This window comes from Citrobacter sp. wls757 (assembly GCF_005280935.1).
In the GTDB taxonomy this organism is placed as follows: domain Bacteria; phylum Pseudomonadota; class Gammaproteobacteria; order Enterobacterales; family Enterobacteriaceae; genus Citrobacter; species Citrobacter portucalensis.
On sequence record NZ_SZWU01000015.1, the window covers coordinates 189,784 to 232,000 of the forward strand.

At 53.0% G+C, this 42,217-nt stretch carries 39 protein-coding genes, 1 pseudogene and 1 other annotated feature; of the genes and pseudogenes, 18 read left to right on the plus strand and 22 right to left on the minus strand.

Annotated elements, in window-relative coordinates; genetic code table 11:
• Together FDW94_RS23785 and FDW94_RS02745 are read left to right on the plus strand one after the other, a co-directional pair.
• Positions 1 to 94, plus strand: a pseudogene (locus FDW94_RS23785) (hypothetical protein); the annotation flags it as partial.
• Positions 91 to 309, plus strand: a complete 219-nt coding sequence (locus FDW94_RS02745; protein WP_008783956.1) for a hypothetical protein — start codon at positions 91 to 93, stop codon at positions 307 to 309. The pseudogene FDW94_RS23785 and the gene FDW94_RS02745, both read left to right, overlap by 4 nt.
• A gap of 59 nt (positions 310 to 368) precedes the next feature.
• On the opposite strand, the gene FDW94_RS02750 is transcribed toward FDW94_RS02745, so the two are convergent.
• Positions 369 to 1,796 (minus strand): PLP-dependent aminotransferase family protein, encoded by a 1,428-nt coding sequence (locus FDW94_RS02750; protein WP_137377095.1) that lies wholly within the window; start codon positions 1,794 to 1,796, stop codon positions 369 to 371.
• An 87-nt stretch (positions 1,797 to 1,883) separates the two neighbouring features.
• Here FDW94_RS02750 and FDW94_RS02755 point away from each other — a divergent pair, with 87 nt between their 5' ends.
• Complete coding sequence (locus tag FDW94_RS02755) at positions 1,884 to 2,513, plus strand: membrane protein (protein ID WP_032942547.1); 630 nt, start codon at positions 1,884 to 1,886, stop codon at positions 2,511 to 2,513.
• 64 nt (positions 2,514 to 2,577) lie between these two features.
• Positions 2,578 to 2,931, plus strand: coding sequence for a DUF1428 family protein (locus FDW94_RS02760; RefSeq protein ID WP_008783959.1), 354 nt, complete (start codon positions 2,578 to 2,580; stop codon positions 2,929 to 2,931).
• A 51-nt stretch (positions 2,932 to 2,982) separates the two neighbouring features.
• On the opposite strand, the gene FDW94_RS02765 is transcribed toward FDW94_RS02760, so the two are convergent.
• Complete coding sequence (locus FDW94_RS02765; protein WP_103284816.1) at positions 2,983 to 4,536, minus strand: EAL domain-containing protein; 1,554 nt, start codon at positions 4,534 to 4,536, stop codon at positions 2,983 to 2,985.
• Between the two features lie 188 nt (positions 4,537 to 4,724).
• Between FDW94_RS02765 and FDW94_RS02770 the strand changes: the two genes are divergently transcribed.
• Together FDW94_RS02770 and ykgO are read left to right on the plus strand one after the other, a co-directional pair.
• Positions 4,725 to 4,985, plus strand: coding sequence for a type B 50S ribosomal protein L31 (locus FDW94_RS02770; protein WP_008783961.1), 261 nt, complete (start codon positions 4,725 to 4,727; stop codon positions 4,983 to 4,985).
• Position 4,986: 1 nt separating this feature from the next.
• Entirely contained in the window at positions 4,987 to 5,127 is a 141-nt protein-coding gene (gene ykgO / locus FDW94_RS02775) for a type B 50S ribosomal protein L36 (protein WP_005125190.1), read from the plus strand.
• Between the two features lie 77 nt (positions 5,128 to 5,204).
• Here ykgO and FDW94_RS02780 read toward each other — a convergent pair whose 3' ends face one another.
• The 6 genes from FDW94_RS02780 to acrA form a co-directional block, all read right to left on the minus strand.
• Positions 5,205 to 5,675: a YlaC family protein gene (locus tag FDW94_RS02780; protein WP_020996574.1), complete on the minus strand. Its 471-nt coding sequence runs from the start codon at positions 5,673 to 5,675 to the stop codon at positions 5,205 to 5,207.
• A 116-nt stretch (positions 5,676 to 5,791) separates the two neighbouring features.
• On the minus strand, positions 5,792 to 6,343 hold the full coding sequence (gene maa, locus FDW94_RS02785) for a maltose O-acetyltransferase (protein ID WP_008783963.1): 552 nt from the start codon (positions 6,341 to 6,343) through the stop codon (positions 5,792 to 5,794).
• A 181-nt stretch (positions 6,344 to 6,524) separates the two neighbouring features.
• A complete protein-coding gene (locus tag FDW94_RS02790) occupies positions 6,525 to 6,743 on the minus strand; it encodes an HHA domain-containing protein (RefSeq protein ID WP_002892050.1) in 219 nt (72 codons plus the stop codon).
• 27 nt (positions 6,744 to 6,770) lie between these two features.
• A complete protein-coding gene (tomB, locus tag FDW94_RS02795; RefSeq protein WP_003021733.1) occupies positions 6,771 to 7,145 on the minus strand; it encodes an Hha toxicity modulator TomB in 375 nt (124 codons plus the stop codon).
• A gap of 488 nt (positions 7,146 to 7,633) precedes the next feature.
• A complete protein-coding gene (gene acrB / locus FDW94_RS02800; RefSeq protein WP_008783964.1) occupies positions 7,634 to 10,783 on the minus strand; it encodes an efflux RND transporter permease AcrB in 3,150 nt (1,049 codons plus the stop codon).
• Between the two features lie 22 nt (positions 10,784 to 10,805).
• Entirely contained in the window at positions 10,806 to 11,999 is a 1,194-nt protein-coding gene (gene acrA, locus FDW94_RS02805) for a multidrug efflux RND transporter periplasmic adaptor subunit AcrA (RefSeq protein WP_003835922.1), read from the minus strand.
• A gap of 141 nt (positions 12,000 to 12,140) precedes the next feature.
• Between acrA and acrR the strand changes: the two genes are divergently transcribed.
• Together acrR and mscK are read left to right on the plus strand one after the other, a co-directional pair.
• Positions 12,141 to 12,791, plus strand: coding sequence for a multidrug efflux transporter transcriptional repressor AcrR (acrR, locus tag FDW94_RS02810; RefSeq protein WP_003831045.1), 651 nt, complete (start codon positions 12,141 to 12,143; stop codon positions 12,789 to 12,791).
• Between the two features lie 128 nt (positions 12,792 to 12,919).
• On the plus strand, positions 12,920 to 16,285 hold the full coding sequence (gene mscK / locus FDW94_RS02815; protein WP_048235963.1) for a mechanosensitive channel MscK: 3,366 nt from the start codon (positions 12,920 to 12,922) through the stop codon (positions 16,283 to 16,285).
• Positions 16,286 to 16,360: 75 nt separating this feature from the next.
• On the opposite strand, the gene rsmS is transcribed toward mscK, so the two are convergent.
• Both rsmS and priC read right to left on the minus strand, forming a co-directional pair.
• On the minus strand, positions 16,361 to 16,522 hold the full coding sequence (rsmS, locus tag FDW94_RS02820; RefSeq protein WP_008783967.1) for a pleiotropic regulatory protein RsmS: 162 nt from the start codon (positions 16,520 to 16,522) through the stop codon (positions 16,361 to 16,363).
• Between the two features lie 14 nt (positions 16,523 to 16,536).
• Positions 16,537 to 17,064 carry a primosomal replication protein N'' gene (gene priC, locus FDW94_RS02825; RefSeq protein ID WP_008783968.1) on the minus strand — a complete coding sequence of 176 codons (528 nt, stop codon included), beginning with the start codon at positions 17,062 to 17,064 and terminating at the stop codon, positions 16,537 to 16,539.
• A gap of 69 nt (positions 17,065 to 17,133) precedes the next feature.
• Between priC and FDW94_RS02830 the strand changes: the two genes are divergently transcribed.
• From FDW94_RS02830 to hemH, 8 genes are all read left to right on the plus strand, one after another.
• Positions 17,134 to 17,511, plus strand: coding sequence for a DUF454 family protein (locus FDW94_RS02830; protein WP_008783969.1), 378 nt, complete (start codon positions 17,134 to 17,136; stop codon positions 17,509 to 17,511).
• Positions 17,512 to 17,704: 193 nt separating this feature from the next.
• Positions 17,705 to 18,256, plus strand: coding sequence for an adenine phosphoribosyltransferase (gene apt, locus FDW94_RS02835; protein ID WP_003021759.1), 552 nt, complete (start codon positions 17,705 to 17,707; stop codon positions 18,254 to 18,256).
• 210 nt (positions 18,257 to 18,466) lie between these two features.
• Positions 18,467 to 20,395, plus strand: coding sequence for a DNA polymerase III subunit gamma/tau (gene dnaX / locus FDW94_RS02840; protein WP_032942552.1), 1,929 nt, complete (start codon positions 18,467 to 18,469; stop codon positions 20,393 to 20,395).
• Positions 19,728 to 19,792 (plus strand) — a sequence feature (DnaX frameshifting element). It overlaps the preceding gene by 65 nt.
• 57 nt (positions 20,396 to 20,452) lie before the next feature.
• Positions 20,453 to 20,782, plus strand: a complete 330-nt coding sequence (locus FDW94_RS02845) for a YbaB/EbfC family nucleoid-associated protein (protein ID WP_003021764.1) — start codon at positions 20,453 to 20,455, stop codon at positions 20,780 to 20,782.
• Entirely contained in the window at positions 20,782 to 21,387 is a 606-nt protein-coding gene (gene recR / locus FDW94_RS02850) for a recombination mediator RecR (RefSeq protein ID WP_003831050.1), read from the plus strand. Before FDW94_RS02845 ends, recR begins: the two co-directional genes overlap by 1 nt.
• A gap of 110 nt (positions 21,388 to 21,497) precedes the next feature.
• Entirely contained in the window at positions 21,498 to 23,372 is a 1,875-nt protein-coding gene (gene htpG, locus FDW94_RS02855; RefSeq protein ID WP_032942554.1) for a molecular chaperone HtpG, read from the plus strand.
• A gap of 231 nt (positions 23,373 to 23,603) precedes the next feature.
• On the plus strand, positions 23,604 to 24,248 hold the full coding sequence (gene adk, locus FDW94_RS02860; protein WP_003021773.1) for an adenylate kinase: 645 nt from the start codon (positions 23,604 to 23,606) through the stop codon (positions 24,246 to 24,248).
• Positions 24,249 to 24,411: 163 nt separating this feature from the next.
• Positions 24,412 to 25,374, plus strand: a complete 963-nt coding sequence (hemH, locus tag FDW94_RS02865; protein ID WP_137377096.1) for a ferrochelatase — start codon at positions 24,412 to 24,414, stop codon at positions 25,372 to 25,374.
• On the opposite strand, the gene aes is transcribed toward hemH, so the two are convergent.
• Complete coding sequence (gene aes, locus FDW94_RS02870; RefSeq protein ID WP_003831053.1) at positions 25,371 to 26,330, minus strand: acetyl esterase; 960 nt, start codon at positions 26,328 to 26,330, stop codon at positions 25,371 to 25,373. The genes hemH and aes overlap by 4 nt on opposite strands.
• Positions 26,331 to 26,482: 152 nt before the next feature.
• Here aes and gsk point away from each other — a divergent pair, with 152 nt between their 5' ends.
• Positions 26,483 to 27,787: an inosine/guanosine kinase gene (gsk, locus tag FDW94_RS02875; protein ID WP_003021781.1), complete on the plus strand. Its 1,305-nt coding sequence runs from the start codon at positions 26,483 to 26,485 to the stop codon at positions 27,785 to 27,787.
• A gap of 45 nt (positions 27,788 to 27,832) precedes the next feature.
• Here the strand turns inward: gsk and ybaL are convergent, their stop codons facing one another.
• Both ybaL and fsr read right to left on the minus strand, forming a co-directional pair.
• A complete protein-coding gene (gene ybaL, locus FDW94_RS02880) occupies positions 27,833 to 29,512 on the minus strand; it encodes a YbaL family putative K(+) efflux transporter (protein ID WP_003021783.1) in 1,680 nt (559 codons plus the stop codon).
• Positions 29,513 to 29,737: 225 nt separating this feature from the next.
• The gene (fsr, locus tag FDW94_RS02885; RefSeq protein WP_003021788.1) at positions 29,738 to 30,958 is read right to left on the minus strand and encodes a fosmidomycin MFS transporter; all 1,221 of its coding nucleotides are present in this window, start codon (positions 30,956 to 30,958) and stop codon (positions 29,738 to 29,740) included.
• A gap of 174 nt (positions 30,959 to 31,132) precedes the next feature.
• Here fsr and ushA point away from each other — a divergent pair, with 174 nt between their 5' ends.
• Positions 31,133 to 32,785, plus strand: a complete 1,653-nt coding sequence (gene ushA / locus FDW94_RS02890) for a bifunctional UDP-sugar hydrolase/5'-nucleotidase UshA (protein WP_103284819.1) — start codon at positions 31,133 to 31,135, stop codon at positions 32,783 to 32,785.
• A gap of 107 nt (positions 32,786 to 32,892) precedes the next feature.
• Here the strand turns inward: ushA and ybaK are convergent, their stop codons facing one another.
• The 9 genes from ybaK to FDW94_RS02935 form a co-directional block, all read right to left on the minus strand.
• Complete coding sequence (gene ybaK / locus FDW94_RS02895) at positions 32,893 to 33,372, minus strand: Cys-tRNA(Pro)/Cys-tRNA(Cys) deacylase YbaK (protein WP_003831056.1); 480 nt, start codon at positions 33,370 to 33,372, stop codon at positions 32,893 to 32,895.
• Positions 33,373 to 33,573: 201 nt separating this feature from the next.
• Positions 33,574 to 34,368, minus strand: coding sequence for a TraB/GumN family protein (locus FDW94_RS02900; RefSeq protein WP_137377097.1), 795 nt, complete (start codon positions 34,366 to 34,368; stop codon positions 33,574 to 33,576).
• A 153-nt stretch (positions 34,369 to 34,521) separates the two neighbouring features.
• On the minus strand, positions 34,522 to 37,023 hold the full coding sequence (copA, locus tag FDW94_RS02905; protein WP_137377098.1) for a copper-exporting P-type ATPase CopA: 2,502 nt from the start codon (positions 37,021 to 37,023) through the stop codon (positions 34,522 to 34,524).
• A gap of 147 nt (positions 37,024 to 37,170) precedes the next feature.
• Positions 37,171 to 37,941, minus strand: a complete 771-nt coding sequence (locus FDW94_RS02910) for a heme ABC transporter ATP-binding protein (RefSeq protein ID WP_048235959.1) — start codon at positions 37,939 to 37,941, stop codon at positions 37,171 to 37,173.
• Entirely contained in the window at positions 37,938 to 38,930 is a 993-nt protein-coding gene (locus FDW94_RS02915; protein WP_048235958.1) for an iron ABC transporter permease, read from the minus strand. The genes FDW94_RS02910 and FDW94_RS02915 overlap by 4 nt, the downstream gene beginning before the upstream one ends.
• A 51-nt stretch (positions 38,931 to 38,981) precedes the next feature.
• The gene (gene chuY / locus FDW94_RS02920) at positions 38,982 to 39,605 is read right to left on the minus strand and encodes an anaerobilin reductase (RefSeq protein WP_100272828.1); all 624 of its coding nucleotides are present in this window, start codon (positions 39,603 to 39,605) and stop codon (positions 38,982 to 38,984) included.
• Positions 39,605 to 40,099, minus strand: coding sequence for a heme utilization cystosolic carrier protein HutX (gene hutX / locus FDW94_RS02925; protein WP_032942563.1), 495 nt, complete (start codon positions 40,097 to 40,099; stop codon positions 39,605 to 39,607). The genes chuY and hutX overlap by 1 nt, the downstream gene beginning before the upstream one ends.
• Positions 40,100 to 40,111: 12 nt before the next feature.
• Positions 40,112 to 41,449, minus strand: a complete 1,338-nt coding sequence (gene hutW / locus FDW94_RS02930; protein WP_137377099.1) for a heme anaerobic degradation radical SAM methyltransferase ChuW/HutW — start codon at positions 41,447 to 41,449, stop codon at positions 40,112 to 40,114.
• A gap of 18 nt (positions 41,450 to 41,467) precedes the next feature.
• The coding region (locus FDW94_RS02935) for an ABC transporter substrate-binding protein (RefSeq protein ID WP_137377182.1) at positions 41,468 to 42,217 on the minus strand (750 nt) is incomplete at its 5' end.

Here is a 42,217-nt window from a genome sequence, read left to right on the forward strand (position 1 = left end):
TATCGATAGCCAGCATACGGAAGAGTCCGTAGTTGAAGCACTGACTCCTAAAGAAATCAAAGCATTGCGCAGACTACTGAAGAAGAAAAAATGAAACAACAACCGCTCTCAACCGCCAGTAATTACGGCGAAGCTTGTGATTTACTACGCTCCGGTTATGTGAAACATGTCCGCCTGAGCTGGAATGTCGGCAGCGATGAGTTCTTCCGTATTGCCTCCGACTGGTGTGATGCTGGGGCAAAAATTAAGAAAGACGGTGAAAATTTCGTGATTTCACTGAAGGGTTTTCCGGTTCCCCCTCAGCGGTAATATCACCGGGACTCTTTCATCCATCCCGGCTTATAAGGGCGAGTCCTTTGACTCGTCGCTTAGATTATTTTGCGTACTTTCCCGCTGCTGGCCTGCAAACGCAGGTTATCCCAAATGGGTTGTAACACCCTGAAGGCGGCACGCGCTGTGTCATCCGGCAACGTGAAAGGCATACGCAAAAAACGATCGAATGCGCCATCAAGCCCAAACCGCGTACCGGTTCCTAATTGAATGCCTACGCTTTCGGCGCGCGTAGCGAATAGCGTTGCCAGCGTATCGGGCAGTTCAACCCAAAAAGAGAGTCCTCCCTGTGGCTGGGTAAACTGCCACTCCGGGAAATGTGCGTTCATCAGGCTCGAGCACAGATCGCGCTGCGATGTGAGTAGCCGTCTTCTGTCAGGAAGAAAGTCGGCGGCGTTATCCAGCAGCCAGCTGGTGGCGAGTTGTTCAAGCACGGGGGAGCCTAAATCGAAGGTGTCGCGGGTTTGTACCAGCGCCGCAATGGTTCGCGCCGACGCCCGGATCCAGCCCAGACGTAATCCCCCCCAAAAGCTTTTCCCGGCCGAACCCAATAGAATGATCGGCGCGTCGCGATTGAATGCGGCAAGCGGCGGCGGCGGCGGGGCGTCATACCACAGGTTCACCATCGTCTCATCGACCACCAGGGTAGTGCGGGTTCGTTCGGCAATATCCGCCACGACCTGGCGAGTTGCAGCGTCCATGCAACGCCCGGTCGGATTGTGAAAGTCCGGCATCAGGTAGGCCATTCTCGGTGCGGTTTGCGCGATGGTGGCGACCAGACCCGCGGTATCCCAACCGTGCTCGGGTAGCGACACGCCGACGGGGCGACAGGATGCGCCTTGAATCGCGGCAATCGCCAGCGGATAAGTGGGGTGATCGACCACTACGCGATCGCCGGGGCCGGTGAGCAAACGCAGGATCAGCGCCAGGCCGCTGACTGCACCATTCACGACCATGATTTCATCGGGCTGCGTCGGGAGCCCGCGATCGCAATAATGCTGAGCGATGGACTCACGCAATACCGACAGCCCCTGCGGCAAATACCCGGAGCTCAGCAAATGCTGTGGCATAGCAAACAGCGCCTGCTGGTAAGCCTGATGAATTTCGGGACCGGCACTTAGTGCCGCCGTGGACAAATCAAGCGCTGTGCCGGTGCTGGTCCGGGTTGGCACATGGCGAATATGTTCCGGCAGGATCACCCGTGAGCCGCTACCATGACGGCTTTCCAGATATCCCTCTTCACGCAGTTGCGCCATAGCGCTGGCGACGGTAGTTCGACTTACTTGCAGGACGACGGCGAGCTCGCGTTCACCCGGTAAGCGGCTATCCAGCGCCAGCCGACCATCGAGAATAAGCAGACGTAACGCTTCTGCCAGCTGTCGCCAGATGGGCGTTCGCGAGGGGCTTTCCAGCCAGTGTCCGAGCAGGCATTGCAAAGACTGACTTCCGTAACGGCGAGATGACATAACAGTCCACTTTTTGAAAACTGGACATTAATCATAGTGCCAATTGCGGTAAAGATGAAAGTTATCCGAGAGTGAGAGGGGAAAAGCATGCTGCGTCGTTTACTTCAGTTATATATCGGGCTGGCGCTGTACGGTGTATCGACGGCCATGTTTGTCCGTGCTGATTTAGGGGCCGATCCGTGGAACGTGTTTCACCTGGGTGTAGCCAATTTATTGTCGATGAATATCGGCGTGGTGATTATTGCCGTTGGCGTGTTGGTGTTGCTGGCGTGGATACCGTTACGCCAGCGTCCAGGCTTTGGCACGCTGAGCAACGTGATTATGATCGGGCTGGCGGCAGATGCCGCGCTGCTGGTGATTCCTGGATTTGAATCTCTGCTGGCGCGCAGCGGGCTGCTGGTGTCAGCGGTAATATTGAATGCGTTAGCAACCAGCCTGTACATTGGCGCAGGTTTTGGCGCCGGTCCGCGTGATGGTCTGATGACCGGTATCCACGCGCGTACCGGCTGGCCAGTACGACGAATTCGAACCGCAATCGAAGTGTCGGTGCTGCTTATCGGTTGGCTGCTGGGGGGAACCGTGGGGGTTGGTACGGTGCTGTATGCCTTGGCTATCGGACCGTTGATTCAGCTTTGCCTGCCGTGGTTTCGGCATCAGCCGCAGTCACGTACGCGTATCAGGAATGCACCTGGGGCGCGATCGCCTACTGGCGACTAAACTTAACCTCGACTGACGCGGCCGGAATCGGCTTGCCGCGCAGTACACTTCGGAGGTTTTTCTCATGAAGTATGTTGATGGCTTTGTGGTTGCCGTACCCGCTGAAAACAAGGAGGCGTACATTGCGATGGCGGCAAAAGCAGCTCCGCTTTTCAAGGAGTTCGGTGCATTGCGCGTAGTGGAGTGCTGGGCAGATGATGTCCCCGACGGCAAACTGACCGATTTTCGCATGGCTGTGAAAGCACAGGAGCATGAAGAAGTGGTATTCAGCTGGATTGAATACCCTTCCAAAGAGGTCCGCGATGCGGCGAATCAGAAGATGATGTCCGATCCCCGTATGAAGGAGTTCGGTGAATCTATGCCATTTGATGGCAAGCGAATGATCTACGGTGGATTTGCGCCCATTATGGAAGAGTGATGTGACTGGCTGTGCGGCGTGCCGCCAGCCATCTCAACATCAACAGCAATGTTAAAGCCGTTTTTCTGCCCACAGAATAAATTCCGCCTTCGGCAGCGCTTTGCTGTAAAGCCAGCCCTGACCGTACTGGACGCCATGCTGGCGTAACCAGGCTTCCTGATTCTCGGTTTCGATACCTTCCGCCACCATCTCCAGCTTCAACGTTTTTGCTATCTCGATGATATGCGGCGTCACGTTGTTGTACTCCAGTGCATCAACGAACGATTTGTCTATCTTCAGGATGTCGACATCCAGATCCTGTAAATAGCTCAGGCTGGAATAGCCGGTGCCAAAATCATCGATATAGATCGAGTGGCCTGCCTGACGGTATTTAGCAATAAACGGCGCGCTGTTTTTCGGGTCGGCAAACTCGCGTTCGGTTAGTTCCAGCGCGATTTGCGTAGGCTTAAGTTGCCAGTGGTTCACTTTCTGACTTAACAGAGCAGGAAGCGTTTCGGAGGCCAGATCGGCTGACTCAAGGTTGATGGATATATGCTGCTCCGGATGCTGACGCAGCCATTTACCTAAATCTTCAAATACGCTTTCAATAATCAACCGTGTGAGAGGCTCTGTCAGCCCGGTTTCTTGCGCCAGCGCGACGAAAATTTCCGGCGACAGATAACTTCCGTCAGCCTGTTGCCAGCGAGCCAGTGCTTCAGCCCCGACGACTTTTCCCGTTTTGAGCGAGATAATCGGTTGGTAGTAGACCTTGATATCCCGATGCTGGATAGCGTCCTGTAATTGGTGATGGGGCGACTGTAAGCGGCGCAAAATGCGCAAAACAAAGGCGGCGGTGAGCAATCCGATAAGAATGCCTGCCGGAAGCCAGATCAGCGCCTGTCGGTGCCAGGTTTTTTGTAACGGCAGGGTAGATGCCCAGGTTACGATCGTGATACCCAGTTCCGGGAAGGGGCGAGCGTTAAAAATATTGCCATCCTTCTGAAAATGGGTAATCGAGCTCTCTTGTTTTACATGCTGTAAAACGTCCGATGGCAGGTTGGCGCTACTGGCAACGACTATGTTGCGCACGGTTCCAATGATAGTGACTTCAATCGGCCATGAGCCAAACGGGATGACGTCAATAAAAGAGCCCGGATCGACCATCACAACATAATGTTCGCTCCCTAATGCTGCCATAAAGCGCTTGATGCCCAAATCGTTTTGCGTAGTAAGCCATGCGCGATATCCATCAGGCGTGACTTTCATCGCTGATGGAAACGCGGCGGCCTTACTTCTTTTTTCCAGGGATGAGCATTGTGGAACATTATCTTTGAGGTACAGCACTTCCTGAATATAGCGATAGCTATAGGACAAACGACGCATTTCCAGCAAATGCTCGTCACTGCAAGGCACTCCCTGAAAAGCTTCAATATTGCGTAATGCTTTTTTCGCCTGCTCGCCTACGCGTTCCGTACGTAATGCGACTCGAGTTGAGAACATGTCGAGTTCATCGATAAATTTCGTTTCGACCTGACGATGTGCCAGCCACAGGCTTAAACCTACAGGCGCGAGGATGGAAAGGAACAGTACCCCAGTCACCAGGCTTATCAAATGTCGTGTTGTCACAGTGATATCCTTATTTACACAGCGTAGGGAAAGTATATCCGAAACCCCAAAAAGCTATTCGATTGGCATCATATATTTACGGCCATTTATCATCCCGTTTGACTCCCTGTAGCGTAAATCAGGTTGTGGTTTGTACAAGAGTGGTGTATTTTTATGGTTATGTTATAACGTATCAAATTGAGGTTGCCATGAAACCGGATATTCATCCTTTTTACCGTACCGTAGTGTTTCACGATACCAGTGCCAATGAATTCTTTAAGGTCGGTTCGACCATCAAGACTGAGCGTGAAATTGAGTTTGAGGGGAAAATGTACCCGTACGTGACCCTCGATATCTCTTCTAAATCACATCCGTACTATACCGGGAAACAAAAAACCTTTGATAATGAAGGTAGTGCAGCACGTTTCCAAAAACGTTTTGGTCATTTTATTGGCGTTAAGCGGGGTTAAAATGCAGGTACTCAATTCACTTCGCAGCGCAAAACAGCGCCATCCTGACTGCCAGATAGTAAAACGCAAAGGGCGTTTGTACGTTATCTGCAAAACGAATCCGCGCTTTAAAGCAGTACAGGGGCGTAAAAAAAGACGTTAGTTTCTTTGCCAGCATTTCAGGGATTAAAGTGCGTTACCTTCGCAGGAACGCACTTTTTTATCTGTGCTGAGATGCCGTTACTGGCTGGTCTGGGCGCGGGTAAGCGTAAAAACATCGTAAAACGAGAGTTCGCCTTTGCGCGATATCATCTTTTGCAGCTGTGCTTTATGTTCGCTATCCACGGACGGTGAGTGCAGGATAGTATCGATGAGAGAGGAGGGGACAAAGCGAGTGTTGTACCATTCTCCGTTATAGCAAACTCTAAAATCCAGAACGTCGATATCTTCAAAGCGGTATCGTGGCGCAACGTCGAAAAAGAAAAAGCCGTTGAGTACAACGAACAGTACCACCAGCAGCCATACCGAATCGACTAACGTTTCTGACTGTAGCATCACCGCCAGCGTGGCAAACCACGCAACATACATGCCGATAAACAGCCCAGGGTGTTTGCGAATAAAGCTGATGCTAAAGCGCGGTTTGTTGTCGCGCTTCTCGCGAATATTTAAGTCGTCGATTGTTTCAGTAAGCAGGCGCTGTATTTCTGTCATCTCTTGCCTTCGTGATATCTGCAAAATTCAGGAGGGATCGCCCTATTTTAAAAGGGGATACCCTTTGAAGAAAGTAACAGATTAACCGCAATTTAGCATAACAGTTACATTTAAGATCACAGCGTTTTGATGATCCTTGCGGGATTGCCCCCAACCACGGTGTTTGCCGGAACGCTTTTAGTGACCACTGCGCCTGATGCCACAACCACGTTATCGCCCAGCGTGACGCCGGGATTGATCACTGCACGGCCACCTATCCAGACATTATTGCCGATAGTCACGGGCTTCCCGAACTCTAGGCCACTGTTGCGCTCGGTAGCATCCAGCGGATGGGTCGCGGTATAGATATGAACGCCTGGTGCCAGCATGCAGTTGTCGCCAATATGAATTGGACAGACGTCGAGCATAACGCAGTCGAAATTAGCGTAAAAGTCTTTACCAAGATAGATGTTATAACCGTAATCACAACGGAAAGAGGGTTCAATATAGGCTCCCTCACTCTGACCTAACAGATCGTGCAGGATTGCCTGACGCTCATTTTTTTCATCGGGAGCGGTGAGATTGTAGCGATGGATCAACTGACGAGCGCGTAGTCGGTCACTGCGCAGCATTTCATCTGCCGGGCGATAGTATTCGCCGGCGATCATTTTTTGCTTTTCATTACGCATTACGAATTCCCTGTGTACTGAAGGTTATTTCAGCACAGTAAAACGTAATGCAAGCAAGGGGAACGTTCCCGCTCCTTTGCTGTGATCATAGTCACGCGATTTGAATTAAATAACCATTGTAAATACGAAAATGGTCAGCCAGACAACGGTACCGCTATACCTGACTTAACCTTGAGTGCAATTAGCGAATGAATTTCCAAACAGAAGTTGGAATCTTGTCGTAAAGCTTATTCATGGTCAATTCAGCAAGGCGATGATCTGCTGCTGAGTAAAATACAGCCAGTTCGTTGTCGGACAATTCATATTTATTTTTTTCAATAACGCGCTCTAGCGTATCAATTGTCTGGCAACGTCGCAGGCGCATCAAATAATCTGTTTTAGTTAATGGTTTATCGGACATAACTCTTACCTATGATTGTAATAATTTTTAACAAGACAAACTAACAGGATTAGCCCTGGTGGCATTGACAAAACAGCGAAACAGTCGATTACCTGACTTCCGCCATTTCTGCAGATCCTGCGTATTAATACCATAACTGCTGAACAACATAAAAGTGTCATCCAGGTATTCATCTATCTGCGCGATCAGCTTATTGTCCTCATTGTACTTAATTTTATAATTAAGTGCGAAGGTTGCAATATGCTCTATCAGTTCATTGAGCTGCAAGCTGGTTGCAGAGGTAGGGTCATTAACCCAGCCATGGTTACTTTGTTCAAGGTTTGCAAGACAGTCATGATACAGAGTTTCGCAGAGAAATTTAAGCTGCGCGATATCATGTCTTTTGGGTGAGTATTCATCCATAACGCATCCCCTTCTTAGTGGCTTAAACTAACCGAACACCTTTCGGGATGGATACAACAACTACCTGGAACTTGCCCGCGACTCCTGATGATTTAACTATAATCTACTCTAAAAAAGATTTCATCGTCATATCACGAAAAATTACAATTATGTAAAATTATGATGCTACGTCATTTTTACATTTTAACAGATAAATGCCGCTATTCGAAATGGGACAATTTCTTTATTCTTCGGGCAATCATCGGGTTATCTTGTTTAGGTTTAGCAACGAAAGGCAACAACCGACAATGTGAACCAGTGGATAGGATTAATCTTAATATTTATTAAAGTAAATAAGAACTCTCGCTGTTTTTTTAAGAATAGCCTTTAAGGCTGCAAGGATTATATCGCTTATTTATCCGATAGAAAATAAACGGAATGGCAATAAGTGATTTTTATGATTTTTCCAGAAAAAAGGCCGCTTGCGCGGCCTTATCTTTAGAGATGTATCAATGATGCTCTACTGAGTGGCTATGCTCAATATCTTCATTTTTGCGGCTAAAGCGGCGGCGTACCACCACAAAGAACACCGGAACAAAGAAGATCGCCAACACGGTTGCCGTCACCATCCCGCCCATTACGCCAGTACCAACGGCGTTCTGTGCACCGGAACCTGCGCCGGAGCTGATGACCAGCGGCATTACGCCCAGAATAAAGGCCAGTGACGTCATCAGGATTGGACGTAAACGCATGCGTACTGCGTCCAGCGTCGCCTCTATCAGACCTTTACCTTCTTTATCCATCAAGTCTTTGGCGAATTCGACGATAAGTATCGCGTTCTTCGCCGACAACCCAATGGTTGTGAGCAGGCCTACCTGGAAGTAAACGTCGTTGGTCAGGCCGCGGAACGTTGCTGCCAGCAATGCACCGATAACACCCAGCGGTACAACCAGCATTACGGAGAACGGAATTGACCAGCTCTCGTACAGCGCTGCCAGACACAAGAACACGACGATCAGTGAAATGGCATACAGAGCAGGGGCCTGGTTGCCGGACAGTCGTTCCTGGTAGGACATACCGGTCCAGTCATAACCGATACCGGATGGCAGTTTGCTGGCCAGTTGCTCCATCATGGCCATGGCTTCACCGGTACTTTTACCCGGAGCGGCCTGGCCTAAGATTTCCATGGACGGCAGACCGTTATAGCGTTCCAGACGCGGTGAACCGTATTCCCAACGTGAGGTAGAGAAGGCGGAGAACGGTACCATCTGTCCATCGCTGCCGCGGACATACCAGTTTCCAATATCTTCCGGCAACATACGGTATTTCGCTTCAGACATGACGTAAACTTTCTTCACACGACCACGGTCGATGAAGTCATTCACGTAGCTTCCGCCCCATGCTGCACCCAGCGTTGTATTAATATCACTAATGGAAACGCCCAGAGCCTGCGCTTTTTCCTGATCGATATCGATCTTGAACTGCGGCGTATCTTCCAGACCGTTAGGACGAACACCGACCAACAGATCAGGATGCTTCGCGACTTCACCAAACAGTTGGTTACGCGCCTGAGTCAGCTTCTCATGGCCCAGACCTGCCTGGTCAATCAACTGGAAGTCGAAACCGGTCGCGGTCCCTAACTCCACAATCGCTGGCAGGTTAAAGGCAAAGACCATCGCGTCTTTGATCTGCGAGAATGCGCCCATTGCACGTTGAGTAATCGCTTCAACTTTGTTCTCTTTACCTGGACGTTCACTCCAGTCTTTCAAAGAGACGAATGCGATACCGGTGTTCTGACCACGACCTGCAAAACCGAAGCCGTTAACGGCAAACACCGATTCAACGTTCGCTTTTTCTTTGGTCAGATAGTAATCCGTCATTTCGTCCAGCACCTTCTGGGTACGCTCTTGCGTTGCACCCGCTGGCAGCTGAGCCATAGACAGGAATACCCCCTGATCTTCATCTGGCAGGAACGAACTTGGCAGACGAACGAACAGATAGGCCATGCCCACAACGATGATCAGATACAGCGCCAGATAACGACCGGTGCTGCGCAGAATACCGCCTACGCTATCGGTGTAATGGTGCGTACTCTTATCGAACATGCGGTTAAACCAGCCGAAGAAGCCTTTTTTGCCTTCTCCGTGATCGCCTTTAGCAATCGGTTTGAGCATGGTTGCACACAGGGCAGGGGTCAGAATCAATGCCACCAGTACAGACAACGCCATCGCGGAAACAATGGTGATGGAGAACTGACGGTAAATTGCACCGGTAGAACCCCCGAAGAACGCCATTGGGATAAATACCGCTGACAGTACCATCGCGATACCCACCAGTGCGCCCTGAATCTGGCCCATTGATTTACGCGTTGCTTCCTTCGGCGGTAGTCCTTCCTCAGCCATTACACGTTCAACGTTCTCGACCACAACGATGGCGTCATCCACCAGCAGGCCGATGGCGAGCACCATCCCGAACATCGTCAGGGTGTTTATCGAGAAGCCGAAAATCGCAAGGACGGCAAACGTACCCAAGAGCACCACCGGCACGGCGATAGTCGGAATCAGCGTCGCGCGGAAGTTCTGCAGGAACAGATACATTACCAGGAACACGAGGATGATTGCTTCCGCCAGCGTTTTCACTACTTCGTGAATAGATATTTTCACGAACGGCGTGGTGTCATACGGGTAAACGATCTTCAGACCTGACGGGAAGAACGGTTCCATCTTCTTCAGTTCATCGCGGATAGCGTTTGCTGTATCCAGGGCGTTAGCACCTGTCGCCAGCTTGATACCCAGACCGGATGCCGGTTTACCGTTGAACTTCGCAATGATGTCGTAGTTCTCACCGCCCAGTTCCACTTTCGCCACGTCACGCAGACGAACCTGGGAACCATCCTGATTCACTTTCAGCAGAATTTTGCTGAACTCATCAGCGGAGGTCAGACGGGTTTGCGCGATGATTGACGCGTTAAGCTGCTGGCCTTTCACCGGTGGTGTACCACCTAACTGACCGGCTGCAACCTGGGCGTTCTGCGCTTTGATGGCGCTGATTACATCAACCGGCGTCAGCTGGAAGTTGTTCAGTTTGTTCGGATCCATCCAGATACGCATCGCGTACTGAGAACCGAACAGCTGAACATCACCCACACCTGAAGTACGGCTGATGGCATCCTTCATGTTGGCGCCAACGTAGTCGGAAATATCCTCCTGCGTCATGGTGCCGTTGGTGTTGATAACACCGACAACCATCAGGAAGCTGCTGGATGACTTCTCAACGCTAACCCCTTGTTGCTGTACTTCCTGAGGCAGCAACGGCATGGCCAGCTGCAGTTTGTTCTGCACCTGTACCTGCGCGATATCCGCATCAGTACCAGACTGGAAGGTTAGGGTGATCTGCACGGTACCCGTGGAGTCACTGTTAGAGGACATGTACATCAGGTTATCGATACCGTTCATGTTCTGTTCGATAACCTGCGTAACAGTATCCTGTACTGTTTTGGCATCAGCGCCAGGGTAGGTCGCGGAGATCGTCACTGCTGGCGGTGCAATAGTCGGATATTGCGCTACCGGCAATTTGAGGATCGCGAGCCCCCCTGCCAACATGATGATAATGGCGATCACCCACGCAAATATTGGGCGATCGATAAAGAAATTAGGCATGTCTTAACGGCTCCTGTTTAAGTTAAGACTTGGACTGTTCAGGCTGGCTACCGCTTTGGCCTTGCTGGTTGTTATCAGCGGTGATTTCCTGCGCTTTTACCTGCGCGCCAGGACGTACTTTCTGCAGCCCAGTGACAATCACGCGGTCGCCCGGCTTAAGTCCATCAGTGACTAACCATTTGTCGCCAATCGCTTGTGCCGCGACAATTTGACGAGTTTCAACTTTGTTGTCTGCACCGATAACCAATGCACTGGCATCGCCACGCGGTGTACGGGTAACGCCTTGCTGTGGAACCAGTAATGCCGTTGGGTTAATCCCTTCTTCCAGACGTGCGCGAACGAACATACCCGGCAGTAAGGTGTGATCCGGGTTAGGGAAGATGGCGCGTAACGTAATCGACCCGGTGGTTTGATCAACCGTCACATCAGAAAATTCCAGCGTACCGGACTGCGGGTATTTAATGCCGTCGTTGGTCACCAGTTCGACTTTCGCTTTGCCGTTCTCTTGCTTCAGCGTGCCGTTGGCCAGCTCTTGTTTCAGGCGCAGGAAGTCGTTGCTTGACTGCGTCACGTCCACGTAGATCGGGTCCAACTGTTGAACGGTCGCCAGCGCGGTCGCTTGACCGTTTTGCACCAGAGCACCTTCCGTAACGGATGATTTACCAATGCGGCCGCTGATCGGCGACGTCACTTTGGTATAGGCCAGATTGATGCGTGCAGTTTCTACCGCGGCTTTCGCGGCGACAACGGCGGCGTTTGCCTGCTGTGCGTCTGCCAGCGCGCTATCATAGTCCTGTTGACTGATGTACTTGGTACCCAACAGTTTCTGATAACGTTTAACCGTCAGTTGAGCGATATTTGCTGCGGCTTGTGCTTTGGCCAGATCGCCTTTTGCGCTTTCATAAGCGGCCTGGTAAGTTGCAGGATCAATCTGATAGAGAGACACACCCGCTTCGATATCGCCACCTTCCGTGAAATTACGCTTCAGGATAATACCGCTAACCTGAGGGCGAACTTCTGCAATGCGAAACGCACTGGTGCGACCCGGAAGCTCAGTTGTTATCTGTAGAGGTTCAGTTTTGAGCGTAACAACTCCAACCTCTGGCATCTGCTGGCCCCCTTGTTGGGCCTGTTTGTCGTCACATCCTGTTAGCGCTAAGCTGCCTGAGAGCATCAGAACGACTGCCAGAGGCGTTAACCCTCTGTTTTTGTTCATATGTAAACCTCGAGTGTCCGATTTCAAATTGATCAATGGCTTAAAGCCCATAAACCCATTGCTGCGTTTATATTATCGTCGTGCTATGGTACATACATTCACAAATGTATGTAAATCTAACGCCTGTAAATTCACTGACATATGGCACGAAAAACCAAACAACAAGCACAGGAAACACGACAGCATATTCTCGATGTTGCTCTGCATTTGTTTTCGCAACAAGGGGTATCATCCACCTCGCTTGCGGAGATCGCAAAAGCCGCTGGTGTCACGCGCGGCGCAATCTATTGGCATTTCAAAAACAAGTCGGATTTATTCAGTGAAATCTGGGAGCTAGCAAAACCTAACATTGATGAGTTAGAGACTGAGTATCAGGCAAAATTCCCCGACGATCCACTATCAGTATTAAGAGAAATTTTAATTTACGTTCTTGAAGCTACCGTGACAGAAGAACGCCGACGTTTGTTGCTGGAAATTATATTCCACAAATGCGAATTTGTCGGGGAAATGGCCTCTGTTCAGTTAGCTCAACGCCATCTTTGTATTGAAAATTACGATCGTATCGAACAAACATTGCGACACTGTATGGATGCCAATATGCTGCCGGAAAACCTGAACACCCGTCGCGTGGCGGTCCTGTTGCGCAGCTATATTACCGGAATCATAGAAAACTGGTTATTTGCCCCCGAATCGTTTGATCTGAAAAAAGAAGCTCGGGAATACGTCGCTGTGCTGCTGGAGATGTGCCTTATGTGCCCAACTCTGCGGCTTGGCGTGGCGGAAATCCACTAAACGTTTTGGGCCTGTACCAGGAATTCTCCTGGTCGTTTTGCCTGCTGCTATTCTGCCGGTCACAGCCGTGATATTCTTGCCGCTTGACTATTTTCGGTCACTTTTCCGGTTCAGAAACGTTCATTCTCATGACTATGTTGCAGCTCTATAAACGTTCACAGCATCTTATTGCTATTACCATTCTTTTCTTCATTCTCTTGCTATCTTGCCAGTCGTCTGCTTTTGCGCGGGCGCAACAGAGTGGTGAACTGCCGACGAAAGCGGATATTCAGAGCCAACTGGACGCACTGAGTAAACAAAAAGATCTCTCCGCGCAGGATAAGCTGGTCCAACAGGATCTCATCGATACCATCGCCACGTTGGATAAAATCGATCGCGTGAAAGATGAGACCGTACAGCTTCGCCAGAAAGTTGCCCAGGCACCGGAGAAAATGCGTCAGGCGACGGATGCGTTAAATTCGCTCAGCGATGTCGATAACGACGATGAAACGCGAAAAACGCTGAGTACACTCTCCTTGCGACAGCTTGAGTCGCGCGTGGCACAGGTTTTGGATGACCTGCAAAGTGCGCAAAACGATCTTGCCGCTTACAACAGCCAACTGGTGTCGCTCCAGACGCAGCCAGAGCGTGTGCAGAATGCGATGTACACCGCGTCGCAGCAAATGCAGCAAATTCGTAATCGACTCGATGGCAACAATGTGGGAGAGGCTGCGTTACGCCCCAGCCAGCAGGTGTTGCTGCAGGCACAGCAGGCGCTGCTGAGTGCGCAGATCGACCAACAGCGTAAGAGCCTCGAAGGTAATACTGTTTTGCAGGATACCTTGCAAAAACAACGTGATTACGTAACAGCTAACAGTAACCGGCTTGAACATCAGCTCCAGCTTCTGCAAGAAGCGGTGAACAGCAAACGACTGACGTTAACCGAAAAGACAGCTCAGGAAGCGGTAACGCCGGATGAAGCCGAGCGTATTCAGTCAAATCCGTTAGTGAAGCAGGAACTGGACGTTAACCATCAGCTAAGTCAGCGTCTGATAGCCGCGACCGAAAACGGCAACAACCTGATGCAGCAGAATATCAAAGTCAAAAACTGGCTTGACCGCGCGTTGCAATCCGAACGCAACATTAAAGAACAGATTGCTGTCCTGAAAGGCAGTCTGCTGCTGTCGCGTATTCTGTATCAGCAACAACAAACACTGCCGTCGGCGGATGAACTTGCCGATATGACTAACCGGATCGCTGATTTGCGTCTGGAACAGTTTGAGATTAACCAGCAGCGTGATGCGCTATTCCAGAACGATGCGTTTGTCGCCAAACTGGAAGAAGGGCACAGCAACGAAGTGAATGGTGAAGTCCATGATGCCCTGCTGCAGGTTGTGGATATGCGCCGTGAACTGTTGGATCAGCTGAACAAGCAGCTGGGCAACCAGTTGATGATGGCGATTAACCTGCAAATCAATCAACAGCAGCTAATGAGCGTGTCGAAGAACCTGAAAGGGATCCTCACGCAGCAAATCTTCTGGGTTAATAGTAACCGTCCGATGGACTGGGACTGGATCAAAGCCTTCCCACAAACGCTAAAAGACCAGTTTAAGTCGATGAAAATCACGGTGAACTGGGAAAAAGCCTGGCCCGCCGTCTTTATTGCGTTCCTGGCGGGGCTGCCACTGCTGCTTATTGCCGGGTTAATCCGCTGGCGTTTGAAATGGTTGAAAGAGTATCAGGCGAAATTAGCCGCCGCAGTAGGGAACCTGCGTAATGACAGTCAGCTCAATACGCCAAAAGCGATTCTGATCGATCTGATCCGAGCGTTACCTGCGTGCCTGATTATCCTCGCCTTGGGCCTGATTCTGCTTACCATGCAGTTGAATATCAGCGACCTGCTGTGGGCGTTCAGTAAGAAGATGACAGTCTTCTGGCTGGTGTTTGGTCTGTGCTGGAAGGTGCTGGAAAAAGATGGCGTGGCAATTCGTCATTTTGGTATGCCAGCGAAGCAGACCAGCCACTGGCGCCGCCAGATCGTGCGTATTAGCCTGGCGCTGTTACCGCTCAACTTCTGGTCGGTCATTGCTGAGCTGTCGCCGCTTAATTTGATGGATGATGTGCTGGGTCAGGTAGTTATTTTCCTCAACCTGCTGCTGATCGCCTTCCTGGTATGGCCAATGTGTCGTGAAAGCTGGCGTGACAAAGAGTCGCATGGCTTGCGTCTGGTTACCATTACTGTCCTCTCAATTATCCCGATTGCATTAATGGTGCTGACGGCGACAGGGTATTTCTACACCACGTTGCGCCTGGCCGGTCGTTGGATTGAAACGGTCTATCTGGTTATCCTTTGGAACCTGCTGTATCAGACGGTACTGCGTGGATTGAGCGTGGCGGCACGTCGTATCGCCTGGCGCCGTGCCTTAGCGCGTCGTCAGAACCTGGTGAAAGAAGGGGCGGAAGGAGCCGAGCCGCAGGAAGAACCGACCATTGCGCTTGAGCAGGTTAACCAGCAAACGCTGCGTATAACAATGCTGGTGATGGTTGCGCTGTTTGGTATTCTGTTCTGGGCAATTTGGTCCGATCTAATTACCGTGTTCAGTTATCTCGATAGCATTACGCTCTGGCATTACAACGGCACCGAAGCGGGAGCTGCGGTGGTGAAAGACGTCACCATGGGCAGCCTGCTGTTTGCGATTATTGCCTCAATGGTCGCGTGGGCGCTGATCCGTAACTTACCCGGCCTGCTGGAAGTGCTGGTGCTGTCGCGACTGAAGATGCGTCAGGGCGCTTCGTATGCGATCACCACGATCCTTAACTACGCGATCATCGCCATCGGCGCGATGACGGTCTTCGGATCGCTCGGTGTTTCATGGGATAAGCTACAGTGGCTGGCAGCAGCCCTGTCGGTTGGTCTTGGTTTTGGCTTGCAGGAAATCTTCGGTAACTTTGTTTCGGGTCTGATTATTCTGTTTGAACGCCCGGTCCGCATCGGCGATACCGTGACTATCGGTACGTTCTCAGGAACGGTCAGCAAGATCCGTATCCGTGCCACCACTATTACCGACTTCGATCGCAAAGAGGTGATCATCCCGAACAAAGCATTTGTGACGGAGCGTTTGATCAACTGGTCGCTTTCCGATACCACCACGCGTCTGGTGATCCGCATCGGCGTGGCCTACGGTTCGGATCTGGATAAAGTGAAGAAAGTGCTGCTGCAGGCGGCGATGGAACACCCGAAAGTGATGCACGATCCAGAGCCTGCGGTGTTCTTTACCGCCTTCGGTGCCAGCACGCTGGATCATGAACTGCGTTTATACGTGCGTGAACTGCGCGATCGTAGCCACACGGTTGATGAACTGAACCGTGCGGTCGATCGTTTGTGCCGTGAAAACGACATTGATATCGCCTTTAACCAGCTCGAAGTGCATCTGCATAACGCGAAAGGTGATACCGTGACCGAGGTTAAGCGTGACATCATTAAAGGTGATGATCCGACGCCTTCGGTAGGTTAATAGATAAACTCATCAGGCCTGCGAGCTTCGATTCATTCGTAGGCCTGATAAGTGCAACGCTTTCAGGCATTCCAGCTATATCGCGTTTTTTGAACAAGAGAGCTGTTTCTTTTCGTAATCCCGTTTAACAATCTCCAGCGCCTTCAGTACGGTTTCAGGCGCAACCTGATTTTCCTCAAGTAAAACAATCAAATCGACGGCCAGTTTGACCTCGTCCGGGGCGTTCTCTAATGACATAAATTCTCCGGGGATTAGCGGGTTAAACGCGCCAGCACGTTTTCTATTCTTGCCAGTGCATGACGACAACGCGCGAGTCGCGCTTCGAATGCTTCTACTTCACGATGCAGTTTTTGCTGTTCTTCAAAGCCGGTGGCCTGAGCCAGGCGCTCTTTGCGTTCACGCGTCATTTCAACCAGACGGCGTTCAAATTCCTGATGTTGGACCCGCTTGCGCTGCCAGCGCGCCAGACCTGGAGAAGCACTGTCCCACTCCCGGAGCGACCAACTGGCGGTTTCACGTGAAATCGCCTCTAACTGTGAGGCAAGGTGTTCCGCAAGCCAGGTGATTTGTGGGAGTTGCTGCTGCTCAACGGCGCGACGCAGGGCAGTAAGATTATCGTCAGCCTCATCCAGACAGGCCTGCAGCAACGTGCTGCGCGTGTGAAACAGATGCCTGTCAAAGCGGGCGCTAAGCGTTGTGTGGTGCGCCAGCGGGGCGCAATGTTGTCGCAAGCGGTTAAGCTGGTTTTCGAGCGTCTGTAACAGCATGGCGGTTTTCACAACAACACTCCGATGAAAATGAGAACCGTTATGCTAAAGTAGCGATTCTCTGTGTTAAGTACTCATATTATGCAACGCATTATTCTAATCATCATTGGCTGGATAGCGGTAGTGCTAGGTACGCTGGGCGTTGTATTGCCTCTGTTGCCGACGACGCCGTTTATACTGCTGGCTGCCTGGTGTTTTGCCCGCTCATCGCCGCGTTTTCACGACTGGTTGCTTTACCGTTCGTGGTTCGGCGGGTATTTGCGCCACTGGCAAAAACACCGTGCGATGCCGCCGGGAGCAAAACCGCGCGCTATTTTGTTGATTCTGGTGACGTTTGGTATTTCGCTCTGGCTGGTCAATATGATGTGGGTGCGCGGCCTGCTGCTGGTTATTCTCGCCTGTTTACTGATTTTTATGTGGCGGATCCCGGTGATTGATGAAAAACAACAAAAGCAGTAAAGCGCAATAATCGCTGTTGCAATTGTCTCTCACAGCCAGTAAATTCGACCGTTTTCGAGCACAGGCGCAGGTGGTCAAAGGTTAAGCAAGTGTAACCTTGGCTCTTATATAGACACAAAATCATTCAAGATACGTCGAGGATGAAGTGTTTAGTGCGCCGTGAAGTAATACTGTATTAATCAGGCACAAACTTATGACCGCGACAGCACAGCAGCTTGAGTTTCTCAAAAATAGCATCAAAAGCATCCACGACTACCCAAAACCGGGCATTCTCTTTCGTGATGTCACCAGTTTACTGGAAGACCCGAAAGCCTACGCCCTCAGCATTGAATTGCTGGTTGAACGCTACAAAAATGCGGGTATCACTAAAGTGGTTGGCACCGAAGCGCGTGGCTTCCTGTTTGGCGCGCCGGTAGCGTTGGGGCTGGGCGTCGGCTTTGTTCCGGTACGCAAACCCCGTAAGCTTCCGCGTGAAGTTATTGCTGAGACCTATGAGCTGGAGTACGGCACCGATCAGCTGGAAATCCACGTTGATGCCATCAAACCTGGCGATAAAGTGCTGGTTGTGGACGACCTGCTGGCAACTGGCGGCACGATTGAAGCGACCGTAAAGCTGATCCGCCGTCTGGGTGGTGAAGTTACCGATGCTGCTTTTATCATTAACCTGTTTGATCTGGGCGGCGAACAGCGTCTGGAAAAACAGGGGCTTACCTGTTATAGCCTGGTTCCATTCCCGGGCCACTAATTTAGGGCTATCTTTTTTGCCATTTTGGCCCCGGTCAGTGCTCGAAATCCTCACGTACTGCGTGTACGCTCCGGTTTCTGTGCGCTGCCCGAAACCAAACTGACTGCAACGATAACGCCCGAATATAACGTGTCAACCTCGCCGTCGCTGCGAGGTTGTGTTAGCATTATCTCCCTGTGAATCCACCCTCCAGCCTTTCAGAGCCTGCCAATGAGTTATCAGGTCTTAGCCCGAAAATGGCGCCCACAAACCTTTGCTGACGTCGTCGGCCAGGAACATGTGCTGACGGCACTGGCGAACGGCTTGTCGTTAGGGCGTATTCATCATGCTTATTTGTTTTCCGGCACCCGTGGCGTCGGGAAAACCTCTATCGCCCGCTTGCTGGCGAAGGGATTAAACTGTGAAACCGGCATCACCGCTACGCCGTGCGGCGTGTGCGATAACTGCCGGGAAATCGAGCAGGGGCGTTTTGTCGATCTGATTGAAATCGACGCCGCCTCACGCACCAAAGTCGAAGACACCCGTGACCTGCTGGATAACGTCCAGTATGCGCCTGCGCGCGGTCGCTTTAAGGTCTACTTGATCGACGAAGTGCACATGCTGTCGCGCCACAGTTTTAACGCCTTGCTGAAAACGCTCGAAGAGCCGCCCGCGCACGTTAAGTTCCTGCTGGCGACTACCGATCCGCAGAAGCTGCCGGTGACTATCCTGTCGCGCTGTCTGCAATTCCACCTTAAAGCGTTGGATGTCGAACAGATTCGCCATCAGCTTGAGCATATCCTCAAAGAAGAGCATATCGCCCATGAACCACGTGCACTGCAACTGCTGGCTCGCGCCGCGGACGGTAGCCTGCGTGATGCGCTGAGCCTGACCGATCAGGCGATCGCCAGCGGCGATGGTCAGGTCTCGACCGAGGCGGTCAGCACCATGCTCGGCACGCTGGACGACGACCAGGCGCTCTCGCTCGTTGAAGCGGTTGTGGCTGCGGACGGCGAACGCGTTATGGCGCTGGTAAACGACGCCGCCGCGCGCGGTATCGAATGGGAAGCGCTGCTGGTTGAGATGTCGGCTTTGCTGCATCGTATTGCCATGGTTCAGCTTTCGCCTGCCGCGCTCGGCAGCGATATGGCCGCCATTGAACAGCGTATGCGTGAACTGGCGCGAATTGTTCCGCCAACCGATGTGCAGCTTTACTACCAGACTTTGTTAATCGGCCGCAAAGAACTGCCGTATGCACCGGACAGGCGAATGGGCGTCGAAATGACGCTGCTGCGTGCGCTGGCTTTTCATCCGCGCATGCCGCTCCCGGAACCTGAAGTTCCACGACAGTCGTTTGCCCCGGTCGCACCCACTGCGGTGATGACCCCGACGCAGGTGCAGCAGCAGCCCGCGCCTGCACAACAGCAACAGAATGTGCCGCTCTCCGATGCCACCAGTCAGGTGTTGGCGGCGCGTAACCAGCTGCAACGCGCTCAGGGAGCAACCAAAGCAAAAAAGAGTGAACCGGCAGCCGCTTCCCGCGCGCGGCCGGTGAATAATGCTGCGCTGGAAAGACTGGCTTCGGTGTCGGAACGTGTTCAGGCGCGTCCGGCGGTCTCTGCGCTGGAAAAAGCACCGGCGAAGAAAGAAGCGTATCGCTGGAAAGCGACCAATCCTGTTGCAGAAGTTAAAGAAGTCGTTGCCACGCCGAAAGCGCTGAAAAAAGCGCTTGAGCATGAAAAAACGCCGGAACTGGCGGCAAAGCTTGCGGCTGAAGCCATTGAACGCGACCCGTGGGCCGCCCAGGTGAGTCAGCTCTCGCTGCCTAAACTGGTGGAGCAGGTGGCGCTTAATGCGTGGAAAGAAGAGAATGGCAACGTGGTTTGCCTGCACCTGCGTTCCACGCAGCGACACCTTAATTCCAGCGGCGCGCAGCAAAAACTGGCTGAAGCACTGAGTTCCTTAACGGGGTCAACGGTTGAATTGACCATCGTTGAAGATGATAATCCAGCGGTGCGTACGCCGCTGGAGTGGCGTCAGGCCATTTATGAAGAGAAGCTCGCGCAGGCGCGTGAGTCGATTATTGCGGATAATAACATCCAGACGCTGCGTCGTTTTTTCGATGCGGAGCTGGACGAAGAGAGTATTCGCCCCATTTGATCGTGAGCCTAATGGTTTGACGGTCGTCATCCCTTAACGTGATTGAGAGAGAAGCCTATGTTTGGTAAAGGCGGTCTGGGTAACCTGATGAAACAGGCCCAGCAGATGCAAGAAAAAATGCAGCAGATGCAGGAAGAAGTCGCCAAGCTGGAAGTGACCGGCGAATCTGGCGCGGGTCTGGTAAAAGTGACCATTAACGGCGCGCACAACTGCCGTCGCGTGGAGATCGATCCAAGCCTGCTGGAAGACGACAAAGAGATGCTGGAAGATCTGGTTGCTGCGGCATTCAACGACGCGGCGCGTCGCATTGAAGAGACGCAGAAAGAGAAGATGGCCTCTGTTTCCTCCGGAATGCAGCTGCCGCCTGGCTTTAAGATGCCGTTCTGATGCAAACCAGCCCGCTGTTAACTCAGCTTATGGAAGCACTGCGCTGTCTGCCGGGCGTTGGCCCGAAGTCGGCGCAGCGCATGGCGTTCACGCTGCTTCAGCGCGATCGCAGCGGCGGGATGCGTCTGGCACAGGCGTTAACGAAGGCAATGTCGGAAATCGGCCACTGTGCCGATTGCCGCACCTTCACAGAGCAAGACGTCTGCAACATTTGCTCGAACCCGCGTCGGCAGGAAAACGGTCAGATTTGTGTGGTGGAGAGTCCGGCGGACATCTACGCCATTGAGCAAACCGGGCAGTTTTCCGGACGTTACTTCGTGCTGATGGGACACCTGTCGCCGCTGGACGGTATTGGCCCTGATGATATCGGGCTGGATCGTCTCGAACAGCGACTGGAGTCTGAGCAAATCAACGAACTGATCCTGGCGACCAATCCTACGGTCGAAGGAGAGGCGACCGCCAACTATATTGCTGAGCTTTGCATGCAATATGGCGTTGAAGCCAGCCGTATCGCCCATGGCGTTCCGGTAGGCGGCGAGCTGGAAATGGTCGATGGCACCACGCTGTCGCACTCTCTGGCAGGACGACACAAGATTAAATTCTGAACAAACGGAGGCCGCGACGGCGGCTTCCGCTTGAAATCCTTCCCGCTTGTCCCCATTTCACCCTCAACGTGTTTTTACCATTGAAAATGGCATTGTTGAGGTAGATCTACATGAAAGGACAAGAAACTCGTGGTTTTCAGTCAGAAGTAAAACAGCTTCTGCACCTGATGATCCATTCTCTGTATTCCAATAAAGAAATCTTCCTGCGTGAGCTTATCTCTAACGCCTCGGATGCGGCAGACAAGCTGCGTTTCCGCGCCCTGTCTAACCCGGACCTGTATGAAGGCGACGGTGAGCTGCGTGTACGTGTTTCCTTCGATAAAGATAAACGTACGTTGACCATTGCCGATAACGGCGTGGGGATGAACCGTGATGACGTTATCGATCATCTGGGGACCATTGCGAAATCCGGTACTAAATCTTTCCTCGAATCCATGGGATCCGATCAGGCGAAAGACAGCCAGTTGATCGGCCAGTTCGGGGTGGGTTTCTACTCTGCGTTCATCGTGGCGGACAAAGTCACCGTGCGTACCCGCGCTGCGGGCGATAAGCCGGAAAACGGCGTGTTCTGGGAATCTGCGGGCGAAGGCGAGTACACCGTTGCCGACATCACCAAAGACGATCGTGGCACCGAAATCACCCTGCATCTGCGTGAAGGCGAAGATGAGTTCCTTGATGACTGGCGCGTACGTTCCATCATCAGCAAATATTCCGACCATATCGCGCTGCCGGTAGAGATCGAAAAATCCGAAGAAAAAGACGGCGAGACCGTGGTTTCCTGGGAAAAGATCAACAAAGCGCAGGCGCTGTGGACCCGTAACAAGTCGGAAATCAAAGACGACGAATACAACGAGTTCTACAAGCACATCGCCCACGACTTCACTGACCCGCTGACCTGGAGCCACAACCGTGTGGAAGGTAAGCAGGAGTACACCAGCCTGCTGTACATCCCGTCCCAGGCTCCGTGGGATATGTGGAACCGCGATCACAAGCATGGTCTGAAACTGTACGTCCAGCGTGTGTTTATTATGGACGACGCCGAGCAGTTCATGCCGAACTACCTGCGCTTTGTGCGCGGTCTGATAGATTCCAACGATCTGCCGCTGAACGTTTCCCGTGAGATCCTGCAGGATAGCACCGTCACCCGTAACCTGCGCAGCGCGCTGACCAAACGCGTACTGCAGATGCTGGAAAAACTGGCGAAAGACGACGCGGAAAAATACCAGACCTTCTGGAAACAGTTCGGCCTGGTACTGAAAGAAGGCCCGGCGGAAGATCACGCCAACCAGGAAACGATCGCTAAGCTGATGCGCTTCGCGTCTACGCACACTGACTCCTCCGCACAGACCGTGTCGCTGGAAGACTACGTGTCGCGTATGAAAGAAGGGCAGGAGAAAATCTACTACATCACCGCAGACAGCTATGCGGCAGCGAAGAGCAGCCCGCACCTGGAACTGCTGCGTAAGAAAGGCATCGAAGTGCTGCTGCTTTCTGACCGCATCGATGAGTGGATGATGAACTACCTGACCGAGTTCGACGGTAAGGCATTCCAGTCTGTTGCCAAAGCTGACGAGTCCATCGACAAGCTGGCGGATGAAGTTGATGAATCGGCAAAAGAAGCGGAAAAAGCGCTGACGCCGTTCGTTGAGCGCGTGAAAACCCTGCTGGGCGACCGCGTGAAAGAAGTGCGTCTGACTCACCGTCTGACCGACACGCCAGCCATCGTCACCACCGATGCGGATGAAATGAGCACCCAGATGGCGAAACTGTTTGCCGCTGCGGGCCAGGCCGTACCGGAAGTGAAATATATCTTTGAACTCAACCCGGACCACGTGCTGGTAAAACGCACGGCAGATACCCAGGACGAAGCGCAGTTCAAAGAGTGGGTCGAACTGCTGCTGGATCAGGCGCTGTTTGCTGAGCGCGGCACGCTGGAAGACCCTAACCAGTTCATCCGTCGTATGAACCAGTTGCTGGTGTCCTGATACCCGTAATGTAATGCCGGATGGCGTTAACGCTTATCCGGCCTACAGCATCTCGTAATAGTATGCCGGATACGGTGTTTCCACCGCCATCCGGCATTTTCTCGCCTTATTTTTAATTTTCCCACCGTTAACCGTTTCAGCGTCGGGCGTCTTTCTTGAGCCAATTGCGTGATGGTGGTATCGTTTAGCGCTTTTTAAAAAATATCGACAACCTTTAAGGGGATTTTCGTAATGCGTATCATTCTGCTTGGCGCTCCGGGCGCGGGTAAAGGAACTCAGGCTCAGTTCATCATGGAGAAGTATGGTATTCCGCAAATCTCCACCGGTGATATGCTGCGTGCCGCCGTGAAATCTGGCTCCGAGCTGGGCAAACAAGCGAAAGACATCATGGACGCCGGTAAGCTGGTGACTGATGAGCTGGTGATCGCGCTGGTAAAAGAGCGTATTGCTCAGGAAGACTGCCGTAATGGTTTCCTGCTGGATGGCTTCCCGCGTACTATTCCGCAGGCAGACGCCATGAAAGAAGCGGGCATCAACGTGGACTACGTTCTGGAGTTCGATGTTCCTGACGAACTGATCGTTGACCGTATCGTGGGTCGTCGCGTACACGCTGCTTCTGGCCGCGTTTACCACATCAAATTCAACCCGCCTAAGGTTGAAGGTAAAGATGACGTGACCGGCGAAGAGCTGACCACCCGTAAAGACGATCAAGAAGAAACTGTACGTAAGCGCCTGGTGGAATACCATCAGATGACCGCTCCGCTGATCGGCTACTACTCTAAAGAAGCGCAGGCGGGTAACACCAAATACGCGAAAGTTGATGGTACTCAGGCCGTTGCTGACGTGCGCGCAGCGCTGGAAAAAATCCTCGGCTAATTTTTTCGCGTAATAAACCTCTTATCAGGCCTGCCATTATCGCGTAGGCCTGATAAGCGTAGCGCCATCAGGCAAATTCTCGTCTTACCTCTCACAGCAATTAGTTCTTCTTTATCGCTTTTCCGCTACAATTATCAACAATTTGAATCGATAAGAGGCGGTAATGCGTCAGACGAAAACCGGTATCCTGCTGGCAAACCTCGGCACTCCCGATGCCCCAACCCCCGAAGCCGTTAAGCGCTACCTGCGCCAGTTTTTAAGCGATCCACGCGTAGTTGATACGTCACCTGCACTGTGGTGGCCGTTGCTGCGCGGGGTGATTTTACCGTTGCGTGCGCCACGCGTAGCCAAGCTGTACCAGTCAATCTGGATGGAAGATGGTTCCCCGCTGATGGTTTATAGCAAGGCACAACAGCGGGCCCTGGCAGAACGCCTACCAAATACCCCTGTTGCGCTGGGAATGAGCTACGGTTCGCCGTCGCTTGAAAGCGCGGTCGATGAACTGTTGGCAAGCGGGGTTGAACACATGGTGGTGTTACCGCTGTACCCGCAATATTCCTGTTCGACGGTGGCGGCAGTCTGGGACGAACTGGCCCGTATCTTAGCGCGTAAACGCGGTATTCCTGGCGTTTCATTTATTCGTGATTACGCCGATGACAGCAGCTACATCGATGCGCTGGCGAAGAGTGCCCGGGATTCATTTGCTCAACACGGTGAACCTGATTTGCTGCTGCTCTCCTATCACGGCATTCCGCAGCGTTACGCCGATGAAGGCGATGACTACCCGCAGCGCTGTCGCGATACCACCCGAGAGCTGGTTTCAGCGCTTGGTCTGCCGCCAGAAAAAGTAATGATGACCTTCCAGTCTCGCTTTGGTCGCGAACCGTGGCTGACGCCGTATACCGACGAAACGTTAAAAATGCTGGCGGAGAAAGGGACACAACATATCCAGGTTATGTGTCCGGGCTTCTCGGCAGATTGCCTCGAAACGCTGGAAGAGATAGCGGTACAAAACCGGGAGGTTTTCCTCGAGGCTGGCGGTAAGCAATATGAGTATATTCCGGCGCTTAATGCCGCACCGGAACATATCGAAATGATGGTTAAACTGACCGACGCTTACCGTTAAAGCTGGGCTCTGAAGTAACGAGCGCCTTCCCGCAACGCATCGTCGGCGGTTTTCATCATTCGCGAATAGTGCAGGAAGGCGTGCAGCGTACCGGGGTACATTTTGTACTGGCAGGGCTGCTGATGCGCCTGCAACGTCTGGAATAGTAAGCGGCTATCGTCAATCAGCGGATCAAACTCAGCGCCAGCGATAAAACACGGTGGCACGTCACGCGTCAGATCGTTATTAAACAGGCAATAATACGGTGACTCGCGATCGTCAGCGCTACGCAGGTACGCGTTTTCGTACATCTGCAAGTCCTCGCGGGTTAACCCATCCCACGCTCCGCCCATCAGCCGTCGGCTCAGTGAATCCTGCAGGCCGTAAAGTCCATACCACAACAGCACCCCAGCCACCTTGCCGCAGACAATGCGTTTATCCCGCAGCCACAGCGCACTGGCAAGCGCCAGCATGGCTCCGGCGGAATCGCCCGCAAAACCGATATGATTCACATTAAGAGAATAGTCGCCAGCGTGCTGATGAAAATACTGGCAGACGGCGGCAATCTCTTCAATGGCTTGCGGGAAACGGGCTTCCGGCGCAAGTGAATAGTCGATACCAATTACCGTGCACTGCGTATAGCGCGCCAGCAAGCGCATAATACGGTCGTGGGTATCCAGATTACCGAGAATAAAACCGCCGCCGTGCAGATAATACAACGTTGCCAGGCTATGAGGCTGCGGTGAGTAAATACGTGTGGCCACGGGGCCGCATGCGGTAGAAATAACGCATTCGCGGGTATTCATCTCTGGGGCATCGGCATTCCACAACTGCCGTTCATGAATGTAGTGTTGGCGCTGGGCCACGAAGTCATCTGCAGCGGGCCACGGCGGCAGATCGTCGCGATGAAAATTCACCACGCTTTTCATTTCATCCGAAATTCTGTCGAGTACGGGGATCTTGTTTTCCGGCTTCATAAAACGCTCCTTGTGAAGGTGAGTTATTGTAGAAATTAATCCCGTATAAACTGCGATCTCACCGTCTGATATTGAAACTTAGCGCCGCATCGCATGCGTGGCAGGGAATGTGCTACCATGCATCGCTCAGTTAACCACCCGTAAAATCGACCATGAAATTTCCCGGTAAACGCAAATCCAAACACTATTTTCCCGTCAGCGCGCGCGATCCGTTGCTGCAACAAATTCAGCCAGAAAATGAAACCAGCGCAGCCTGGGTGGTGGGTATCGACCAGACGCTGGTGGATATTGAAGCCAAAGTGGATGATGACTTTGTAAAACGTTATGGATTAAGCGCCGGGCATTCTCTGGTGATTGCCGATGATGTCGCAGAAGCGCTCTACCAGGAACTGGTGCGTGAAAACTTGATCACCCATCAGTTTGCGGGCGGTACTATCGGTAACACGATGCACAACTACTCTGTACTGGCGGATGACCGTTCGGTGCTGCTGGGCGTGATGTGCAGCAATATCGAGATTGGCAGCTATGCGTACCGCTATTTATGCAATACCTCCAGCCGTACCGACCTGAACTACCTGCAAGGCGTTAACGGACCGATTGGCCGCTGCTTTACGCTGATTGGCGAGTCAGGTGAGCGTACCTTCGCAATCAGCCCTGGGCATATGAATAAGCTACGAGCGGATAGCATCCCTGAATCGGTGATTGCCGGAGCGTCCGCGCTGGTGCTGACGTCCTATCTGGTGCGCTGCGAACCGGGTGAGCCGATGCCGGAAGCAACCATGAAGGCGATTGAATATGCCAAAAAACACAATGTGCCGGTGGTTCTGACCCTGGGCACCAAATTCGTCATTGCCGATAACCCACAGTGGTGGCAGGCATTCCTGAAAGAGCATGTCTCCATTCTGGCGATGAATGAAGAAGAGGCTGAAGCGCTGACCGGCGAAAACGACCCGCTGCTGGCGTCTGACAAGGCGCTGGATTGGGTGGATCTGGTGCTGTGCACTGCGGGTCCGGCGGGTCTGTATATGGCGGGCTTTACGGAAGAAGAAGTCAAACGTAAAACCCAGCATCCGCTGCTGCCCGGTGCTATTGCCGAATTTAACCAGTACGAATTCAGCCGCGCCATGCGCCATAAAGACTGTACCAATCCGCTGCGCGTGTATTCGCACATCGCACCGTATATGGGCGGACCTGAAAAGATAATGAATACCAACGGCGCGGGTGATGGCGCGCTGGCGGCATTGCTGCATGATATTACCGCCAACAGCTATCACCGCAGCAACGTGCCTAACTCCAGCAAGCACAAGTTCACCTGGCTGACCTATTCGTCGTTAGCCCAGGTGTGTAAGTATGCTAATCGCGTGAGTTATCAGGTGCTGAACCAGCATTCACCGCGCCTGACGCGCGGTTTGCCGGAACGTGAAGACAGTCTAGAAGAGTCGTACTGGGACCGTTAAATCTTGTATAGGCCGGATAAGCGATAACGCTATCCGGCACGGACATTAACTGGCCGTAGCAACTTCACCTGCAGGCGGCGTTTCAATCAGCTCCAGCATGGTGCGGGCGATTTCACGCTCACCCATGACGACCTGGTTGGCGCCGCGTTCGGTAATATATTCCACCTCATCGTCATAATGCGCGCGGGCGATAATCTCAATCGACGGGCATTTCTCACGTGCGGAAGCGACAATTTCACCCGCTTCATAACCATTGGGGATGGTCAACAGCAGCCAGCGCGCGCAATCCAGATGCGCCAGATTCATAATCTCTTCGTTGGCGGCATTTCCCAGTACCGCGCGGATCCCACGCTCGCGCAGTTCATCCACCCGGGTACGCGAGGTTTCGATCACCACCAGCGGGATCCCTGCAGCCATCAATTTCTCACCCAGCAGGCTGCCGACGCGACCAAAGCCAACCAGCAAGGCATGATTGCAGATATCCACCGGAATTTGCTTCTCTTCTTCGATGGCCTCTTCCAGCGTCTGCTCCTCCAGCGTTTCTGTTTTGGCGAGGTATTTTTCTAACACCGCAAACAGCACCGGGTTGAGCATGATGGACAGGATTGCCCCGGCCAGCACCAGATTCTGTCCGGCCTGCGGCAGCAGGTTTAACGCCATTCCCAGACCCGCCAGGATAAAGGCAAATTCACCAATCTGCGCCAGGCTGGTGGCAATGGTGAGCGCCGTGCGTTGGGAGTGACCAAACAGGCGCACCAGGAAATAGGCGGCAAGGGATTTACCAAAGATGATAATCGCCAGCGTGCCCAGTACCGCCAACGGCTGCTGGATCAGAACTAACGGATCGAACAGCATCCCGACGGAAACGAAGAACAGCACGGCGAACGCATCGCGCAGCGGCAGAGTATCATGCGCCGCACGGTGGCTTAGTTCAGATTCATTCAGCACCATACCGGCGAAGAACGCGCCCAGCGCAAAGGAGACATCGAACAGCTCTACTGCGCCAAAGGCGATACCTAAGGCGAGGGCGAGGACTGAGAGGGTAAACAGTTCGCGTGAACCGGTTGCGGCGCTGCGGGCCATAATCCACGGTACCAGACGACGACCCACCAGCATCATAATCGCGATAAACGCCACCACCTTACCGATGGTAATGCCCATATCGACGGCCAGCGAGGCGAAGCCGACATCTTCTTTTTCCAGCATCCCGGCGACGGCTGGCAGGAGAACCAGCGTCAGCACCATCATCAGATCTTCGACAATCAACCAGCCAATGGCAATTTGCCCGCGCTGGCTGTCAATGAGCTGTCGTTCTTCAAGCGCGCGCAGTAGCACCACGGTACTGGCTGTTGAAAGACACAGACCAAACACGATCCCCACCATCAGCGACCAGCCTAATACGGCTGAAAGCGCCATACCCAGCAGCGTTGCCACTGCTATCTGGGCAATCGCGCCGGGAATGGCGATAGACTTTACCGCCATCAAATCCTTCAACGAAAAGTGCAGCCCCACGCCGAACATCAGCAGAATAACGCCAAGCTCAGCCAGCTCAGGCGCGAGCTTAGTATCAGCAACAAAACCAGGTGTAAATGGACCGGCCAGAACGCCCGCTAACAGATATCCCACCAGAGGAGAAATACGCAGTTTATTGGCAATCATGCCTAATATAAAAGCGAGCACAAGGCCGCCGACAATGGTGGTGATAAGCGGGGTGGCGTGATGCATTCCGTCTCCTTTGGTTGCTGTGATGATCCTGAAAACCCAAACTACGAGTAATAGTTTATGACAATTTTAATGTTTATGTTTATGAATAATTATTGAATTTTGAAGAAAACGGGATTTTAAGCGTAAAAAAGCACGGATCGGAAAAGTACGGTGATATGTGAGAGGTAAAGGCTGATGGCTACTGCAAGTAATGACGGCCAAAATTTACTTTTGGCCGTCAGAAAATCAGGCTTTGTGTCGGTTATCAGGTAAGAATATGGTCAGTATCCCCAGAAGTGGCAGGAAAGCACATATTTTGTAGACCAAATCGATGCTGGTATGGTCGGCTATCAGCCCTAGCACCGCGGCTCCCAGGCCGCCCATACCGAAGGCAAAACCGAAAAATAGCCCAGAAACCATGCCGATACGCCCAGGAAGCAGCTCCTGCGCGTACACCAAAATAGCAGAAAACGCCGATGCGAGGATAAAACCAATGATCACGGTTAAAATCCCGGTCCATTCCAGCGTTGCGTAGGGTAAAACGAGGGTAAATGGCGCAACGCCGAGGATAGACCCCCAAATAACATATTTTCTGCCAATTTTATCGCCTAATGGTCCGCCAATCACCGTCCCGGCCGCGACGGCAAACAGGAAGGCAAACAGGTGAAACTGGGCGTTTTGTACCGATAATCCGAATTTTTGCATCAGATAAAAGGTGTAATAGCTGCTGATGCTCGCCATATAGAAGTATTTGGAGAAAATCAGCACCAGCAGGATGCTTACCGCCAGCACCACTTTATTGCGCGGTAACGGATTGACGATGGCGACTTTCGGTTTTCCTTTACTCATCCGATGCTGCGCGGCATACCAACGGCTGATTTGTGCCAGGACGACAATCGCTAATAACGCAGCCAGAACAAACCAGGCCACATTACCCTTACCATATGGCGCGATGATGACAGCTGCCAGCAAGGGTCCCAGAGAGCTGCCGAAGTTGCCGCCAACCTGGAAAATTGACTGTGCCAGGCCGTGACGACCACCGGAGGCCATGCGTGCCACGCGGGACGATTCCGGATGAAATACCGAAGAGCCGGTGCCAACCAGCGCCGCGGCGAGCAACACCATATGGAAGCTGCCGGCCATAGCCAGCAAAACAAGCCCGCTCAGCGTGAAGCACATCCCTATGGGCAGCGACCACGGCATCGGGTATTTGTCCGTCCAGTAACCCACCACCGGTTGCAGCAGCGAGGAAGCAAGCTGGAAGGTTAGGGTGATCATCCCGATCTGCATGAACGTTAGCGAGAACTCTGACTGCAATAGCGGATAAATCGCCAGGATCAGCGACTGAATCATATCGTTTAGCAGATGGGAGAGGCTGATCGCTCCTAAAATGCCAAATGAGGTGCGTGCTTTAGCAACCGACGCTGACGCGCCAGCCACAGGCTGGGTTGGTTCACTTATTGCCATAGAAAGTCACTTCTGTTTGGGTTGCGATTATGAGGGTAATCTATTTTGTTATTATTACCTGACTAACATACCTGCGGAAGGTGTTTGAAGGAAGTCTCATTTCTGAAAACATTTTCGACTATTATTTCATATCATTGTAATTTCAGTCGTTGATTTTGGCTCAGGGAGAGAAATATGAAGTTTTTAAAACGGGGCGTGGCGCTGGCGTTATTAGCCGCATTTACGCTGGCAGGTCAGCCTGCACAAGCGTACGAAAAAGATAAAACCTACAAAATTACCATTCTGCATACCAACGATCATCACGGTCACTTCTGGCGCAGCGAATACGGAGAATACGGACTGGCGGCGCAAAAAACGCTGGTGGACGGTATTCGTAAAGAGGTGGCAGAGGAAGGGGGCAGCGTACTGCTGCTTTCCGGTGGCGACATTAATACAGGCGTACCGGAGTCCGATCTGCAGGATGCGGAACCTGATTTTCGTGGGATGAACCTGATTGGCTATGACGCGATGGCGGTCGGAAACCACGAGTTTGATAATCCCATGACCGTACTGCGCCAGCAGGAAAAATGGTCCAAATTCCCGTTTCTCTCGGCCAATATCTATCAGAAAAGCACCGGCGAGCGTTTGTTTAAGCCGTGGGCCATCTTTAAGCGCCAGGATTTAAAAATTGCTGTACTCGGTTTAACCACCGACGATACGGCGAAAATAGGCAACCCCGAGTTCTTTACCGATATTGAGTTCCGTAAACCTGCTGATGAAGCCAAACTGGTTATCCAGGAACTGAATATGGGTGAAAAGCCAGACATCATTATCGCGACCACCCATATGGGACATTATGACAACGGCAACCACGGCTCGAATGCCCCTGGCGATGTCGAAATGGCGCGTAGCCTGCCGGCGGGATCGCTGGCGATGATTGTAGGTGGTCACTCGCAGGATCCGGTGTGTATGGCTTCAGAGAACAAGAAGCAGGTTGATTACGTACCAGGTACGCCGTGTGCGCCAGACAAGCAAAATGGGATCTGGATTGTGCAGGCGCACGAGTGGGGGAAATATGTGGGCCGGGCGGACTTTGAGTTCCGTAACGGCGAAATGAAAATGGTCAACTACCAGCTCATTCCCGTCAACCTGAAGAAAAAAGTGACCTGGGACAACGGTAAAAGTGAGCGCGTACTCTACACCCCGGAAATAGCTGAAAATCAGCAAATGCTTTCGTTGCTGACGCCGTTCCAGAATAAAGGTAAAGCGCAGCTCGACGTGAAAATAGGTAGCGTCAATGCGCGCCTCGAAGGCGACCGAAGCAAAGTCCGTTTCGTGCAGACCAACATGGGACATTTGCTGCTGGCTGCGCAAATGGCGCGAACCAGCGCTGATTTTGGCGTGATGAGCGGCGGTGGCATCCGTGATTCCATCGAAGGCGGCGATATCACTTATAAGAGCGTGCTGAAAGTACAGCCGTTCGGAAACATCGTGGTGTATGCCGACATGAGCGGGAAAGAGGTGATTGACTATCTGACCGCCGTGGCGCAAATGAAGCCGGACTCCGGGGCCTATCCACAGTTTGCCAACGTCAGCTTTGTGGCGAAAGACGGCAAGCTTAACGATTTGAAAATCAAAGGCGAACCCGTTGACCCAGCCAAAACCTATCGTATGGCAACGCTAAGCTTCAACGCAACCGGCGGCGATGGCTATCCGCGAATTGATAACAAACCAGGCTATGTGAATACCGGGTTTATTGATGCAGAAGTGCTGAAAGAGTTCGTGCAGAAGAACTCACCGCTGGATGCCAGTGTGTATGAGCCGAAGGGGGAAGTTACCTGGCAGTAACAGGGCGGAGTGCCGGATGGCGGTGCGGGCACCTTATCCGGCCTACAGGTCAGTGCGATTTGTAGGCCTTAAAGCTGCGCGCCATCAGGCAATCATTCTATAACCGCTTAATCGCGGCGTGCGATGTCGGCGAATTTCGCATCCAGAATTTTCGCCAGATCGCCCGCTGCCAGTTCGATATCCAGCCCGCGTTTGCCGCCGGAAACATAAATGGTGTCAAACGTCTGGGCAGGGGCATCAATGAGCGTTGGCAATCTCTTTTTCTGTCCTAATGGGCTGATCCCCCCCACCAGATAACCGGTGGTTCGTTGCGCAACCATTGGATCGGCCATATCAACCTTTTTAGCCCCCAGAGCCTTAGCGACCTTTTTGAGATCCAATTGACCGGCTACAGGCGTGACCGCAACTGCCAGATGCTTCATATCGCCATTCACGGCAACCAGCAGCGTTTTGTAGACCTGGTCCGCATTCAGACCTAACTTGCGCACCACTTCATCACCAAAGTTCGTCTCGGACGGATCGTGATCGTAGGTGTGGATCTGGAAAGAAATTTTGTTTTTTTCGAGTAATTTAACGGCGGGTGTCATAGCAATTTTCCTGGACCAGACAAAATACGACTCAAGCATACGCCTGATGTCTGTCTAAAAAATAGTACCATCTTGCGCAATAGTATTGGCAGGATGATGACTTTGAGCGACAATCGAACTACACCGATGCTTTAAGCATTGGGATCATAATAATGATGAAATTCCTCTTTGACGGGCCAATAGAAATATTGGCCATTTTTTTTACCGTAACATCTCCGGCAAATTTCCCTCTCCGTACAGATGTAGCGCGCCAACGGCCACGACGTAATGACCAGCAGGCATCGCCCTGAGCCGATTGCGCCAGGCTGTGTTGCGTTGATGCATCAATACGTCATACAACGACTGGCTAAAGGTATTGGGAAGCGTCAGTTCGCTATTGCGTGGCGGTGTTTTAAGCCACCAGCCCATCATTTGTTGCAACAATCTGGCATTGGTATGCCAGTGCGTCAGAGTATCGTCCAACAGGGCCAGCCCGTTATCAGGCAACTGACATAACAGCTCGATTTGACTGGATGCGCCCTCCAGTTCGATAACGGGTTTATGCGCTTGTTTTGCCGCTTTCAGCAATTGGTAATCAATCCCGTATTCTGCCCGTAGACCCAACTGCTGTGCCTGTGTCGCCTGTAATACCATGGCGATTTGCCACAACGGCTGAGTAGATAACAGCGATGGGGAAATACCCAGTTCGTTGGTGACTTTACGCAGGTTTTCTAACTGCTCCGGGCTGATACGTTCTTCGAGTGCGGCAAATGTAGGAAGGTTAGCAAACGGCGCGTCGTCACCGGAAACATCCGCTTCGACAATCAGCGCGTCGGCATGGTTGAGTTTTTTGAGTAATTTGGCAGGCAGAGGTGCCATATCGCGACTGCCCATGTGAATACTGCCAATCAGATGAAAATGGCGGTTGCCGGGCAATGAAATGTCGATGGCAGGCCAGGTATAGTGGTTGCCGCGTAGCGCGGTGAAAAATGTTTTTACCCGGTATAACAGATCCATACGACCTCCCTAAGTAGACTTTCATGCTAGCGCGTGGTCCAGGAAGGTGCAATGCGAGAATCGCCGGATGGCGACGCGAAATCGTCTTATCCAGCCTACAATGTTACCTGCACTTTGTAGGCCGGATAAGCGTGAGCGCCATGCGGTAGAGGGTTACTCTTTCGGTTTGAAGCGCAGCAGTCGGTTAGCGTTGCTCACCACAGTAATGGAGGAGAGTGCCATCGCCGCTCCTGCAACGACCGGATTCAGCAGTGTTCCGGTGAACGGCCACAGGATCCCCGCGGCAACGGGAATACCGATGCTGTTATAAATAAACGCGCCGACCAGGTTCTGCTTCATATTACGCAACGTTGCCCGGGAGATAGACAGTGCATCCGCAACGCCCATCAGGCTATGGCGCATCAGCGTAATCGCGGCGGTTTCAATCGCTACATCGCTGCCGCCACCCATGGCAATCCCTACATCGGCCTGAGCCAGCGCAGGTGCATCGTTGATACCGTCACCCACCATGGCAACCTGACGCCCCTGGCTTTGCAGACGTTTAATCGCCTCGGCTTTACCGTCCGGCAGAACACCGGCAATCACCTCATCAATACCGGCTTCTTTGGCAATAGCGTTAGCCGTGGTCGGGTTGTCACCGGTAAGCATCACCAGACGATACCCGTTGCGGTGCAGACGCTGAAGTGCTGCCACGCTGTCGCTACGCAGCGGATCACGCACCGCTAACAGCGCCGCCGCTTTACCATCAATCGCCAACAGGACCGGGGTTGAACCCTGGGATGCCTGAGCGGTGATTTCAGCTTCCATTTCAGTGGCATCTACCTGTTGCTCATTGAGCAGTGCCTGGTTGCCCAGCAGCAGCGTATGACCTTCCGTTTCACCGCTTACGCCTAAACCGCGCAGCGTACGGAAACCGTTGACCTGTGGCAGCGTAACATCACCGGCTTTGTCCAGAATCGCCCTGGCCAGCGGGTGACTGGAACCCTGTTCAAGGGCCGCAGCCAGACGAATTGCCAGTGCTTCATCGGTGTTGCCAAACGTTTTGATGGCGACAACCTGCGGTTTACCTTCAGTCAATGTCCCGGTTTTATCAAATACGACGGTATCAAGCGTACTGGCGCGCTGCAGCGCATCGGCATCACGTACCAGAACCCCAAACTCAGCAGCACGACCCACACCGGAAATAATCGACATTGGTGTTGCCAGGCCCAGCGCACAAGGGCAGGCAATAATCAGTACGGTAGTGGCAATCACCAGCGTATAAACAATTTGTGGTGCCGGCCCGAAGAAATACCAGATTGCCGCACTCACCAGCGCAATGACGACGACGACCGGAACGAACACTGAGGAGATACGGTCGGCTAGTTTGCCAATCTCCGGTTTACTGCTTTGCGCCTGGCGCACCATACGAATAATGCGTGACAGCGTGGTATGGCTGCCAACGGCACTGGCGCGGAACAGCACGCTGCCGTCCTGTACGACCGTACCGGCGTGGACGCTATCGCCTTCGCCTTTTTGTTGCGGAATAGGCTCTCCGGTCAGCATGGCTTCATCCAGCCAGGCTTCTCCCTGAGTGATTTCGCCATCTACCGGAACGCGGTCACCGGTGGTCAGGCGCAGCAACATTCCCGCCTGAACGTCTGCCAGCGGCACGTTCTTTTCACCTTCGTCGGTAACAACACGCGCGGTCGGCGGCGTCAGATCGAGTAATTTTTCCAGTGCTTTGGACGAACGCTGGCGAGCCCGCGCTTCCAGCATGTGCCCGAGGTTAATCAGACCGATAATCATCGCACTGGCTTCATAATAGAGGTGTCGCGCTTCCATCGGGAACCATTGCGGCCAGAGGTTGACGCTCATGGAATAAAGCCATGCCACCCCCGTACCCAGCGCCACCAGCGTATCCATGGTCGCGGTGCCGTTCATCAGGCTTTTCCACGCATTGCGGTAAAAATGACCGCCCGCGAAAACCATCACGGCAAGCGTTGCCAGACCAATCGTCAGCCACAGGCTACGGTTGTCGGCAGTGACCATCATGTTTTCGCCAATCATTCCCCATACCATGACAGGGATACCCAGCAGCAGCGCGACGGCCGCCTGCCAGCGAAAACGTTTCATGGTTGCTATGGCGGTTTCTTGCTGACGCTCGCGGCGCTTAACATCATCTTCAATGGCTTCTGCGCCGTAGCCCGCTTTTTCCACCGCTTTCACTAACTGGTCGGCGGACGCACTGCCCATTACCAGCGCAGTACGTTCCGCCAGGTTTACCCGTGCCTGCGTGACACCCGGTACGCTTTGCAGAGCATCTTGTACGCGGATAACACAGCTGGCGCAGCTCATGCCGTTTAACAGCAACTGTTGGCTGTCATCATCAGCCGTAGCTGCCGGAAGCTCGGAAGGGACCGCTGCCAGTGCTTCCGACGGGATTGATGACTCCGTCAGCGGTTTAGCCTTTGGGTGGCTTAACTCCGCGCCGTAACCGGCTTGTTTGATGGTTTCAATCAGCGCTTCAGCACTGGCGCTCCCGGTGATGTGCGCTTCAGTCACAGTGACATCCGCTTGCTCAACGTCCGGGCGCTGCTCCAGACTTTCTTTAACGCGTTTTACGCAGTGACCACAGGACAAGCCGTCCAGGGTTAGATCGATTGTTTGAGACATAACCAACTCCTTTATTGCAGGATTAACTGACTGTGATAAAGGTTAAACCTTCCATCTAGGGGAAGGTCAAGGGAGTTTTTAGAAAAGGTGCAAAAAGGGCGTAAAGGAAGAAAAACGGGAACGTCAGGTCAGCACGTTCCCGGTCTGTTATTGATTGAGAACGATAAGCGGCGTTCGATGCTGCGGTTCATTCATCACCGTGAGATCGGCGCCGTACAGTGCATTTAGTGACGATTGCTGCAGAACATCCTGCGGACGACCGTTATCAACTATCCTGCCGCGTTCCATCAATACAACGCGGTCAGCATAGCGCGCCGCAAGGTTGAGATCGTGCAGGACGCAGCAGACGCTGAACTGTCGTTCACCTACCAGACGACGCAGCAGACGAAAAAGATGCTGTTGGTGGTGAATATCCAGGGCGGAGGTGGGTTCATCGAGAAACAACCATTTTGGCCTGGGTTCGGGCTCCCAAAGTTGAACCAGCAGACGCGCCAGCTGTACCCGCTGTTGTTCTCCTCCCGACAGATGCCGGTAATCGCGCGCGGCCAGCGCCTGGCAGTCACACAACGTCATGATGTGCTCCGTTTCATCGCCCGTGTTGCGCGTACGATACGGATGCCTGCCCATGCGGATGACCTCCTGCACGCTAAACGGGAAGGCCATATGACTGTTCTGGCGCATCACGGCACGGGTTTTTGCCAGCTCGGTGATTGACCACTCGTTCAGCGGCTTGCCAAACAAGCTACAACGCCCGCTGTGGGGCTGCAGATAGCCCGTAAGCTGGCGAAGCAGCGTCGATTTTCCGGCCCCATTCGGGCCAAGAATCGCGATGATTTCTCCATCAGGTAGCGTCACGGAAACGTCATCGGTCAGTCGTCTGCCCTGAATGTGGTAGACCAGATTTTCAGCGACGATCATGACATCCTCCGGCTACGCAGTATTAACCACAGGAAATACGGTCCACCGATCAGGCTGGTTAACAGACCAACGGGCATTTCGGCAGGCTGAACAAGTGTGCGGGCCAGCGTGTCGGCAATCAGAAGTAAACAGGCACCGGCCAACGTAGAGCAAGGAATCAACCAGCGATGATCGGCGCCGGTAGTCATTCTGATCAGATGCGGGATCACCAGGCCAATAAAGCCAATCACGCCGCTGACGGAAACGGCAGCGCCAACCAGGAGCGAGCTGAGCAACAGTAACTGCTGGCGCTTACGTTTGACGTTTACGCCGAGGTAATGCGCCTCTTCATCACCCAACTGCAGCAAATTAAGCGTTCCCGCCATACAGACGGTGACTGCAATGGCTGGAAGAACAAACGTGCTGGCAACCAGCAGCGTTGGCCACTGGGCCTGGCCGAGATTCCCCATCATCCACAGCGTAAGTTGACGTAGCTGCTGTTCGTCGCCCACATAGCTCAGCACACCAATAGCCGAACCGCACAGAGCATTGATAGCGATACCTGCTAACAGTAGTTGCATCATTCCGCCGTGGTTATGACGCTGACTTATCAGGAAAATAATCGTGCAGACCACCATGCTGCCCGCGACGGCAAAAATCATCTGCTCGTACAACACCAGCACTACGGGGAATGAAAATGGGATAACTATCGCGATGCCGACCATCAGCGCGGAGCCGCTGCTGACGCCAAGCAGGCCGGGATCGGCCATTGGATTGCGAAAAAGTCCCTGCATAATGACCCCTGCCGTAGCCAGCGCAGCACCGACCAAAACGGCCAGCAGTACGCGGGGCAGGCGGATGTTCAACCAGATATCTCGGTATTCGTCGTTGAACAGGGCGCTGAAGCTAATGTTCAACGCCCCCTGGCTGGCACCGAACAGCATCAGAGCGACCAGCAAGAGAGAAAGGCCCGTCAGAATGCTGACGGAAGAAAGCGAGTCCTTAAGCACGCAACGCTCCATAACGTCTTTGCGGCGCGAAGTTTCCGCGCCGCGAGGGGTTTACGCGGGTTTCAGTCCCGGCTCAACTAAACTGTAAATCTGGTTATTGAGTGTCGGCGCCGTGGCCAATTCGTGAATGTGCCTGGCAACATCCGCGCGCATCACAAAGCCATGACACTCCTCGGCCTGTATGCGTTGCGCCAGACCTGTGGCTTCACCATTCAGCAAACCGCCGGGGCGGAGAATGGCGTAGTCCAGTAGACTGGTTTGTAGCCAGCTTTCAGCCAACGATTTTTCCCGTACGGCCTGGCCAAATGCGGCCCTGGCGCGTGGGGACAAAAAGGGCCAACTGTCGCCACAGCCCAGAGAGGTAACCAGAATCATGCGTTTGATCTCAGCTTTTTCTGCTTCATCAATGACGGTTCTGTGCGCCAGATAATCCTGGGCACCGCCCATGGAGGAGATCACCGTGGCATGCTGACCCGCTGCGCGACAGGCGCAGGCGGTGACCTGGCTGTCGCAGGCGTCGCCAATAAAGACCTGCACACCTTTTTCCTGCAGCCCGGCAGCAACCTGGGGATTGCGAACGACAGCAATCACCGGACGATGCTCCGCCAGTGCGAGCTCCAGCGTTTTCGCGCCGACGCCGCTTCCACCTGCACCAAAAATAAGCCATGGAGCCATCAGGCATGTTCCTTTAAAGATGAAGACAACGTGTGAAAGGCGCTGACCTGTTCGGCCAGCAGCTGTCGATGCTCATCGCGACCGAGGAAAATTTTGAACATAGCGCTACCCGCCTGGTTGAAGAAGAGAATGGACGCAGTGTCCATTCCCATAAATTTGCGTTCAATCAGGGCAATATGCGTGCAGTTTTCTGCCTTGATATGACCGGTCATGCCTTTTTTGCCGCGTAGGTTGAAGTAACCGTGGCGGTGGAACCCGGAAGGTAATTCACCGGTGAATTCCAGAATGACATCAGCAGTATGGACCAGGGTGGTGACTTTGCCCCATTCGCAGACGGTTTCCCAGACGGTATCAAATTGACTGCCGGAAACCAGCGTTGGGGAAGGGAGGTTTTTCACCACCTCCAGCAATGTAGTGTTGTACTGGGCGGCGATAGCTTCCAGCGTACCGTCCGGCTCAGTTTTCAAAAAATCCTGTAAAGAGACATGGCTCATTATTCACTCCTTTTATGGTTGCTCTACCGCAATGCGCGGCGCGTTAAGTTCCTGAATCAGTTCATCAAGAGACTGTAAAATATTGCTCGCCCAAAAACGCCCTTCATTGGTCAGGCGTACACAGGTGCTGGCATCTCGCGTCAGTCCTGCGTGATGCCATTGGGTCAGTAGCGGGGCCAGTTTTTGTGCATGAGGCGTCAGCTCATCCAGCGGAATGCGGGCCGTCTCAATACCGGCCTGGAGAGTGTGTCGCCACTGGAAACCACGCTCGGCGGTGCGCATCATCATCATTAGCGGTTTTTTTCCGGCGGCGATAGATTCATGCCATGTATTCAGGTTGCGCTCGACCATCCAGGAATAGCCATTGACTGACCCTCCTGCGCCAGAGCCGAATGCCAGACAGTCTGCACCCTGTTTAATCAGCAGGTTGTACAGATTGCGTTCCCGTGTGGTACGCGCCCAGTGGCTGTTGCTGATGCAGCGCCAGCCCGCGCTGTCCATGAAATCGCAGCCCTGAAGATAGAGATCGCGGCGTTCGGCGGGAGAGGGAACGGTTGTGCGCCCGGTTTCAACCGCTTTGCCAAGCGGTGTATTAGGGATCAGATTCAGCGCATAAAGATCTACGCCGTCGAGGCCGATGTCGCGGGCAATCGCCAGATCCTCGCCCCACAGTTTTGCGTCTTGTCCTGGCAGACCAAACAGCAGATCGCACACCACGGCGGCACGATCTCGTTTTACCAGTCCCTGCATAAAGGCCGTCGCGGTCGGGCCGTCCGAAGTACGCGCCATTTTCTTGCGGATTCGGCTGTTAAAAGACTGAATACCGATTGAAAATCTATTGGCGCCAGCGTCAAGGCAGGCATCAATTCGCGCATCGTCAAAATTGAGCACCCGTCCCTCAATGGTGATTTCGCAGTCCGGCGCCAACGGTAGCTTGTCACGCAGCGCGGTAATGATTCTGGCCAGGTCCTGTGCAGACAGCGCAGAAGGCGTACCGCCGCCAAAATAGACGGCGTGAATGGGGGCCGACTGATGTAATGCGCTATCAGCTTCCATCTCTATTTCGCGCAACAGCGCGTTGGTGTAGAGGGCGCAGTTGTCTTCTTCAAATCGGTTTTGATAAAAACTGCAGAAAGTACAATGTGTTGCACAAAAAGGAATATGCAAGTACACCAGCCGTTTACGCGGTGGGGTTGGCTGGTTGATGACCTCCTGCCAGGTCTGTGACAATAGCTCTTTGGCAACCGGGATCGCCCCACGCCAGGGCATCGTGGCGCGGCGATCCTTAAATGGCTGACTTCCCTCGAGCGCAAAATGCGCGGTGAGATCCAGCGAATGTTCAGTTTTCATTCTTCTTAATAAATCCAGTTAGTGAGGCCAGAATTGCTGGTGCAGGGCTTCAACCGCATCGGCGACGCGTGGTCCCATTCCCAGAATCAGCGCCTGGTCTACCGCCACAATGCGCTGGTTTTTCCAGGCCGCAGTGTGGGTAATACCGGCAATCGCGCTCAGGCGAGCCAGACCGCCATCGACCATTTGCGACGTCACCACGATCACCTCCGGGTTGGCGGCGATCAGTGACTCCGCGCTGTAGCTTTTATACTGCGCATGGGTGGCGACATTTTGTGCGCCTGCGAGGGTCATAATGGCATCGGCAACGCTGCCTTTTCCGGCGATCTGAGGTGCGCTGCCACCAGCAGAGAGAATGAACATGGCTTTGACCGGCGCGTTTTTCGCCGCCACGCTGTGCTTAATACGCTCCAGACGTTGCTGCAGGCGATTGACTAGCGCCTCACCTTGGTCAGGAATGTGCAGTGTTGTAGCCAGTTCTTGAATGTTGGCGTACATCTGTTCGACGGTGGCCGGTACGCGCGGCAACGTCACGACGTTAACCTTTTGCGCCCGCAACTGATCCAACACGATTTGGGGACCTGCATCCTGCCAGGTGATAAAGCTGTCCGGATGGAGCGACAAAATGCCCTCGCTGCTTAACTGCTTCCAGTAGCCGATATGCGGGAGTGCGGCAGTTTCGGGCGGATACGAGGTGGTTTCATCAACGCCAACCACCCGGTTGCCGACGCCCATGGCGTATACCAGTTCACTAAGCGAGCCGCCCGC

Coding starts and splice junctions, on each gene's coding strand:
- FDW94_RS02745 (WP_008783956.1), top strand. CDS start 91: ATGAAACAACAACCGCTCTCAACCGCCAGTAATTACGGCGAAGCTTGT.
- FDW94_RS02750 (WP_137377095.1), bottom strand. CDS start 1,796: ATGTCATCTCGCCGTTACGGAAGTCAGTCTTTGCAATGCCTGCTCGGA.
- FDW94_RS02755 (WP_032942547.1), top strand. CDS start 1,884: ATGCTGCGTCGTTTACTTCAGTTATATATCGGGCTGGCGCTGTACGGT.
- FDW94_RS02760 (WP_008783959.1), top strand. CDS start 2,578: ATGAAGTATGTTGATGGCTTTGTGGTTGCCGTACCCGCTGAAAACAAG.
- FDW94_RS02770 (WP_008783961.1), top strand. CDS start 4,725: ATGAAACCGGATATTCATCCTTTTTACCGTACCGTAGTGTTTCACGAT.
- ykgO (WP_005125190.1), top strand. CDS start 4,987: ATGCAGGTACTCAATTCACTTCGCAGCGCAAAACAGCGCCATCCTGAC.
- FDW94_RS02780 (WP_020996574.1), bottom strand. CDS start 5,675: ATGACAGAAATACAGCGCCTGCTTACTGAAACAATCGACGACTTAAAT.
- maa (WP_008783963.1), bottom strand. CDS start 6,343: ATGCGTAATGAAAAGCAAAAAATGATCGCCGGCGAATACTATCGCCCG.
- FDW94_RS02790 (WP_002892050.1), bottom strand. CDS start 6,743: ATGTCCGATAAACCATTAACTAAAACAGATTATTTGATGCGCCTGCGA.
- tomB (WP_003021733.1), bottom strand. CDS start 7,145: ATGGATGAATACTCACCCAAAAGACATGATATCGCGCAGCTTAAATTT.
- acrB (WP_008783964.1), bottom strand. CDS start 10,783: ATGCCTAATTTCTTTATCGATCGCCCAATATTTGCGTGGGTGATCGCC.
- acrA (WP_003835922.1), bottom strand. CDS start 11,999: ATGAACAAAAACAGAGGGTTAACGCCTCTGGCAGTCGTTCTGATGCTC.
- acrR (WP_003831045.1), top strand. CDS start 12,141: ATGGCACGAAAAACCAAACAACAAGCACAGGAAACACGACAGCATATT.
- mscK (WP_048235963.1), top strand. CDS start 12,920: ATGACTATGTTGCAGCTCTATAAACGTTCACAGCATCTTATTGCTATT.
- rsmS (WP_008783967.1), bottom strand. CDS start 16,522: ATGTCATTAGAGAACGCCCCGGACGAGGTCAAACTGGCCGTCGATTTG.
- FDW94_RS02830 (WP_008783969.1), top strand. CDS start 17,134: ATGCAACGCATTATTCTAATCATCATTGGCTGGATAGCGGTAGTGCTA.
- apt (WP_003021759.1), top strand. CDS start 17,705: ATGACCGCGACAGCACAGCAGCTTGAGTTTCTCAAAAATAGCATCAAA.
- dnaX (WP_032942552.1), top strand. CDS start 18,467: ATGAGTTATCAGGTCTTAGCCCGAAAATGGCGCCCACAAACCTTTGCT.
- FDW94_RS02845 (WP_003021764.1), top strand. CDS start 20,453: ATGTTTGGTAAAGGCGGTCTGGGTAACCTGATGAAACAGGCCCAGCAG.
- recR (WP_003831050.1), top strand. CDS start 20,782: ATGCAAACCAGCCCGCTGTTAACTCAGCTTATGGAAGCACTGCGCTGT.
- htpG (WP_032942554.1), top strand. CDS start 21,498: ATGAAAGGACAAGAAACTCGTGGTTTTCAGTCAGAAGTAAAACAGCTT.
- adk (WP_003021773.1), top strand. CDS start 23,604: ATGCGTATCATTCTGCTTGGCGCTCCGGGCGCGGGTAAAGGAACTCAG.
- hemH (WP_137377096.1), top strand. CDS start 24,412: ATGCGTCAGACGAAAACCGGTATCCTGCTGGCAAACCTCGGCACTCCC.
- aes (WP_003831053.1), bottom strand. CDS start 26,330: ATGAAGCCGGAAAACAAGATCCCCGTACTCGACAGAATTTCGGATGAA.
- gsk (WP_003021781.1), top strand. CDS start 26,483: ATGAAATTTCCCGGTAAACGCAAATCCAAACACTATTTTCCCGTCAGC.
- ybaL (WP_003021783.1), bottom strand. CDS start 29,512: ATGCATCACGCCACCCCGCTTATCACCACCATTGTCGGCGGCCTTGTG.
- fsr (WP_003021788.1), bottom strand. CDS start 30,958: ATGGCAATAAGTGAACCAACCCAGCCTGTGGCTGGCGCGTCAGCGTCG.
- ushA (WP_103284819.1), top strand. CDS start 31,133: ATGAAGTTTTTAAAACGGGGCGTGGCGCTGGCGTTATTAGCCGCATTT.
- ybaK (WP_003831056.1), bottom strand. CDS start 33,372: ATGACACCCGCCGTTAAATTACTCGAAAAAAACAAAATTTCTTTCCAG.
- FDW94_RS02900 (WP_137377097.1), bottom strand. CDS start 34,368: ATGGATCTGTTATACCGGGTAAAAACATTTTTCACCGCGCTACGCGGC.
- copA (WP_137377098.1), bottom strand. CDS start 37,023: ATGTCTCAAACAATCGATCTAACCCTGGACGGCTTGTCCTGTGGTCAC.
- FDW94_RS02910 (WP_048235959.1), bottom strand. CDS start 37,941: ATGATCGTCGCTGAAAATCTGGTCTACCACATTCAGGGCAGACGACTG.
- chuY (WP_100272828.1), bottom strand. CDS start 39,605: ATGGCTCCATGGCTTATTTTTGGTGCAGGTGGAAGCGGCGTCGGCGCG.
- hutX (WP_032942563.1), bottom strand. CDS start 40,099: ATGAGCCATGTCTCTTTACAGGATTTTTTGAAAACTGAGCCGGACGGT.
- hutW (WP_137377099.1), bottom strand. CDS start 41,449: ATGAAAACTGAACATTCGCTGGATCTCACCGCGCATTTTGCGCTCGAG.